At 37.3% G+C, this 57,671-nt stretch carries 57 protein-coding genes and 1 pseudogene (1 of these 58 running past the window's edge); 31 read left to right on the top strand and 27 right to left on the bottom strand.

Annotated elements, in window-relative coordinates:
- On the top strand, positions 1–643 hold the 3' end of the coding sequence (dgt, locus tag AXA65_RS00740; RefSeq protein WP_063968223.1) for a dGTP triphosphohydrolase. The gene continues 716 nt to the left of window position 1, outside the view; only the last 643 of its 1,359 coding nucleotides appear in the window; its start codon lies off the left edge, out of view; the stop codon is at positions 641–643.
- 52 nt (positions 644–695) lie between these two features.
- Here the strand turns inward: dgt and lipB are convergent, their stop codons facing one another.
- From lipB to AXA65_RS00725, 3 genes are all read right to left on the bottom strand, one after another.
- Positions 696–1,412: a lipoyl(octanoyl) transferase LipB gene (gene lipB / locus AXA65_RS00735; RefSeq protein WP_063968222.1), complete on the bottom strand. Its 717-nt coding sequence runs from the start codon at positions 1,410–1,412 to the stop codon at positions 696–698.
- 110 nt (positions 1,413–1,522) lie between these two features.
- Positions 1,523–2,806, bottom strand: a complete 1,284-nt coding sequence (locus AXA65_RS00730; RefSeq protein ID WP_063968221.1) for a T9SS type A sorting domain-containing protein — start codon at positions 2,804–2,806, stop codon at positions 1,523–1,525.
- Positions 2,807–3,010: 204 nt separating this feature from the next.
- Positions 3,011–3,799: a T9SS type A sorting domain-containing protein gene (locus tag AXA65_RS00725; protein WP_063968220.1), complete on the bottom strand. Its 789-nt coding sequence runs from the start codon at positions 3,797–3,799 to the stop codon at positions 3,011–3,013.
- Between the two features lie 106 nt (positions 3,800–3,905).
- Between AXA65_RS00725 and AXA65_RS00720 the strand changes: the two genes are divergently transcribed.
- The 8 genes from AXA65_RS00720 to AXA65_RS00685 all read left to right on the top strand — a co-directional run bounded on the left by AXA65_RS00720 (position 3,906) and on the right by AXA65_RS00685 (position 12,669).
- Entirely contained in the window at positions 3,906–6,014 is a 2,109-nt protein-coding gene (locus AXA65_RS00720) for a TonB-dependent receptor plug domain-containing protein (protein ID WP_063968219.1), read from the top strand.
- 2 nt (positions 6,015–6,016) lie between these two features.
- Positions 6,017–7,117, top strand: coding sequence for an HmuY family protein (locus AXA65_RS00715; protein WP_063968218.1), 1,101 nt, complete (start codon positions 6,017–6,019; stop codon positions 7,115–7,117).
- Positions 7,118–7,145: 28 nt separating this feature from the next.
- Positions 7,146–8,027, top strand: coding sequence for a hemin ABC transporter substrate-binding protein (locus tag AXA65_RS00710; protein WP_063968217.1), 882 nt, complete (start codon positions 7,146–7,148; stop codon positions 8,025–8,027).
- Positions 8,028–8,091: 64 nt separating this feature from the next.
- Entirely contained in the window at positions 8,092–9,132 is a 1,041-nt protein-coding gene (locus AXA65_RS00705) for a FecCD family ABC transporter permease (protein ID WP_063968249.1), read from the top strand.
- The gene (locus AXA65_RS00700; protein ID WP_063968216.1) at positions 9,129–9,905 is read left to right on the top strand and encodes a heme ABC transporter ATP-binding protein; all 777 of its coding nucleotides are present in this window, start codon (positions 9,129–9,131) and stop codon (positions 9,903–9,905) included. Before AXA65_RS00705 ends, AXA65_RS00700 begins: the two co-directional genes overlap by 4 nt.
- 16 nt (positions 9,906–9,921) lie before the next feature.
- Entirely contained in the window at positions 9,922–10,566 is a 645-nt protein-coding gene (locus AXA65_RS00695) for a class I SAM-dependent methyltransferase (protein ID WP_063968215.1), read from the top strand.
- Between the two features lie 128 nt (positions 10,567–10,694).
- Positions 10,695–11,717 carry a hemin-degrading factor gene (locus AXA65_RS00690; RefSeq protein ID WP_063968214.1) on the top strand — a complete coding sequence of 341 codons (1,023 nt, stop codon included), beginning with the start codon at positions 10,695–10,697 and terminating at the stop codon, positions 11,715–11,717.
- 79 nt (positions 11,718–11,796) lie between these two features.
- Positions 11,797–12,669 (top strand): ChaN family lipoprotein, encoded by an 873-nt coding sequence (locus AXA65_RS00685; protein ID WP_063968213.1) that lies wholly within the window; start codon positions 11,797–11,799, stop codon positions 12,667–12,669.
- Here AXA65_RS00685 and AXA65_RS00680 read toward each other — a convergent pair.
- On the bottom strand, positions 12,666–13,253 hold the full coding sequence (locus tag AXA65_RS00680) for a hypothetical protein (protein ID WP_063968212.1): 588 nt from the start codon (positions 13,251–13,253) through the stop codon (positions 12,666–12,668). The genes AXA65_RS00685 and AXA65_RS00680 overlap by 4 nt on opposite strands.
- A gap of 123 nt (positions 13,254–13,376) precedes the next feature.
- Here AXA65_RS00680 and AXA65_RS00675 point away from each other — a divergent pair, with 123 nt between their 5' ends.
- Positions 13,377–14,054 carry a response regulator transcription factor gene (locus AXA65_RS00675; RefSeq protein WP_063968211.1) on the top strand — a complete coding sequence of 226 codons (678 nt, stop codon included), beginning with the start codon at positions 13,377–13,379 and terminating at the stop codon, positions 14,052–14,054.
- Positions 14,055–14,114: 60 nt separating this feature from the next.
- A complete protein-coding gene (locus tag AXA65_RS00670) occupies positions 14,115–15,479 on the top strand; it encodes an ATP-binding protein (protein WP_063968210.1) in 1,365 nt (454 codons plus the stop codon).
- A gap of 6 nt (positions 15,480–15,485) precedes the next feature.
- Here AXA65_RS00670 and AXA65_RS00665 read toward each other — a convergent pair whose 3' ends face one another.
- Positions 15,486–16,325: a GLPGLI family protein gene (locus AXA65_RS00665; protein ID WP_086048023.1), complete on the bottom strand. Its 840-nt coding sequence runs from the start codon at positions 16,323–16,325 to the stop codon at positions 15,486–15,488.
- A 139-nt stretch (positions 16,326–16,464) separates the two neighbouring features.
- On the opposite strand from AXA65_RS00665, the gene AXA65_RS00660 reads away from it, so the two are divergent.
- The 6 genes and pseudogenes from AXA65_RS00660 (at position 16,465) to AXA65_RS00635 (ending at position 24,614) form a co-directional block, all read left to right on the top strand.
- Positions 16,465–17,712, top strand: coding sequence for a TolC family protein (locus tag AXA65_RS00660; RefSeq protein WP_185114309.1), 1,248 nt, complete (start codon positions 16,465–16,467; stop codon positions 17,710–17,712).
- The gene (locus AXA65_RS00655; RefSeq protein ID WP_063968209.1) at positions 17,712–18,794 is read left to right on the top strand and encodes an efflux RND transporter periplasmic adaptor subunit; all 1,083 of its coding nucleotides are present in this window, start codon (positions 17,712–17,714) and stop codon (positions 18,792–18,794) included. The genes AXA65_RS00660 and AXA65_RS00655 overlap by 1 nt, the downstream gene beginning before the upstream one ends.
- Before the next feature lie 141 nt (positions 18,795–18,935).
- Positions 18,936–22,033 (top strand): annotated as a pseudogene (locus AXA65_RS00650) (efflux RND transporter permease subunit).
- A 537-nt stretch (positions 22,034–22,570) separates the two neighbouring features.
- The gene (locus tag AXA65_RS00645) at positions 22,571–23,203 is read left to right on the top strand and encodes a peptide deformylase (protein WP_086048020.1); all 633 of its coding nucleotides are present in this window, start codon (positions 22,571–22,573) and stop codon (positions 23,201–23,203) included.
- A 94-nt stretch (positions 23,204–23,297) separates the two neighbouring features.
- Positions 23,298–24,221 carry a DsbA family protein gene (locus AXA65_RS00640; RefSeq protein ID WP_063968246.1) on the top strand — a complete coding sequence of 308 codons (924 nt, stop codon included), beginning with the start codon at positions 23,298–23,300 and terminating at the stop codon, positions 24,219–24,221.
- Between the two features lie 45 nt (positions 24,222–24,266).
- Positions 24,267–24,614 (top strand): phage holin family protein, encoded by a 348-nt coding sequence (locus AXA65_RS00635; protein WP_034974664.1) that lies wholly within the window; start codon positions 24,267–24,269, stop codon positions 24,612–24,614.
- 170 nt (positions 24,615–24,784) lie between these two features.
- On the opposite strand, the gene AXA65_RS00630 is transcribed toward AXA65_RS00635, so the two are convergent.
- From AXA65_RS00630 to AXA65_RS00570, 13 genes are all read right to left on the bottom strand, one after another.
- The gene (locus AXA65_RS00630; RefSeq protein ID WP_063968207.1) at positions 24,785–25,477 is read right to left on the bottom strand and encodes a hypothetical protein; all 693 of its coding nucleotides are present in this window, start codon (positions 25,475–25,477) and stop codon (positions 24,785–24,787) included.
- 13 nt (positions 25,478–25,490) lie between these two features.
- Positions 25,491–26,225, bottom strand: coding sequence for a tryptophan synthase subunit alpha (gene trpA / locus AXA65_RS00625; protein WP_063968206.1), 735 nt, complete (start codon positions 26,223–26,225; stop codon positions 25,491–25,493).
- A 76-nt stretch (positions 26,226–26,301) separates the two neighbouring features.
- Complete coding sequence (trpB, locus tag AXA65_RS00620) at positions 26,302–27,480, bottom strand: tryptophan synthase subunit beta (protein WP_063968205.1); 1,179 nt, start codon at positions 27,478–27,480, stop codon at positions 26,302–26,304.
- 1 nt (position 27,481) lies between these two features.
- Positions 27,482–27,955 (bottom strand): OsmC family protein, encoded by a 474-nt coding sequence (locus tag AXA65_RS00615; protein WP_063968204.1) that lies wholly within the window; start codon positions 27,953–27,955, stop codon positions 27,482–27,484.
- Positions 27,952–28,596: a phosphoribosylanthranilate isomerase gene (locus AXA65_RS00610; RefSeq protein WP_063968203.1), complete on the bottom strand. Its 645-nt coding sequence runs from the start codon at positions 28,594–28,596 to the stop codon at positions 27,952–27,954. Before AXA65_RS00610 ends, AXA65_RS00615 begins: the two co-directional genes overlap by 4 nt.
- A 16-nt stretch (positions 28,597–28,612) precedes the next feature.
- Positions 28,613–29,392 (bottom strand): indole-3-glycerol phosphate synthase TrpC, encoded by a 780-nt coding sequence (gene trpC / locus AXA65_RS00605; protein ID WP_063968202.1) that lies wholly within the window; start codon positions 29,390–29,392, stop codon positions 28,613–28,615.
- Positions 29,393–29,440: 48 nt separating this feature from the next.
- Complete coding sequence (locus AXA65_RS00600) at positions 29,441–30,814, bottom strand: ankyrin repeat domain-containing protein (protein WP_063968201.1); 1,374 nt, start codon at positions 30,812–30,814, stop codon at positions 29,441–29,443.
- A 23-nt stretch (positions 30,815–30,837) separates the two neighbouring features.
- Positions 30,838–31,827 (bottom strand): anthranilate phosphoribosyltransferase, encoded by a 990-nt coding sequence (trpD, locus tag AXA65_RS00595; RefSeq protein ID WP_063968200.1) that lies wholly within the window; start codon positions 31,825–31,827, stop codon positions 30,838–30,840.
- Positions 31,828–32,142: 315 nt separating this feature from the next.
- Positions 32,143–32,544, bottom strand: a complete 402-nt coding sequence (locus AXA65_RS00590) for an endonuclease/exonuclease/phosphatase family protein (protein ID WP_063968199.1) — start codon at positions 32,542–32,544, stop codon at positions 32,143–32,145.
- 1 nt (position 32,545) lies between these two features.
- Positions 32,546–33,112 (bottom strand): anthranilate synthase component II, encoded by a 567-nt coding sequence (locus AXA65_RS00585; protein WP_063968198.1) that lies wholly within the window; start codon positions 33,110–33,112, stop codon positions 32,546–32,548.
- Positions 33,109–34,527, bottom strand: coding sequence for an anthranilate synthase component I family protein (locus AXA65_RS00580; protein ID WP_063968197.1), 1,419 nt, complete (start codon positions 34,525–34,527; stop codon positions 33,109–33,111). Before AXA65_RS00580 ends, AXA65_RS00585 begins: the two co-directional genes overlap by 4 nt.
- A gap of 233 nt (positions 34,528–34,760) precedes the next feature.
- Positions 34,761–36,317, bottom strand: coding sequence for a T9SS-dependent choice-of-anchor J family protein (locus tag AXA65_RS00575; RefSeq protein ID WP_165596549.1), 1,557 nt, complete (start codon positions 36,315–36,317; stop codon positions 34,761–34,763).
- 137 nt (positions 36,318–36,454) lie between these two features.
- Positions 36,455–36,922 carry an acyl-CoA thioesterase gene (locus tag AXA65_RS00570; protein ID WP_063968245.1) on the bottom strand — a complete coding sequence of 156 codons (468 nt, stop codon included), beginning with the start codon at positions 36,920–36,922 and terminating at the stop codon, positions 36,455–36,457.
- A 348-nt stretch (positions 36,923–37,270) separates the two neighbouring features.
- Between AXA65_RS00570 and AXA65_RS00565 the strand changes: the two genes are divergently transcribed.
- From AXA65_RS00565 to AXA65_RS00540, 6 genes are all read left to right on the top strand, one after another.
- Positions 37,271–37,633, top strand: coding sequence for an arsenate reductase family protein (locus tag AXA65_RS00565; protein ID WP_063968195.1), 363 nt, complete (start codon positions 37,271–37,273; stop codon positions 37,631–37,633).
- A gap of 241 nt (positions 37,634–37,874) precedes the next feature.
- Positions 37,875–39,086 (top strand): DUF763 domain-containing protein, encoded by a 1,212-nt coding sequence (locus AXA65_RS00560; RefSeq protein WP_063968194.1) that lies wholly within the window; start codon positions 37,875–37,877, stop codon positions 39,084–39,086.
- Between the two features lie 52 nt (positions 39,087–39,138).
- Positions 39,139–39,609 (top strand): DUF2947 family protein, encoded by a 471-nt coding sequence (locus AXA65_RS00555; RefSeq protein WP_063968193.1) that lies wholly within the window; start codon positions 39,139–39,141, stop codon positions 39,607–39,609.
- Positions 39,610–39,626: 17 nt separating this feature from the next.
- Positions 39,627–39,926: a helix-turn-helix domain-containing protein gene (locus AXA65_RS00550; RefSeq protein ID WP_063968192.1), complete on the top strand. Its 300-nt coding sequence runs from the start codon at positions 39,627–39,629 to the stop codon at positions 39,924–39,926.
- 193 nt (positions 39,927–40,119) lie between these two features.
- Positions 40,120–40,545 (top strand): hypothetical protein, encoded by a 426-nt coding sequence (locus AXA65_RS00545; RefSeq protein WP_063968191.1) that lies wholly within the window; start codon positions 40,120–40,122, stop codon positions 40,543–40,545.
- Between the two features lie 12 nt (positions 40,546–40,557).
- The gene (locus tag AXA65_RS00540; protein ID WP_063968190.1) at positions 40,558–40,869 is read left to right on the top strand and encodes a hypothetical protein; all 312 of its coding nucleotides are present in this window, start codon (positions 40,558–40,560) and stop codon (positions 40,867–40,869) included.
- A gap of 128 nt (positions 40,870–40,997) precedes the next feature.
- Here the strand turns inward: AXA65_RS00540 and AXA65_RS00535 are convergent, their stop codons facing one another.
- From AXA65_RS00535 to AXA65_RS00495, 9 genes are all read right to left on the bottom strand, one after another.
- Complete coding sequence (locus AXA65_RS00535) at positions 40,998–42,785, bottom strand: acyl-CoA dehydrogenase family protein (RefSeq protein WP_063968189.1); 1,788 nt, start codon at positions 42,783–42,785, stop codon at positions 40,998–41,000.
- Between the two features lie 15 nt (positions 42,786–42,800).
- Positions 42,801–43,808 (bottom strand): YhcG family protein, encoded by a 1,008-nt coding sequence (locus AXA65_RS00530; protein WP_063968188.1) that lies wholly within the window; start codon positions 43,806–43,808, stop codon positions 42,801–42,803.
- A 51-nt stretch (positions 43,809–43,859) separates the two neighbouring features.
- Positions 43,860–45,035, bottom strand: a complete 1,176-nt coding sequence (locus tag AXA65_RS00525; RefSeq protein ID WP_063968187.1) for an acetyl-CoA C-acyltransferase — start codon at positions 45,033–45,035, stop codon at positions 43,860–43,862.
- Positions 45,036–45,081: 46 nt separating this feature from the next.
- Positions 45,082–45,444: a four helix bundle protein gene (locus tag AXA65_RS00520; protein ID WP_063968186.1), complete on the bottom strand. Its 363-nt coding sequence runs from the start codon at positions 45,442–45,444 to the stop codon at positions 45,082–45,084.
- Positions 45,445–45,482: 38 nt separating this feature from the next.
- Positions 45,483–47,855: a 3-hydroxyacyl-CoA dehydrogenase/enoyl-CoA hydratase family protein gene (locus AXA65_RS00515; RefSeq protein ID WP_063968185.1), complete on the bottom strand. Its 2,373-nt coding sequence runs from the start codon at positions 47,853–47,855 to the stop codon at positions 45,483–45,485.
- Between the two features lie 11 nt (positions 47,856–47,866).
- Entirely contained in the window at positions 47,867–48,319 is a 453-nt protein-coding gene (locus tag AXA65_RS00510) for a MarR family winged helix-turn-helix transcriptional regulator (protein WP_063968244.1), read from the bottom strand.
- 144 nt (positions 48,320–48,463) lie between these two features.
- Entirely contained in the window at positions 48,464–49,408 is a 945-nt protein-coding gene (locus AXA65_RS00505) for an ABC transporter ATP-binding protein (protein ID WP_063968184.1), read from the bottom strand.
- Positions 49,409–49,508: 100 nt separating this feature from the next.
- Positions 49,509–50,480: a FecCD family ABC transporter permease gene (locus AXA65_RS00500; protein WP_063968183.1), complete on the bottom strand. Its 972-nt coding sequence runs from the start codon at positions 50,478–50,480 to the stop codon at positions 49,509–49,511.
- A gap of 40 nt (positions 50,481–50,520) precedes the next feature.
- Positions 50,521–51,090 carry a TlpA family protein disulfide reductase gene (locus tag AXA65_RS00495; protein WP_063968182.1) on the bottom strand — a complete coding sequence of 190 codons (570 nt, stop codon included), beginning with the start codon at positions 51,088–51,090 and terminating at the stop codon, positions 50,521–50,523.
- 86 nt (positions 51,091–51,176) lie between these two features.
- On the opposite strand from AXA65_RS00495, the gene AXA65_RS00490 reads away from it, so the two are divergent.
- The 8 genes from AXA65_RS00490 (at position 51,177) to AXA65_RS00455 (ending at position 57,579) form a co-directional block, all read left to right on the top strand.
- Positions 51,177–52,304 (top strand): ferredoxin--NADP reductase, encoded by a 1,128-nt coding sequence (locus AXA65_RS00490; RefSeq protein WP_063968181.1) that lies wholly within the window; start codon positions 51,177–51,179, stop codon positions 52,302–52,304.
- Positions 52,305–52,371: 67 nt separating this feature from the next.
- Complete coding sequence (locus tag AXA65_RS00485) at positions 52,372–52,929, top strand: vancomycin high temperature exclusion protein (RefSeq protein ID WP_086048022.1); 558 nt, start codon at positions 52,372–52,374, stop codon at positions 52,927–52,929.
- 111 nt (positions 52,930–53,040) lie between these two features.
- On the top strand, positions 53,041–53,622 hold the full coding sequence (locus AXA65_RS00480) for a hypothetical protein (protein ID WP_131797728.1): 582 nt from the start codon (positions 53,041–53,043) through the stop codon (positions 53,620–53,622).
- Positions 53,623–53,729: 107 nt separating this feature from the next.
- A complete protein-coding gene (udk, locus tag AXA65_RS00475; protein ID WP_063968178.1) occupies positions 53,730–54,347 on the top strand; it encodes a uridine kinase in 618 nt (205 codons plus the stop codon).
- Positions 54,348–54,480: 133 nt separating this feature from the next.
- On the top strand, positions 54,481–54,831 hold the full coding sequence (locus AXA65_RS00470) for an FtsB family cell division protein (RefSeq protein ID WP_063968177.1): 351 nt from the start codon (positions 54,481–54,483) through the stop codon (positions 54,829–54,831).
- A gap of 15 nt (positions 54,832–54,846) precedes the next feature.
- Entirely contained in the window at positions 54,847–56,001 is a 1,155-nt protein-coding gene (locus AXA65_RS00465; protein ID WP_063968176.1) for a methylmalonyl-CoA mutase family protein, read from the top strand.
- On the top strand, positions 55,998–56,444 hold the full coding sequence (locus AXA65_RS00460; RefSeq protein WP_086048019.1) for a DinB family protein: 447 nt from the start codon (positions 55,998–56,000) through the stop codon (positions 56,442–56,444). The genes AXA65_RS00465 and AXA65_RS00460 overlap by 4 nt, the downstream gene beginning before the upstream one ends.
- A gap of 103 nt (positions 56,445–56,547) precedes the next feature.
- A complete protein-coding gene (locus AXA65_RS00455; protein ID WP_063968174.1) occupies positions 56,548–57,579 on the top strand; it encodes a pseudouridine synthase in 1,032 nt (343 codons plus the stop codon).
- The last annotated feature ends 92 nt before the right edge of the window (positions 57,580–57,671 follow it).

Below are 57,671 nucleotides of genomic sequence, written 5' to 3'. Positions count from 1 at the left end.
CGTTTGGTTGGTAGAAGCGGCGGACGACATCTGCTACAACATCATCGATATGGAAGATGCGCACAGACTCGGAATTGTGAATACGGAGGATTGCGAAAACCTATTTCTTGATCTAGTGAGATCCGTAAATCCCGACGACATCAAAAGAGTAGGAGACAAGCTGGGAATTATTACCAATAAAAACGAAAGGATCTCTTATCTGAGAGCGAAGGTGATCAATTCTCTCATCAATAAAACCATTGAGCTTTATAAAAGTAATTTCGATAAGATCTTGGACGGAAGTCTGGACAAAGGCATTCTTGATATCTTCAAAACCGAAAGTTCCTCATTGACCGAGATAGAGCGTTTCTCCATCGAGAAGATCTACAATCACAAAGCCGTGATAGAAATAGAAAATGCTGGTTACAACGTCATGTATGAACTTCTGAATCATTTCGTTCCATCGATCATCAAGGAAAAAGACGAACGTAAATCATACGATAAAATGGCCTTGAAACTGATTCCACAGCAATTCATCTATGATGATGCGACAGTTTATCAGAAAACGTTGGGTGTTCTGGATTTTGTTACGGGAATGACGGATAATTTTGCGACCGACCTTTACAGAAAGATCAAGGGGATTGATATCGGGATGACGATGTAATTATAATTGATGATTGATAAATGATAGTTGATTTAAAATCGTTTATCAATTATCACTTATAAAAAAGGTCACATCCAAAAACATCAGCAAAATGTTTTTTTATCTTCTCTTTTACTTCTTCATAATCAACTTCCTTCTCCAGTTCTCTTTTCATAGAAGTCACTTGTTTATCAGAGATCCCACAAGGAATGATGTAATCGAAGTACCGCATATCGGTATTTACATTCAGTGCAAAACCATGGATCGTGATCCATCGTGAAGCTTTTACACCCAAAGCGCATATTTTTCTTGCATAAGGTTTTCCCACATCAAACCAAACGCCGGTTTCGCCAGGAGAACGTTCGCCAATCAAACCATATTCTGCAATGGTTCGGATGATGACTTCCTCCAGATCGCGCATGTAACGATGGATGTCTGTGTAGAAATTTTCCAAATCAAGAATAGGGTAGCCGACAACCTGACCAAAACCGTGATAAGTGATATCGCCGCCTCGGTTGACTTTGACGTAAGTGGCTTCTATTTCTTTCAGCTTTTTTTCGTTGGCGAGAAGATTGGACTCGTGCCCGCTTTTTCCTAAAGTATAAACGTGCGGATGCTCTACAAAAAGAAGATGATTGTTTGTTATTTTCAGGTCTTCTGGATTTTCCCTGTTCTGGATCTTGATATCAAGATTCTGTTTGAGTAATTCTTCCTGATAGTCCCAAGTCGGCTGATAATCTTTGGTGCCGAGATCCTGGAACCTTACTTTTTTATTGATGAGAGAATTCACTTTGATTTGAATTATTTAATACAAATTTACTCATTATTTGATCAAACGACAAGAAACAAAAAAACCACCCGAAGGTGGTTCTCATAAAGAATAAAATCTGAAAATATGACTTATTTTACAATAAGCTTTTTGGTTTCTGTTTGCCCGCCGTAAGTGATCTTTACGAGATAGACACCAGAGTTAAGTCTATTAAGGTCAACTTCCTGAGCAGAGAATCCTGATTGATTTGCAATAGCCGTTTCGAAAACTTTCTTACCAGAAAAATCGAATAACTCAACAGTTCCGTTCTTAGAAGTAGTTTCTTTTACATCAAATAAGATGTTCACTTTTTTATCTTCTTTGGTCGGATTCGGATAGATCCCAAAACTTCCTTTCTTTCCAAGATCAGCTACCGATAATGTAGACGTGATATCTTTGTATTTGAAGTACATGTTACCTGTAGAAGCACCACCGTTATCTGTGAAATACAATCTATAATATTTAGTTCCTTCCTTGATATAATAGACGACATCGGTATTCACGCCAGAAGTTGGTTTCCAAGAATGACCAATCGTTGTAATGTTTTTAGAATAAGCGGCCGCCGCAGGTGCTGTAAAAGTAGAAACAGCTTGAGTTTCTGGTTGTACTTTGGCAACGGTTACATTCGGACTTTGGATCACACCTGATAATTTGTACATCATGATATTAGCGTAAAAAGTATAATATCTGGTAAACATAAGATCCCAGTTTGCTTTAGCTGGCTCCAGGTTAGTCACTTTTTCTCCCGTATCAAAAGAGAAGTAGTTGAAAAATGCATCGTCTGTGCCGTTAGCAATTGTTCTAGTCTGTGTTGCGTCCCAAGATGTTCCATTCCATTTTGCATATTTGAAAGTGTAACTAGCAGCATATTCATTGATGAAAAATTTGTAATAAGTTGTACCGTATTCCAATACAAAAACGACTTTACCATTGACTTTGTGCGTTGCGATATCATAAGATCCACATCCAAAATTAAGACTTGTGGCAGGCAACAATGTGGCAGCGTCAAATGCACCATCTTGGATCCTTTCTGTCTGGTCTGGATTATAAAGTGGTTCTCCCCAAGATGCCTTATCTGCAGGTATTACAGTATCAAATGCGGCATGATCGGCAGAAACTTGGTAGGTCAAGACGCTTGTTGCATCATTTACTTTGATCCCGAAATCCATAGCACTGTTTCTGTAGAACGCGATATCCCATCCTGTAGCTGGTTGTGAAACAATGTTGTTTGCGGAGAGGTCAAAGAACACTCTGTTTGCATATTGTGGTCCAGTGGTAAGTTCAACCTGTGTATAACCATTCTCGTCCGTTTGTGATAGAACCGTTTGGTTTACAGTCAATGCAAGTAAACTTGCCAAAAGTAGTCTTGTTTTCATAATTTAGATTTTTTTAATTTTTAAATCTGTTATTTAGAATTATTCTACAAAACTATATAATTGTTTTTAATTATTCTAAATAAGATTAGAAATAAAACTTGACATAAATCATATCTGCTATATTAAAATTACCATCACAAAAAAACCTTTCAAGAAAAACTCGAAAGGCTTAATTATAAATAAGTTATTTTATCCTAATTCAACTTATTTTTTGATGAATTTAGATTTTACAGACTGTCCGTTCATGTTTTCAATCACAATGAAATAAATGCCTGTCTTTAGTTTTGCAATATCAAATGTGTTATTGATGATTTTTCCTTCAGTAGACAATTGTCCAGTCGCAGAATAAATTTTAGTAGTGGAAAGGGTAGAAGTTGAAGAGAATTTCAAAGCGTTGTTGTCTGCGGTAACAGCAAATTTTACATTGTTGGAAGAAAATGCATTGTCTGCAACCGACAGATCACTGTCATATTTTACATTGTCGATATGGATCGGTGAATGCATTGTTGCTGAGGTTGTTCTGATCACCAAATATGTAGCAGTAGATGCTGGAATTCCAACTTTAAAATTCTGAACTGTTGTACTTGTTAATTCGATCGGGTTACCTACAGCTACGAAAGTGGTCATATCAGCTGGGTCAGTAGCGAGTCCAACTTGCACAGAACCGGTGGTTCCTAATCCGCCAGTTACCATTCCAGAGTCAAAAGACAATGTTTTGTCTCCAGCAGGAGCCACGATCTGAGGCGTGATCAGGTACATCGGCTGAGCGACTGTACTTCCAGGATAAGCCTGGATAGATTTGTTTGTGTCTGCTGTAACGATCATCATTGGTTGGGGAGGAAATGGTCCCGTTGGCAATTTTACAGACCAGCCGCTTTGAGGAAAGGTTGTGCTTCCGGCTGTAAAATTATTGAAGTTTTCGTCGATAGAAGTTAATTGTGCGTTTGCAACGACTGCAAATAAAGAAGCTGCCAAAAATAGTTTTGCTTTCATAGTTGATATTATTAAACTTAAAATGTTATTTAGAATTATTCTACAAAAGTACTGAATTATTTTTATTGATTCTAAATAAAATCTTATCTTCGCAAAAAATTTTTCAATGAAGAAGAGAACGATGAGCCTTTTATCAGTAGCAATTTTGAATTTTGCGTACGGACAGAAAGATTCACTTAGTCAAAAAAATATTGAAGAAGTTGTAGTTACTGGGCAATATACGGCCCAGTCTATTAAAAGGTCTTTGTATAAGGTAGAAGTTATAAGCAGCGATGACATAAAGAGAATGGCTGTAAACAATGTAGCAGAAGTACTTAATCAGACTTTAAATATCCTGATAGTTCCGGAAAAAAACACGGGCGACTCAAAAGCTAATATCATGGGCTTGGGTGCCGATTACACCAAAGTATTGGTAGATAATATCCCTGTTGTAGGTGACACTGGATTAGGAAGTAATATTGATCTAACAAAATTGAGCCTCGATAATATTGAAAGAATAGAGATTGTGAAAGGGTCTATGGGTGTCGAATTCGGAAACAATGCCGTCGCCGGTGTTATCAATATTATTACCAGAAAGAACTCAAAGAAAAAATGGAATATCCGAGGTTTTGTACAGGAAGAAACTGTAGGTAAAGAATATGATTGGGTAGATTACGGAAAAGGTAGACACATACAATCATTAGGGATATCCCATAACATATCTGATAAATGGTACACCGATTTGTCATTGAACAGAAATGATTTTCAGGGTTTTTGGGGCAGTAATAAAGGTAAAAATTACTTTGAGCAAGATAACAGAAGGGGTTATGAATGGCAGCCAAAAGAACAGTGGAACCCTACTTTTTTATTAAGGTTTGCTGGTTCGAAAACACAGTTTTTCTACAAAGCAGATTATCTGATGGAAGAGATCAATTTCTATAATCCCTTACTAGTCCCAAAGGATTTAGGTGAAGGAGAACGTACTTTTACAGCGATAGACAGAGATTATTTTACACAAAGAATGCTTCATCATTTGAATATCCAGACAGAGATTTTTAAGAAAACAAAATTTACTGGTGATTTTTCCTATCAAAAACAGTCTAGAAAAAAAGAAGATTATATTTTTGATGTTCCTGCGATACAAGAGATTTCCAGAGAGAATAAAAGCACATACTACGAAGCCGAAACATTCTATTCCAGAGGAACAATCAGTAATTTTTTGAACTCAGACAAATCCAATGTACAATTGGGATATGAGGGTGATTATACCAAAGGATTTGCTGGCACAGATACAGGAAAATTCGACAATAACAATATTGAAAATAATGTTTTAAACGTGGGGGTTTTTGCTTCCGCCGAGTTTGATCTTAGTTCAAATTGGTTCTTGAGACCAGGCGTAAGGATGAATTTTTCTGATACATTCGAAACAAAACCAAATTTCTCATTGGTTTTAAAAAAAACCATCAATGATCAATCCGAATTTAGAGCAGTTGTAGGTTCTGCTAACAAAAATCCAACATTTGAGGAATTATTCACTTTTCTGGTAGATAGTAATCATAATATCCAAGGAAACAGTGGTTTAAAGCCAGAAAGTTCTTACTCAGGAATGTTGTATTATTCGATTTTTAGTAAGCCGGAAACTCAATTTAAATGGAGCGTTGATATCAGTTCCCTTTATCTGCAAACCCGTGACCGTATAGAATTGGCCATTACCAATGAGCAACCTTTACAGTATAAATATATCAATGTTGACAGTTATGAATCTTGGCTTAACACAGTTTCTGGTAAAATTTCCAATAAGAATTTTGGACTTAATCTAGGATTTTCCGTTTTAGGTCGAATGATGGACCTTAATCAAACTCAAGATGATAGATACCAGTATTCTCCGGAGATCAATGCATCTGCCTACTATAATCTCCTAAAAACTAAAACATCATTTGCAATTTACTATAAAGGAGTAGGTAAGACTTACCGAATTATGGAGGATAAAAGCCTGGGTGTAACTCAGTATATTTTGGGAAGACAAAATGCATTTTCATTAATGGATGCCTCGGTTTCCCAAAAAATATGGAAAGACCATTTCACCATTACTTTTGGAGTTCGAAACATTTTTGATATTTCCGATGTCCGTAATGGAGCTTCTGGAAGTACGGGCGGAGTCCACGGGACAACAGGTGCTGCGGAAAGAATGTTCTACGGAAGAAGTTATTTTGGACGATTTAATTTTAATTTCTAATTATGAAAAAGACAACAAATTTTACTTTAATTCTACTTATATTTTCCATTTTCACCTCTTGTGTTGCTGAGGATGCTACTCCGGTCAAAATCCTTCCTATAGAAGGTAGTGTACTTACTTTAAACGAGCAAGCGGATCCCACAGAAGCTAACCAGTTCTGGATTGATCTAAGTACAGGGGATGTTTCCAAGACCCACAGAGAGCTTTGGGATCTAGGATTCTACTGCGGAGACGAATTTCGTGTGATGCTAAATAGCTCATTGGTAATGTCTGTTGGAGAAGTTAAGAATGTCAATAATATTGATGCGGTAAATTCCGAAACTATTAAAGACCTTAAATTGCTTGTCCAAGCAGCGAATTATACAGATAATGCTAAGTATGTCGATAATCCAGACGGAGATATCGTCAATCAGACCAGTGGCATCTCGGCAATCAATGTTGATGATAACCTGAACAATGTTTACCTTCTGAATATGGGTTACAAAACCTATACAGGAACTACCAGTCCAGGAACGATCTATAATGTTGGAGATTTGAGAGGATGGAAAAAAATAAGAATATTAAGAAACGCTTTAGGCTACAAAATTCAGTATGCTGATTTAGACGATACTTCGCATAAAGAATTTATTATCTCAAAAGATTCAGAATATAACTACAAATTTTTCTCTTTCAAAACAGGAACAATTGCAAATGTTCAGCCCAAAAAGAAGGAGTGGGATTTGTGTTACACCGTTTTTACCAACCTAACTTTAAATCCTGCGAATAACCTGGATACTTCATATATCTATCCAGATATAGTTTTACATAATATTTTAGGAGGAGCAGGTGTATACGAGATTACAACGGCTGCCGGACAAGGAGAGACGGCTTACAATAATTTCAAAAAAGAAGATGTTGATGGTAGCAAATTTATAAATAATGACCAACGAGCAATAGGAAGCAATTGGAGAACCACAACAGGAACTAACGGTGCTGAGGTCTACTCTAATAAATTTTATGTTCTAAGAGATAGTGATGGATTCTTTTTTAAAATCAGATTCTTAAGAATGAAAGATGACGCAAACTATAGAGGTTTCCCACAATTCGAATACAAACCACTCTAAGCCAAATCAAACTACAATAAAATAAACAATGAAAAACATCAAAATAGCCCTTATTTCAGCAATACTTCTTGCCGGCGTCTCTTGTAAAAAAGAAGATTCCAAAGTGGCAACCACTCCAGAAACCAAATCTGAAAAACCAGTTTCCAACCAAAGAATTGTAAGTATCAGCGGCGGAATTACCGAGATCGTTGTGGCCTTGGGCCACGAGAAGGAGATTGTTGGAATAGATGTAACGAGCACCTATCCGGAGACTTTGAAAAATACAGCAGAAGAGTTAGGTCATGTCCGTTCGATGACGATTGAGCCGCTTTTGGCGCTTAATCCATCTTTGATTGTCGCTTCTGACAAAGACATCAATCCAGACCTGTTGACAAAGATCAAAGCTTCAGGGATCAAATCCGAGTTGTTCAATCAAGAATTCACGATCGATGGAACGAAGAAATTAATTGACCAGGTTGCCAAAGCTTTAGGAAACACAAACCAGCAAACCTTAATCGATAAAATCGATGCGGATATTAAGCAAATCAAGCCAATCGCTAAAAAACCAAAAGTCCTATTCATCTACGCAAGAGGAAACATGATGATGGTCGGGGGCAAAAACACACCAATGGCTAAAATCATTGAGATTGCTGGCGGCGAGAATGCAGCCAATGACTTCGAAGATTTCAAACCGTTGACACCGGAAGCAGTCGTACAATCAAATCCAGATGTCTTATTGTTCTTCAGCAGCGGGCTACAAGGTTCTGGTGGAATAGATGGTGCTCTTAAAATGCCAGGCGTTCCTCAGACCAACGCTGGTAAAAATAAAAGAGTGATTGCTATGGATGGCGGATTGTTATCTTCATTCGGTCCAAGAGTTGGGGAAGCAGCTGCCAGCCTGAACAAACTGTTAATAGAATCCACAAAATAGAAGTCTCAAAGGGACGATAGATTTTCTAACATAGGAATTTATTCCTATGAAAAAAAACAACATTTTGAAATCAAAAAGTCTTACATTTTACGCCATTATCGGTCTTTTTTTATTAATGCTGATGATGGTTTTGTCTATGAATATCGGGGTTTTTGATTTCGGTAGATCCAGTTCCTATGAGGTTTTTTGGAAATTTATTACAGGCGATTCGTCAATTTCCTTGAGTGAGAAATATATCATTTGGGACGTCCGGACTTCCAGAATTGTGATGGCCGTTCTCGTTGGAAGTATGTTGGCCGTTTCCGGAACTACGTTGCAAGGAATGTTCAAAAATCCATTGGCTACGGGTGAGGCGATTGGTCTTACTTCTGGAGCTACATTGTTGGCAGCGATTGCCATTGTTTTAGGACATACATTTGAGGCTTATCTTCCAGAAATTGTAAGGAATTCTTTAGTCGGTGTTTCTGCGTTCGTCGGTGCATTGTTGGCGATGATCATCGTCTACAGGATCTCAACATCTGGCGGAAAAACCAATGTGGTAATGATGCTTCTAAGCGGAGTCGCCATTACTTCCATTGGATTTTCAATTACGGGATTTCTGATCTACATTTCAAAAGATGAACAATTAAGAGATTTGACCTTCTGGAATTTAGGCAGTTTAGCGGGAGCTACTTGGACGAAAAATATTATTTTGACAATTGTTTTAATATTATCATACCTCATTATTTTACCAAAAGGAAAAGCTTTAAATGCTATGATGTTAGGCGAAAAAGATGCGCAACATTTGGGAATCAATGTTGAAACTTTGAAGAAACAGATTGTCGTTTTAACCGCTTTGATGGTGGGAACTTGCGTCGCATTTTCCGGAACGATTGGATTCGTTGGGCTGATTGTTCCTTATATTCTGAGATTGCTTTTCCGTTCCGATTACCATTTTATTTTACCGTTGTCAGCCATCTGTGGAAGTATTTTGTTACTGTTTGCAGACACGATAAGCAGGACGATTGTGGCGCCTTCAGAACTTCCGATCGGAATCTTGACTTCATTGATCGGAGGACCAATTTTTATTGCCATTTTAATTAAATTTAAAAACACCTTAAGATGATAAAAGGGCAAAAGATCAATTATCTAAGTCAAAAAGTCAGCATCTTGAAGGATGTTGATGTCAATGTCGGTTTCGGAGAATTTTTGGCGATCGTAGGTCCAAATGGCGCAGGGAAATCTAGCCTTCTGAATTTATTAGCGAACGAAATTAAAACGGATAACAAAAAGAATATCCAATTCAAAGACAAGATCCTGTCCGATTGGAATCTGGAAGAACTGTCCAAACACAAAGCCAAATTCTCTCAGCACAACGCGCAGGATATTCCGCTTTTAGTAGCCGATGTTGTGATGATGGGACGTTATCCCTATTTCAGTTCACAGCCGCATCAGGAAGATTTCCAATCGGTGGAAAAAGCGATGGTTGAAACCGATGTGGTACATTTTCAAAAGCGAGAATACAATTCACTTTCTGGTGGCGAGAAGCAGCGTGTTCACTTGGCGAGAGTTTTAGCGCAGTTGGACAATGAGATAGAAAATACTTTACTTTTCCTGGACGAACCACTTAATAATCTGGATATTAAGCACCAATACAAAACATTGGAACTGATAAAGAATTTTACTAAGAATAATAACACAGCAATCGTTGTCTTGCACGACCTAAATCTGGCGGCACAGTTCGCGGACCATATTTTATTAATGGAAAAAGGCTCGGTTTTATCTTACGGCTCACCAGAAAAAGTGTTCACCGCAGAAACCATTTCCAAGGCTTACAATTTCCCTTGTACGATCTGCAAACATCCGGTCAATGACAATACGATGATCTTATTTGGTTAAATAAAAACTAAAACTAATGACAGAAAACGAACTCAAAATATTAGCACAACAGTTATCAAATCCAGAAGGAGAAGTTGGAAAGGATGTCGCCAAAATGATGAACGAGACCAATATTTCGATGACCAAAGAAACCATCAAATCTTTGCTGTTAATGGATAACGAAAAGGTTTTGGAGCTTGGTCATGGCAACGCTGGACATTTGTCTTACCTTTTGGATTTTGCAGATAACATCAATTACACAGGTCTGGAAATCTCTGAGACAATGAAGTCGGAAGCTGAAATCATCAATCAGAAATATCTTTCTCAAGCTAAGTTTCAATTGTATGATGGGAAAAAGATTCCTTTTGAGAATGAAAGTTTTGATAAAATATTAACGGTCAATACCATCTATTTCTGGGAAAGTCCAGTCGATTTTCTTAATGAAATTTATAGGGTTTTAAAGGAACACGGCAGTTTTGTCCTCACTTTTGCGAAGAAGGATTTTATGAAAACATTGCCTTTCACAACAGATTTCAAGCTTTACAATTACGAAGACATCGAATTGCTGATCTCACAGACGAATTTTAAAAGGATGATCAAATCGGACAAAGAAGAATTAATTACAAGTAAGACTGGCGAATCAGTAAAAAGAGAATATCAAGTTCTGACAATCAAAAAATAAATTCATTTTTAAACTAAAAATAATCTTTGATGAGTTTTACGCCTTTGCGAAACTTAATATTTTCAATAAGATTAAAAAAAATCTTAGCGCACTTTGCGTGCAAAAAATACTAAACAAAATAAATTAATATGAGTACATTAATTAATGAATTAAAAGAAAAATGGGAAGCACTGAAAGCAGAAAACCCACATTTGAGAATAAGAAACGCGGCAGAACAATTAGGTGTGAGCGAAGCTGAATTGCTTGCTGTAAACGTAGGAAACGGAGTTACGGTTTTGAAGCCAGAATTTGCAGACCTTCTTCAGGAAGTTGTCAAACTTGAAAAAGTAATGGCTTTGACCAGAAACGACGAATGCGTGCACGAAAGAAAAGGAATCTATTTGAATCCAGATTTCAGCAATCCTCACGGACAGGTTTTCGTTGGTGAAGATATCGATCTAAGAATCTTCATCAACTCTTGGAAATTCGGTTTTTCTGTGATCGAGGGCGACAGAAAAAGCTTGCAATTCTTCGGAAAAGATGGCTTGGCGCTTCACAAGATCTATTTGACAAACAAAAGCAACGAAGCAGAATTCGATGCTTTGACAAAGAAATATGCAGCGGATGAGCAATCTCCAAATGTTGTTACCGAGTCTGTTCCTGGTAAACCTGCAGAGAAAGCAGATTCAGATATCGATGTGGCTGGTTTCCAACAGGCTTGGAAAGACCTGAAAGACACACACGATTTCTTTATGATGCTTAGGAAATTCGGTGTGACTAGAACTCAGGCATTGAGATTGGCGCCAGAAGGTTACGCTACGAAAATAGAGAATTCTAAAGTAGTGAACGTGTTGGAAGATGCTTCTGAAAAAGAACTTCCAATTATGATCTTCGTTGGGAACAGAGGAATCATCCAGATCCATACGGGCGAAGTGAACAAGACACTTTGGCATCAGCAATGGTTCAATGTGATGGATCCCGATTTCAATCTTCACCTTGACACGACAAAGATCGCGGAAACGTGGATCACCAAAAAACCGACCGAAGACGGCGAAGTCACTTCGATTGAAGTGTTCAACAGAGAAGGTGATTTTATCGTGCAGCTTTTCGGAAAGAGAAAACCGGGGAATCCGGAACTTCAAGGTTGGAAAGATCTAGTCGCTGGTTTATAAATTGAAAGTATTATTATAAATTACAAGGTCGTTCTTTGGTTTTAATTGACTTTAGAACGACTTTTTTATATATTTGAAAATGAAAAAGTTAGTATTGCTTATTTTGATCTTAAATCTTAATGGTTTTAAGGCTCAGGATTTCAGTTCGTATCAGTTTTTTGATAAAAAGTCAAAGGCAGTTTCACCAGAAAAAGTCATGAAGCAATTGGTAGATTATGATGTGGTTTTCATTGGCGAACATCATGATAATTCCATCAATCATTGGCTGGAGAAAAGGATAACGGAAGCGCTTTTTGATCAGAAAAAAGGTCAGATCATTCTAGGCGCAGAGATGTTTGAAAGAGACAATCAAAAAGCGCTTGATTCTTATCTAGCTGGAAAAATTGACCCGAAAGTCATGAAAGATTCTGTTAGGCTCTGGAAAAATTACGAAACGGATTACAGACCTTTGGTGGATTTTGCGAAAGACCATCAACTGAAATTCATTGCGACCAATGTTCCCAGAAAATACGCATCTCAAACGTCAAAATCGGGAATCGAAAGCTTAAACCAATTGCCGGAAAACGAAAAGAAATGGATTGCCAAATTACCAATTGAAGTCACTTTGGAAACGCCTGGCTACAAAGAAATGAGATCCTTGATGGGCGACCACGTGGACGAATTGATATTGATGAACTTCATTTCAGCACAAGCCATAAAAGACGCGACAATGGCAGAATCGATTTTCGAAAATCTACAGGCTGGAAAGACCTTTATCCACTACAACGGCGACTATCACAGCAAGCAATACGGCGGAATCTATTGGTATTTGAAAAAGAAAAACCCGAATTTGAAAATTGCCGTAATCTCTGTCTTTGAATCTGAAAAACCGGAATTAATTTTACCTGAAAAAGATTTTATCCCGACGGAATTCAATTTGGTGATTCCGAGTGATATGACGAAGACTTATTAGAATTTGTCGATGATTTTTTTTGGTAAAATATTATTTAAGTTTTTCTTGTAACTTTCTTCGAGAATTAAAAATTTCCAATCTTTACCATTGCCAGAAATCGCACAAGCCTTCATTTTTGAATTAATCAAGTAATAATCGCCTTTCGGAATATAGGTCACATTAGCTTTTCCAAATTTTTTGTACAAACCGTCATTGATTTGTTTCTTCATGGTTTGTCCATTGGGAATCGAATTCCAATCAACTTTCAAATTCATTTTAGAGCTGTAATTGACAATAGAAAACAATTCATTGTTAATCTTTTCTGGTTTTTCTACGCTTATTGCTTTAAAATCTAAAATCTTGATATCAAGCATTGGATTGTTATAAGTAAAATTAGAAATTTGCTTCATTTGCTCTTTCGGAACAACTGTGAAAAATTTAGGATAAATACATTCGACAGCATTATTGATATTTTTTGTCTTGATATTTTGCACGAATTGGCCTAAAGATTTTTTGATATCATTCTCGTAATTGTTAGTCTTGGTTTGCCCAAAGGAAAGGATTGAAAAAAAGAAAATTAAAACGATTATTATTTTTGCTTTCATTATTTTTAGCTTGAAAATTAGATTGAAGCGAATTTAGTTAAAATCTTAGCGTAAAATAAAAGATTTTTCACTTTTCAAATTGCCAATTTACTTTTTCCCATATTTGTAAAAAATTCTCATCAAATGCAGGCATTACTTTTAGAAGACGATTCTGTTCTCTCTTCAGAAATTGCACTTTTTCTGGAATCGAGATCCATAAAAACTGACAAAGCTGAAGACGGCGAAGTGTTCCTGAATATGTTCACCAACAAAGCATACGATATTTTTTTATTGGACATCAATGTTCCTAAGATCAACGGACTGGAGATCTGCAAAACCATTCGCGAGACCAATTCCGAAACGCCGATCATCATCATCTCTGCCTACGACGGCATCGAGGAGAAGAAGGAAGCTTTTCTGCACGCTGCAGACGATTATCTTGTGAAACCATTTTTGTTGGAGGAATTATTATTGAGGATCAATTCCCAAATGCGAAGATTGACGCCAAAGACAGAAGAAGTCGAAAAAATCGTCATAGAAGATCTCGAGATCTTCCCAGAAGACAGCAAGGTTTTCCGCTCCGGTGAAGAGATCAGTTTGACGGTGAAAGAATTTCAGTTATTGGTTTTACTTGCAAGAGCGAACGGAAGAACACTTTCCAAACAATACATTTCCGACGAAGTCTGGAAAAATCAATTCCAATCCACCAACAACGCGATTGAAGTTTACATCAATTTCCTCCGTAAAAAAATTGATAAGAACTTCAAAACCAAACTCATCCACACCAGGCCAGGTTTCGGATATTACCTAAGTCCATTATAAATTCAAAGTTGAAAATTAGAACTTGGTCGTTTATCACTTATCATTCATCATTTATAGATCATGTCTCTAAAACGCCGAATAGCACTTAGTCTCAGCATCGCATTTTCTCTGATCTTCGGGATCATGATGTTTGTGGTCTATATTTCTTTCAACGATTTTAGGAGAGATGAGTTTAAGGAAAGATTCCAAAAACGATTGGTTTTCACGGTCAACTTTATAGAGAAATCCAGAGATTTTGAAAAGGAAGCGCCTATTTTCTTTGATGAGAACTCGGATAACGTTTTGCTGAATGAGAATATTATGATCTTCAATGCAGAAAAGCAATTGGTTTACAGTACATTGAAGGATAAGAAGATCACTTGGGACGAAACGCTACTGAGTCGATTGGACAAAGAAAAAACGGTTTATATAGAACATTCGGCGCCAGAGATCTATGCGGCCTTACGAAATATCAATGGTGATAATTATTACATTCTTACCAGTGCTCAGGACGTTACAGGCGAATCCAAGCTTGACTTTCTAAAATATATGTTGATCTTCTCCTATGTCGTCAGCATCCTTCTCATCTGGTTTTTCAGCTATTACATCGTTTCGAAGTTTTTGGAACCATTGGAGATTTTGAAGTCCGATATTTCCGAGATCAGCGTTCATAGGTTGACCACGCCCGTTGTGGTCAAAAATCCCAAAGACGAAATTGGCGTTCTGGCAACATCCTTCAATCTGATGACCAACCGTCTGAATGATGTTTTCCAGTCACAGAAAGACTTCAATTCCAGTGCAGCCCACGAGATGCGAACACCGTTGACGAGAATGGCTTTCCAGCTAGAGAACTTAATTCAATTAGAAAATCATTCACTCAAGACCAAAGCGACTTTGCAGCAAATGTTGTTGGATGTTCACCAATTGTCTGACCTCACGATTTCATTGCTTTTGCTTTCAAAATTCGATAAGGAAGGCATTGCGACGGTTTATGAAGAAGTACGTATTGACGAAGTGGTTTTCGATGCTTTCGAGTCTGTCCATCGCAATTTTCCCGATTTCAAAATGGATTTCCAGATCGACGAAGAGAGTAGTGATGACGCAATTCTTACAGTAAAAGGTGTGAAGTCTTTACTCGAAATTACATTCGTCAATCTGTTCAAAAACGCCGCTTTATATTCATATGATCAAGAAGTTGATATTTCCATAAAGGAAACCGAATTCCGGATCATCGTCAATGTTTTCTCAAAAGGCACGATTATTCCAATTTCCGAAAGAGAAAAACTCTTCGAAGCGTTTATGCGAGGCAGCAATTCTCAAAACAAATCAGGTTCCGGCCTTGGTTTGCGCATCGTAAAACGTATTTTGGAATATCACAAAGCGGAGATTTCTTACAATTCACTTTCAGATCATGAGAATCTTTTCACTGTGATTTTTAATAAATAATATTGATCAATTTGGGTAATGAACGGCTTTGTCCAGTTCCAAAGTATTATAATATTTCTTGATGATGACTTGCATATTTTTGGTTTCTGCATTCAGTTCTTCAAGGCTGTGTATTTCCCTTCCGCCAATATTAATGCGCCAATCGCTGCTGTTTTTGCTGAAGTTGGTTCTTTCAAAAGCTAAAGGGTCATTATAGAACTCCATCATCAGTTTTTGGATCTGTTTTTCTGAAACAGGAATCGCTTTGTTGCCAAAATTACTTTCAAGAAAATCATTGGTTACAGGTATTCCTTCGGTTTTTTGACTTTTGACCAAACTGTATATGAATTCCTGTTTATCATCTTTAATTTCAAAAATCAAACCTGGTAAACCTCGGAATTTGAAAGGTCCTTCATTCAAGGGAATGTCCTTGTTGAACCAGGCGATCCAGTTTCTTCCACCAAATTTCGCAGTCGCTTTCTGTAAAGTGTAATCCTGAACTTTTTTGGTTTCAGTAGATATTTTCCAATCTATTTTATCATTCGTTTTGAATGAATAGTAATTGAATTTTATATTGATGAAATTTTCATTTTCAGAAGAATTCAGTTTCCGTTTCACAATTTGTCCCGTCATATCTACATTTTTATTGTCCATATTCCCGAATTTTTTATTGAGAGAATCCGCAATCAGAAGATCACGTCCATAAAATTTCACTTCTTTCGGGCTGATGTCCAGGATCATATTGACTTTCTGATGATCCGAACTTGTCGAATCATATTTGTATTGCAACTCATAAATAAACCGGTGAGTCTGCGCAGAATTTATAGAAAAGATTAGTAATAAGAATGATGTAATTAGGTTTTTCATCTTGAAATTCAACGTTTTAAATTTCATTAAATATAACACAATAACTGATTTGTTTAAAAACAATTAAGTTTTTTTTAAGTCTCATTTAAGTCCGTTTTAATCGAGGTAAGGCATTTTTGCAAAACCAAAACGAGATAAAATGAATAAAATAACAACGCTGGTGTTATCCGTTTCGGCATTTGTCTGTCTATCCGGACAGCAGCAGATGTCTCTTCAGGATTGCGAATTAGCATTTCAAAAAAACAACCTTCAAGTTCTCGCCGCGCAGTACAATATCAATATGGCAGACGCCGATATTATGCAGGCCAAGATCTGGGAATTGCCACAAATTAGCGGTTACGTGAATGCTTATAATCCCGAGGACAAACGTGCTTTCGATGTTGGAAGGGCAAAAGGTGCGGAGATTACACAGCTGATCTATCTCGGTGGAAAAAAGAAAAATGAAATCCAATTTGCAAAGTCTAACAAGGAGCTTTCTCAATTGCAATTCAATCAGTTGTTGGTTGACCTTAGATCTCAACTTCGGGAGACTTATTACAATCTGATCTACGAACAAAAAAAGCAGATCAGCATCGATGGGCAACTGAAGTATATGAATGAGCTTTTGGCAGCCTATAAAATCCAGACGGATAAAGGAAATATCTCGCTAAAGGATTACGTAAGACTTCAAAGCATCGTCATCCAGTTGAACAATGATAAGATCGAGATCAACAATAATATTTTGGCGTTCCAACAAAATATGAAGATCCTGACAGGTATTTCAGACAACATTCTTCCCAACATTTCCAAACTCGACGAGAATGATATTTTGATCTCTCAACCTTTCGGAAATCTGGAAATCCTTAAAGAAAAAGCTTTGGTCAACAATGCCGATTATCTGTATAATCTTAGGTTGATGGAGAACAGCAAACTCTTCGCCCAATGGCAAAGATCATTGAACACACCTGATCTGAATCTCGGAGCAGAGTATGATCAAAACTCTGGAACATTCAGGAATGAGATAAATTTGAAGGTTGGAATCCCGATTCCACTTTGGAAAGTGAACAAAGGAAATGTTGAAAAAGCAAAATACGCCATTCAACAAAATGAGAAAAACTCAGAATATCAAAAACTCAATCTCGAAACACAAGTAGAGTCCGCCTATCAAACGTGGAAAAATCAATACGACCAATATTTTGAACTGAAACCTGTGGATGTTGAAAACCTTAATACAGTTTACAACGGCATTCTCAAAAACTTTCGAAGCGGAAACATCAGCCTGATGGATTTCACAGACTTTCTTGAAAGCTACAGACAAACGGTTCTGCAGATCTACGAGATGAAAAAGCAAATCATGATCTCCGCAGAACAGCTCAATCAATTAGTACAAACCAAAATCTTTTATTAATGCAAAAAATCATTATTCCCATTATCTTCGCCATCAGTTTGATTTCCTGCTCCAAAAAGGAAGAAACCGTGAAGGAAGAGACAAAAGGTTTTGAATTGAGCCAAACGATGCTGAAGTCTACAACATTCGCAAAAGTGGAGAAGAAATTCATCGAAGACGAATACAGTTTCTACGGAAAGATCTCTGCCGACAAAAATACGTACATCGATATTTTCCCTTTGGTTGGCGGTAATGTTTTGAGTGTGAATGTTGAACTTGGAGATTACGTCCACAAAGGTCAGGTTCTGGCAACCATCAGAAGTACAGAGCTTGCCGAAGTTCAGAAAGATGTCAGCGATGCAAAAACAGATTTGCTGGTCGCTGAGAACAATCTTCGTGTTTCCAAAGAAATGTACGCCGGAAAATTAAATACCGAAAAAGATATCTTGGAAACACAGGGTGAAGTTCAAAAAGCCAAAGACGCTTTGCACCGATCCAATGCCGTGAGCACCGTTTACAATGTGAAAAGAGGCAATATCTACAGCGTGATCTCGCCGATCAATGGCTACATCGTTCACAAAGACATCAATAAAGATATGGAACTCAGAAGTGACCGAAGCGAGAATATTTTCGATGTCGCAAATACCAAAAATGTCTGGGCCATTATGAATGTCAACGAAGCGTATATTGATAAGATCAACCTAGGAATGAAAGCCCAGGTTTCCACATTGTCCTATCCCGATAAAGTATTTTTTGGTAAGATCGATAAGGTCTTCAAGATCATCGACCCTGGTACCAATTCGATGCAGGCTAGGGTGGTTTTGGATAATTCTCAAGGCTTATTGATCCCGGAAAGTAAAGCGACCATCCGAGTTTCTTCTGCAGAAAACGAAACCGCTTTGGCCATTCCGTCCGGTGCTGTGATCTTTGACGACAACCGATATTTTGTAGTGGTTTATAAATCCCAAACCGACATTAAGGTCAAAGAAATCAAAATCCTCAAACAGAACACAGAAAACACCTACGTCGCAAGCGGCCTTGCAGAAGGAGAAACGGTCGTAACCAACAATCAATTATTGATCTATCGCTCTCTGAATAACTAAGAGATTTCAATAAAACCCGAAGGGTTCAATATAAGTAGCCGTAGGTGAAACCTATGGTTAATACGAATCGCTGCAGATTTGATCTGTGGTCAATATCAATATGAATAATCATAAATAAAATTGTGATTCAAAATATAAAATATGAACAAATTCATAAAAAGTATCATAGGATTTTCCCTTAAAAATAAAGCCTTCACATTCATTTGGGTTGCGATCCTGGCGGTTGCCGGATTCATCAGTTTCAAAAATATGCCGATTGAAGCTTTCCCAGATGTTACGAATACACAGATCGTCATCATCACACAATGGAACGGACGAAGTGCAGAAGAAGTAGAACGATTCGTCACCACACCGATTGAGCTGGCAATGAGTCCGGTCCAGAAAAAGACAAGCGTCCGAAGTACCACCATGTTCGGACTTTCAATCGTTAAGATCCTGTTTGAGGACGGCGTAGACGATATTTTCGCACGGAATATGGTCAATAATCAACTACGAACAGTTAGTTTACCAGACGAAATAGACCCTAAAGTTCAGCCGCCTTACGGACCAACTGGAGAAATCTACCGTTATACTTTAGAAAGCAAAGACCGCGATTCCAGAGACCTTCTCACGCTTCAAACCTGGGTAGTAGACAGAGCCTTGCGAAGTGTTCCCGGCGTTGCGGACGTCAATGTTTTCGGAGGTCAGGACAAAGTTTTTGAATTGAGTATCGATCCCAGAAAATTAGATAAATACAACCTGACACCAACCGAAGTTCTGGAAGCCGTCACCAACAGTAACCTGAATGTCGGCGGTGATGTCATCGAGAAAAGCGGACAGGCTTATGTGGTTCGTGGAATTGGGTTAGTTAAATCCATTGCTGATATCGAAAACATCACCGTTCATAACGACAGCGGAAATCCAATCCTTGTCAAGTATGTGGCCGATGTTCACGAAGGTTCGATGCCGAGAGTTGGACAGGCTTCGCTTAATAATGAGAACGACACGGTGGAAGGGATCGTCGTGATGAGAAAAGGCGAGAATGCGCAGGAAGTTCTGAAACTGGTGAAAGCCAAAATCGATGAACTAAATACCAAAATTCTCCCGAAGGATGTCAAAATGAGAACCTTCTATGACCGCCAGAACCTGATGGATTTTACCACGAATATGTAATGCATAACCTCTTGGAAGGGATCATTCTCGTAAAGGTTATCGTATTGATCTTTATGGCAGATTGGCGAACAACCTTGATTGTTTCCATCATCATTCCATTATCCCTATTGTTTGCCTTTTTCTGTCTGAAGATGGCTGGAATGAGCGCTAATCTATTATCATTGGGAGCAGTAGATTTCGGGATCATCATTGATGGCGCCGTCGTGATGGTCGAAGGATTATTCGTCATGCTCGACCACAAAGCGAAGAAATACGGCATGGAACGTTTCAACAAAATGGCAAAAGCGGGTTGGATCAAACAGACCTGAACTGGACTAGGAAAGGCGATCTTCTTTTCAAAATTAATTATCATCACCTCACTTTTACCAATCTTTTCTTTCCAAAAGGTTGAGGGTAAAATGTTCTCTCCATTGGCATTCACATTAGGTTTTGCCTTGGTAGGCGCATTGATATTCACGTTGACTTTGGTGCCTGTGATGTCGCATTTGCTATTAAAGAAAAATGTGAAGGAAAGACACAACCCATTCGTAGAATTCTGGGATAAATATGTGATGAAAGATTTGAAGTTCACCTTCAGATATAAGAAAGTCAGCCTTTTGTTTTCGACTGCAGTTTTGGCGATCACTTTATTTTCAGCAACATTCCTGGGAACCGAATTCTTACCACAATTAAATGAAGGATCCCTTTGGATCACAGCCGAGATGCCGATGAGCTCGTCCTTAGACAAATCTCTTGTCACAGCCAACGACCTCAAAAAAGACATTATGAGTTTTCCGGAAGTGACAGATGTTCTGGCGCAAACCGGTAGAAGTAACGACGGAACCGACCCGAACGGATTTGGTTTCGTACAGTTCGCGGTGAGTCTTCAACCGAAGGAAGATTGGAAACGGAAGATCACTTATGAAGAACTCATCGAGCAAATCGATAAAAAACTGAAGAATTACCAAGGTATCACCTTCAACTATTCTCAACCCATTTCTGATAACGTTGCGGAAGCAGTGGCAGGTTTCAAAGCAGAAAATGGGATCAAGATCTATGGCGACAATCTTCACACTTTGGACAGATTGGCGGACGAAGTTCTGGCTTCTATCAAAGATGTAGATGGTGTGAAAGAGCCAGGGATTATCAAGAACATTGGTCAGCCCGAGATCAGTGTGGTTCTGGACAGAAGCAAAATGGCGGCCTATGGCGTATTGCCAGCAGATGCACAGGCGGTTCTGGAAATGGCTTTTGGTGGAAAGACCGGTTCCGAGATGTTCGATGGCGAAAGAAAATTTCCGATCAGATTGCGTTACGCTCAGGAATACAGAAAGAATGAAACCGATATTGCTTCTCTAATGGTTCCAACACAAGACGGTGCGAAGATCCCATTGAAAGAGATCAGTACAATTGAGAAAGAAAATGGGGCGGCTTTCATTTACAGAGATGATATCAAACGTTACATTGGGGTCAAGTTCTCTATCCGTGACCGTGACCTTGGCGGAACGATTGCCGATGCGCAGAAGAAAGTGGACAAGATCAAATTACCTGATGGTTACTCGATCGGATGGACCGGGCAGTTTGAGAATCAGCAGAGAGCTACCAATCGTTTGACACAGGTGGTTCCGATCAGTATCATAGGCATCTTCTTCCTGTTGTTTATCTTATTTGGGAATATGAAAGATTCACTTTTAGTCTTGGCGAATGTTCCCTTTGCCTTGATCGGTGCTATCATCGCACTGCATTTGACCAATATGAATTTCGGGATCTCTGCCGGAGTCGGGATGATCGCCTTGATTGGGATCTGTATCCAGAATGGTGTGATCCTGATCTCCGAATTCCATCAAAATGTGAAGAACGGGTTATCCTTGGATTCATCCATTATGGAAGGCGTGAAGGTGAGAACAAGACCTGTGGTGATGACCGCTTTGATGGCCTCTATCGGACTTTTGCCAGCTGCACTTTCCACAGGTATTGGTTCTGAGTCCCAGAAACCTTTGGCAATCGTCATCATTGGTGGACTGATCACCGCAACGATATTGACCTTGCTGATCTTCCCGATCATCTTCTGGATCTTCAACAGAAGAAAAAATGAAGTCATCAATTGATCATCAAGGAATTCTGAAGTTCCTATTATAATAGTAGTCATATTTATAAGTAGCCACGAAGTGGCTGAATATGAGTAGCGTCGGGCGAAACCCGATGTATGTTGTTAGTTTCTCTCTAGTTGACGTTCTCCCGGATCATTTTGGGGGAACGTTTTTATGTCTCATTTTGTTTTAAATTGAAAAACATCTTGAGGTTTGATCAAAAACATCAAGACCTTTTCATCAAAACAACTTGACCTTTTTAGGAAAACATCAAGTTGTTTTGGATGACCTCTGCAGATGCTCTATCCATCGTACTTGGCAATGGGCATTTTCCAGCTTTAAAAAATTATGAAATTTGATATCAATATCAAGCAGATCTGAACGTGTCAACCTTGCGAAGCGCACCCTGCTTCGACTTCGCTCAGCATAAACTCTATGAGCGCAGTCTTTTTTCTTTTTGGTGCCTGAGCGTAGCAGAAGGCACCAAAAAGAAAAAAGCAGAATCGGAAGGCGGATAAGGTGCCCAAATTATTATCTTTGAAATAAAAATAAACGATGCGGAATTTTACGGTTTTAATGTTATTGTGTCTGGGAACTTTTGCTTTTTCTCAGAAATTCTCAAAGGAAGAAAAGGAACTGATCCTCGCCGGAGATATCAAAACGGCTTTACCGATCTACCAGACCGACCAGGAGGACCAACACAAAGTCCTGCTGAACCAGTCCGAAGAGATATCGCCCAAAGATAAAAACCTGCCAGTCCTGATAGAAAGGATGAGGTTGGCTCTTGCTGCAACAGACGGTGGTGTTGGGATCGCGGCGCCTCAGGTCGGGATCAATAGGAGAGTGGTGCTGGTGCAACGCTTCGATAAACCGAATGCGCCGGTAGAATATTTTATCAATCCGAAGATCACCTGGTGGTCCGAAATTCTGAACAAAGGTCCGGAAGGCGACCTGTCCATAGAAACTTTCCGCAGCGAGTTTTACAGAAGCTACAGCATCCGCTTGGAATATTATGACCTCGAAAATAAGAAACATGACGAGATGGTGGAAGGTTTCACGGCTGTGATCTTCCAACACGAGATCGACCATTTGTTTGGAGTCCTGATTTCGGATAAATTGGAAAAAGAAAGAAATGAATCTTACAAGACCTTGCAGTTTTACAAGAAAAGCAGCTCGGTGACAAGATAATTTCGAATTGATGAACACTAAAAAACTAATCCTGATATGCTTATGTCTGTTGTCTTTCTCCTTGAACGGACAGACCAAGAAAACTAAAAAAACGATGAACCAATCTACAACAAACAACAATCCACTGCTTTGCGACGCAGAAACTGGCGTATGCGGCGTTCCTGAAGTTGGGAATAACAACAATGTCAAAATCGATAACAAAGAACGATCCATCAAGGTGATCTATTTCACCGATCCGATCTGCTCGTCCTGTTGGGGTATAGAGTCGCAATTGAGAAAGATGAAACTGGAGTATGGCCAGGAAATCGAATTGGAATATCACATGGGAGGACTACTTCCTGACTGGAATTACAACAGTGGCGGGATCAGCAAACCTTCGGACGTTGCGCACCATTGGGACGAGGTCAGCGGCCATTACGATATGCCGATTGATGGCGATGTTTGGCTGGAAGATCCATTGGATTCTTCGTATCCGCCGTCCATAGCTTTCAAAGCAGCACAGTTGCAGAGTGGAGAAAAGGCGATCATCTTTATGAGAGAACTAAGGGAATTGGTCTTCTTGAAAAAGAAAAACATTGCCAAATGGGAAAACATCGCTTTGGCAGCAGAGAAAGTTGGTTTGGATGTGGATCAGTTGAAGTCAGATTTCGAAGGCAAAGCCAAAACGCTTTTCGAAGATGATCTGAAGTTGGCCAGGAAGCTAGGCGTGAGAGGATTTCCTACTTTATTTTTCGTGGATGCCAATGGTGAATCTCAAACGGTTTACGGCACAAAACCATATCCGTTCTACGAAACGGCGATCCTAACTGCCAATCCAAAAGCGACAAAGAGCGAGTACGCAAAAGATTGGGAATCACTCTTCAAAAAGTACAGTTCTATGACGGCTAAGGAGTTCAACGAGCTGTCTGGTAACAACAGAAAGGAAAGCGAAAGAATGTTGAACGAACTCACTTCCCAAGGAAAACTGGAGAAAACAACGACCAAAAACGGCGCTATCTGGACGCTAAAAGCCAATTAGGTCTGGTTTTTGAATAGAAAGTTTTAACCTATAAAATTCAGAACTATGAACTTCATTATCCGTTTGCTGATCACCGCAATATCAGCGTTTATCCTTAGCAAAGTCCTTACAGGCGTCCATTTCGACGGCTTTATGTCCACTGTTATTTTCGCCATTGTTTTGGGACTTCTCAACCTGATCGTAAGACCGATCCTATCGATCCTGTCATTGCCGATCACGATCTTGACATTAGGTCTATTTTCATTTGTCATCAACGCGTTGATCATCTTATTGGCCGATTATCTGATGGACAGTATGGAAGTTGCGGGTTTCTGGTGGGCACTTTTGTTCAGTATTTTGCTCTCACTGGTCACATCAGCTTTCTCAACCATCTTCGAAAGCAACGAGGATTAAAAATAAAAAAGAGTTTCAGTCAATTGAAACTCTTTTTTTTATAGCATCATTTGGGCAATCCCTCGCCAACACTAAGGCCGCCGCTCGGGCCGGGCTATCCGTTACTATCTTTTTGTTTTTCCCGAAGCTTTTCCCCACGCAAAAAACAAAAAGGATAACCACTTCTATCCCTATTGCAATGCAGACTGTCGATGATTATTTTCAGCTTTGTTCACATCAAATGTTATAATTTCCTTTTTCCATTTGCGTTTCTTTGAAATTTTATATTTCAATTCTATTGATAACAATCCGTTTTTTATTTGAACATTACCGAACAGATTTTCAGCATATAATTCATTTGAGTTTTCCAACGTCTTTGCGATCTTATCTTTTGGGATTTTCACTACATAAGACTTATTATCGTTCAGGTTCGTAAAAATCAGATCATCATTGTTTTTTATTGTTAAGACAAATGGCTTCTCTCCAATTTTCTCAATGAAGACCAATGTTCCAAGATCTGATATTTTATCACCCGTAATTTTATCGTAAAGAATATACTCATCTGGTTGACAACAACCTGAAACAACACTGTTTTCAATTAAAAAAGAATTGCCAAATTCTGTCCAACTCTTATAACCTAATCGTCCACTGAATTCCATTTCATCTTTGTCCAGTTCAAATATTTTCTTTTTCAACGCACCATTTTGAAACGTGATCCAAGATGAGTTACAATCAAACTCCCAATAGATTTTTGTACCGTTTTGAAACGCTGTGGTCTTGCAAGAAATTAGATCGTCAAGATATGGTGTCTCTGAACAACTGCAAATTTGAGCAGATATGAATGTTGAGAAACAGGAGAATAATATGATTGTAAAAATTTTCATTCTAGGGAAGTGACTAATTTTTCACACCTTCAATAAACGCTTTCCCTTTCGCTTCCCAATCATTATTTTCCAACAAGATCTTGACGAAAGCCGTCCCGATAATTCCGCCTTGAGCTTTCTCGGTCACATTTTCAAAATCCGATTTATCCTTGATCCCGAATCCGATGAAAACTGGATTTGTTAAGTTCAAAGAAGCTAATCTGTTCAGGTAATCTTCGTTCTTCAAAACAGCGTTTGCATTGCCTGTGGTGGAAGATGAACTTACTGCGTACAAAAATCCAGAACTCAAAGAATCCAAATATTGGATGCGTTCTTCCGAAGTTTCCGGCGTTACGAGAAAAGTAAAATTCAGATTGTACTTCTTAAGGATCTCACCATATTGATTTTCAAAGGCAATTGGCGGAAGATCTGGAATGATCAGTCCCGAAACGCCCACTTCCGCACATTTCTGACAAAAGTTCTCGAACCCAAATTGCAGAACTGGATTTAAATATCCCATTAAGATCTTAGGAATCGTCACAGAATCCTTGACTTCTCCTAATTGTTCGAATAGTTTTTTGATGCTCATTCCGTTTTTCAAAGCCAAAGAATGCGCATCCTGGATCACAGGTCCATCCGCAACAGGATCAGAATACGGAATCCCAATTTCCATCATATCCGCTCCAGAATCTTGGATCAGTTTGGCTATTTTTCCTGTGTATTCCAGCTCGGGTACTCCGGCTGTGAAGTATATGTTTAGTTTTTTCATTTTTGTTGTATTAAAGTATTGACGTAAAATGTATTAACGATTCTGAGGTCATAAATACATTAATACGTTTTACATTTTACAGATGTTTCAAATAAGTCTCCATATCCTTATCACCTCGACCGCTAAGACAGATCACCACCACATCATCCTTCTCGAATTTCTTTTTATCCAAAACCGCCAAAGCGTGCGCGCTTTCTAGAGCTGGAATGATGCCTTCTATCTTTGTCAGTTCAAAAGCAGATTTCAAAGCTTCATCGTCATTGATACTGAAAAACTCAGCGCGATTCTCTCTGAAAAGATTGGCGTGCATTGGTCCAATTCCAGGATAATCCAAACCTGCGGAAATAGAATGAGGTTCGATGACTTGACCGTCTTCCGTCTGCATTACAAGACTTTGGCTTCCGTGCAGAATTCCTAAAGTTCCAAGAAAAGTGGTGGCTGCAGATTTTCCTGAATCGACGCCAAAACCACCAGCTTCAGCCGCAATGATCTTCACACTTTCTTCATTCACATAATGGTAAAAAGTCCCTGCCGCATTACTACCGCCGCCAACGCAGGCAATCAGGTAATCTGGATTTTCTCTACCTATCTTCTCATTCAGTTGTTCTTTGATCTCCTTCGAGATCACACTTTGGAATCTTGCGACAAGATCTGGAAAAGGATGCGGGCCAACCACGCTTCCGATGATGTAATGTGTAGATTCCGGATTGTTGATCCAATCTCTCAAGGCTTCATTCACCGCATCTTTCAAGGTTTTGGAACCGGAAGTTGCGGGAATTACGGTTGCACCAAGCATTTTCATTCGGGCAACATTAGGAGATTGTCTTGCAATGTCGACTTCGCCCATGTAAACGATGCATTCAAGACCTAACAACGCACAAGCAGTCGCAGTTGCAACGCCGTGTTGACCGGCGCCGGTTTCTGCAATGATCCTGTGTTTCCCCAATTTTTTAGCTAACAAAGCTTGTCCCAAAGCATTGTTGATCTTGTGTGCTCCAGTGTGATTCAAATCTTCTCTTTTCAGATAGATCTGCGTCTGATATTTTTCGCTCAGATTTTTTGCGAAATAGAGCGGCGTAGCGCGTCCGACATAGTTTTTCAGCAAGTCCTGAAACTCAGTTTGGAATTCTTCAGATTCGATGATCTGGATGTATTTTTCCTGTAATTCGGCAACGTTCGGGTAAAGCATTTCAGGAACGAAAGCACCTCCGAAATTGCCGTAGTAGCCATTTTTATCTGGGTTTTGAAAGTTCATTTTAATTTTCTTTATATGTTATTTCTGGTTGATGTTTCACTTCGAAGTTTAATGAATTGGCTATAAAGCAATATTCATTGGCTTTCTGATGTAGTTCAACCGCTTTTTGTATCATTTCTTTTTCAGCAACCACAATCTTTGGTTTTAAAGTAATTTCACTGAATTTTCCACTTCCGTTCTCATTCTCGATCATTGTTCCTTCGGCAAGATCTTCATATTCCAAAACCAGAATTTTGTTCACGGAACAAAGATGAAGATACCATAACAAATGACACGAAGAAACCGAAGCCAACAAAAGGTCTTCAGGATTATGCAATTGCGTATCTCCTAAAAAAGCTGGGTCAGATGAACCTAAAATATCAGTTTTTCCATCAATAGAAATCGTGTAATTTCTTGTGTAAGAACGATAATTTTTTGTTGATTCTGCAGTATTTCCGGTCCAAAGGATTTTGCTTTTATATTGATGATTCTTCATTTTAATAATGGTAAAAGATTTTTAATTTTTTCTAAATCTTTATGTCCCGGTTCGATTTCGAATTTCGAATTGATGTCGAGCGCGATTGGTTGATGGTTGATGGTTGTAATTTGATGGTTATTCTCGGGCGAAATTCCACCACTTAAAAGATAAGGAATTGGAATTTCAATCTCATTTAAAATATTCCAGTCGAAGGTTTGTCCTGTTCCTCCAAAAGCTTTTGAGTCCGTATCAAACAGGAGATAGTTGATGGTTTTTGGTTGTTCGTTGATGGTTTTTTGTAATTCGTCAGGCGTTTGATTTCCGATTCTGATGACTTTTATTATTTTAATTTCTGGGTTCAGTTTTTCTCTTAATTCTGAAATGAAATTGTCTGTCTCGTCGCCGTGAAGTTGGATGAAATTTAAGTTTGCCTTTTCTGCAATTTCAATTATATTCTCCAAATCTTCATTCACAAAAACACCAACTTTTCCTGAATGTTCAATGTTTGAAATATGTTCTAAACTTAAATGATTCAAGACAAATCTCGGCGATTTATCATAAAAGATAAAGCCTAGGAAATCAGCCTTTAAATCAATTAATTCTTGAATCTGATCAAGTTTTGTGAGTCCACAAACTTTAAGTTTTAGTTGGTTTTCCATTTCTAACTTCTAAAATCTAATTTCTAACTTCTTGAATAAGTTCCCCAAATTTCTTCCCTGGATCTTGATTCTTCATAAAATATTCTCCCATCAAAAATCCATCAAACCCTTTTTCTTTAAGGAATCTGAAATCTTCTTCATTATAAATCCCACTTTCTGCAACTGATAAAATATCGTTTGGGAGTTGGTTTTTCAAATTGACAGAATGTTGCAAATCAACTTTAAAATCCTTCAAATTTCTGTTGTTGATGCCGACAAAATCAACGTTTTTATTGATATGAACAAGTTCTTCGTCGGAATGGATTTCCAATAGAACTTCAAGATTCAATTGATGAGCCAATTCTGTAAATTCCGAAACCTGAGTCGGTGAAAGGCAAGATGCAATCAACAAAATGACATCGGCTCCAATTGATTTTGCCTCGTAGAATTGATATTCATCGACCATAAAATCTTTTCTCAAAATTGGAATGTTGATGTGATCTCTGACGCTCAAAATATCTTCAAAACTTCCGCCGAAAAAATCCTTATCAGTTAAAATAGACACTGCGCTTGCTCCAAATTTTTCGTATTGAGAAACCACTTCCAAAGGCGAAACTTTATTATTGATGATTCCTTTGCTAGGTGATTGCCTTTTAAATTCCGTAATAATCCCGGATTTGGATTTCAAAGTTTCTTTCAACGAAAAAGTTGCCCTTCCAAAGAATTCTGAATCTTTCAGCTGCTCGACAGTAATTTTAGATTTTGAACCTGCAACTTCCTGTTTTTTCCGTTCTATGATTTTATCGAGGATGTTCATTCTTTCTAATTATATTGTTTAAGTATTTTAAAAGTCGTTTTCAATTAATTACAATTTCAAACCGAGCCATTTTTTGTTTCCAGTTCTATCGACGGTTTCTTTGAGTGTACTTTGGATTGTATGTCCATAAAAATCTGTAACATCAGTTCCTGCTCCGTTTTTTAAAAGTAATACCGCAATATCGTAATGATTATATTGAATGGCTTTTAGAAGGGGCGTTTGCTTGTCATCATTCGTTTTGTTAACATCCGCACCTTTTTGTATTAATAAGTTGACTGCGTTATAATTCTTCTCATTCCAAACTGCCTCCAGCAATGCTGTATCACCATTGTCTTTCTGGATGTTGACATCTGCACCGTTTTCCACAAGATATTTTGTGATTTCGAAATTGGTTTCCCAAACTGCTTCCGAGAGTGGAGAAACACCTCCAGCACCGTCACTTTTTTGGTTGACGTTGGCTCCTTTTTCCACCAAAAATTTCACTTTTTCTATGCAGTTCGATGAAACAGCTTCTATCAGTGGTGTTCTTCCATATTTGTTGTTGGGATTTATTTTTGCTCCTTTTTCAATTAAAAACTGCATAAGTTCTGTTGAACAGGAATTTTTTCCTGAAGCACAAGAAAGTGGCGTTGTCCCGCTTTGGGAAACAGAATTTACATTTCCACCCTTGCTAAAAATCATTTTTGCAATGTCGGAAAAATCTCTTCTGCAAGCCATCATCAAAGCGTTTTCTCCGTCCTTTGGATTGATGTAATTGATATTCGCGCCTTTCTCGATGATTTTTGAAATCAAATCCTCAGAAATAGTTTCGCTGTATAAAGCGTCTAACAGTACATTTCTTCCTGTTTCTTTACTGGAACTATTGACGTCTACATTTTGTTCCAACATTTTTTGAGCAACATCATTCCATTCATAAGCTATCGCCCATTGTAAAGTAGAAGTTCCATCCGAATCTTTGCTGTCAATTGTTGCATCGGCATTGTTTTCAAGTAAAAATTTTGCCATTTCTTCACCTCTGTTAGCACACGCTAAAAAAAGTGCGGTATGGCTAGCTTTGTTTTGAGCATCGATGTTTGCCTTGTTTTTAAGTAGTAATTCTGCAATTCTTCCTTGGTTGTAAAAAGTTGCTACCATCAGCATTGTCCAGTCTTTATTGGAAAAATCGTTCGCATTTTCCTGACGTCCACCTCTGAAAAATCCTTCGAATCTGGAATCGATATCAACTCCTTTTTTTAAGAGATCTTGAATGCCTTTAACATCACCATTTTTAATGATTTCTATTATTTTTTCGCTTTCCACTTTCGGAAGTTCCACAATTTTTTGTTGGATCTCTGGAGTTGGAATTGTTTTCTTCTCAGCCGTCTTGTCTTTGCAAGATTGGAATGCAAAAGATATGATCAAAAATAAGAGTAGATTCTTCATTTGTGCTTTATTAAATTTTACATTTAATTATCGACTAATTGCTTTAGACAATTTAATGCTTTTCCGCTCTCCAAACTTTCCTTTGCAAGTGCCAGACAATCGTCGTAATTTCCATATTTATTAGTGTTTAAAAGTGCGACTGCAGCGTTTGCCAAAACTACAGAATTCTGTTCCTCAGTTCCTTTCCCTTCCAAAATATTGATGAAAATCTTCGCAGCTTCTTCTTTGGTATTACCTCCAAAAATACTTTCCGCTTCTATGTTTTTGAATTTCAAATCTTCTGCCGAATATATTTTTTCGCCAAATTTATTGATAATCTTTGTATCTCCAGTCAATGAAATCTCATCATAACCATCCAAAGCGTGAACGAGCATAAAGTCGCTTTTCTGCTGTTGCAAAAGGTATTGATAAACTCTGGCGATTTCAAGATTTGCAACGCCAATCATAGAATATTTTGGTTTCGCCGGATTTACCAACGGCCCTAAAATATTGAAGAATGTTTTGAGTCCCAATTGTTTTCTCAAAGGCGCCACAGATTTCAAAGCTGGATGGAAGAGTGGTGCGTGAATGAAACAGATGTTTCCTTTTTCCAGATCAGCTTTAAGATCCTCAGAATTATCTTTGAATTTGTAACCCAATTCTTCCAGAACATTGGACGAACCAGAGATTGATGATGCGCCGTAGTTACCTTGTTTAGCGACTTTTTGTCCGGTTCCTGCAACGATGAAACTCGCCAAAGTCGAAATGTTGAACGTGTTTTTTCCGTCGCCACCAGTTCCGACAATATCAACCAAATCGTTCGTTCCCAAATCGATAGGTTTTGCCAATTGAAGTAATGCTTCTCGAAAACCAGTGAGTTCTTCCAAAGTAATGCTTCTCATCAAGAAAACGGTGACGAAGGCCGTAACCTCGCTTTCATTGAATTTATTCTGTGAAATCTCAGTCAAAATCGCCTTTGCTTCGGCTCTTGTCAAAGTCTGATGGTTGAAAAGATATTGTAGTATTTGTTTCATTTTTTAATTTTTAGGATGGAAGTTTTTTTTCATTTGTTTTAATTTTCCAACTATTCAATTTTACAAATTACAGCATTGTGGTCAGAGATTTTTCTGTCGATTTTTATCATTTTGCTTGTAACCTTTTTATCATTCAAAAAACTTTTGTCCATAACAATATGGATAGCACAATCTGCATTTTCCTTTGTTAAAATCTTCAAATTTTCATTTTCGAAAAATAATTTTGTTTCATCAATTACTTTTTTGCTAGGATATTTAAAACCCGAAAATGAAATATTGAAATCTCCTGAATAACAGACATTTCCTTCTATTTTTCTAATTTCTTTTTTTTTGATTTTCTAAGTCATTTTCAAAATGAAAACCTCGTCCGCCGAGACTTCCGATGATACTTCCATATAAAGTTAGTTCTCCAAATTCTGTATTGATTTTTCCACAAATTGCGGTGTATTTATCATAAGTTCCTATTATTTCCCTGAAAGAATACTTTGAAAAAATGCTGACTCGATTTTCCTTTTCATTATATTTTTGACCATCGTGAAAATGTGGTAATTCTTTTGAATGTATGCTAAAATATTCAGTTCCAAAATCTATTGTTAAATTGGTTTCTGTCAAAAAAAACAAATCAGGATTTTCCTCTGAAATTAATTTTTTTATAAAATCCAGTTCAGTATTTTCATTGATTTTCAATCGCTCAATATTCCAGCTTAAAATTTTCATTTTAATTCGTTAAAAAATTCTCTAAAATCTTTCTACCATCGGGTGTCAAGATACTTTCCGGATGATACTGAACAGCGTGTACATCATACGTTTTGTGTTTCAAACTCATGATCATTCCATTTTTGTCAACGCTTGTGATTTCTAATTCTGAAGGAAGATCTTCTGTATTAACTGCCCAGGAATGATATCTACCCACTTCCAAAGTTTCTGGTAAACCATTGAAAATCTGGTGCGCATTGATTTGAATAGATTCCGTTGCAACACCGTGATAGATCTCGGAAAGATTGATCAAACTTCCACCAAAAGCTTCTGCAATAGCTTGTTGTCCAAGACAAACACCGAATATCGATTTCGTTGGCGCGTATTTCTTTATTAATTCTAACAAAATCCCTGCTTCTTCTGGAATTCCTGGGCCTGGAGAAAGAATGATCTTATCGTATTTGTTGATGTCTTCCAAGGCGATTTTATCGTTGCGGAAAACGTCTACTTCTGAACCGACAATCTGTTCTATGATTTGAACCAAATTGTAAGTAAAACTGTCGTAATTATCGAAGACTAATATTTTCATAATTTCTCTGCTTTTAAAACGGCTTTTTTCAAAGCTCCTAATTTGTTGTTCACTTCCTGCAACTCACTCTCTGCAACGGATTTGGCTGTGATTCCAGCGCCAGCTTGATAGAATAATGTATTGTTTTTACTCAAGAAAGTTCTTATCATAATCGCTTGATTACAACTTCCGTCGAAACCTACAAAACCAATACAACCGGCATAATAACTTCTTGAAGTTTTTTCATGTTCATCGATAAGTTGCATCGCTCTGTATTTTGGTGCGCCACTCAAAGTGCCTTGTGGGAAAGTGGTGGCGATCATTTCGTAAGGATTTTGATTTTCTTTCACGTCAGCAACCACTTCGGAAACCATATGTATCACATGGGAAAAGAAATGAATTTCCTTCAATTTCGAAACCGTTGTATTTTTCCCGTGAATGCTCAAATCGTTTCTTGCAAGATCCACCAACATCGTGTGTTCAGCGTTTTCTTTTGGGTCTTTTTTGAGTTCTTCGGCAGATTCCAGATCTTTTTCGATATTTCCGGTTCGTTTGAAAGTTCCGGCGATTGGATGAATGATGGCTTTTCCGTTTTTGATAATCAACTGGCTTTCCGGACTTGAACCAATTAATTTATAATCACCATAATCGAAGAAGAATAAATAAGGAGAAGGATTGATATTCCTCAAAGCACGGTAAACATTGAACTCATCACCTTGGAATTTTTGTTCAAATCTTCGGCTCAAAACCAATTGGAAAACGTCGCCGCGGAAACAATGTTTCTTTGCAAATTCTACGGATTCCAAAAACTCTTCATCTTTTAAATTCGAAGTTTCTTCTGCCGTGATCTCAAATGGAAAAACAGGCGCGTTTTTTTGATTGATGAAATTCTCTAGCGTGGAAAGTTCAGATTTCAAACCATCTATCTTATTTTCAATTAAAAACATTTCATCATTGTGATGGTTGATGGCGATGACATATTGATACAATCTGTAACGCATCAACGGGATTTTATTTTCCTCAGAAAGTTCCTTGAATTTTATATTTTCGAAGAACGGAATTGCATCATAACTGGTATATCCGAAAAATCCCTGTGCACTTTTCCCTATCTCGTGGTTTGGTTTTTCACATTCAAAAGTGCTGGAAAACTCCTGAAGCAAATCTGATAATTTTTCATTTTCTAACTGAATTTTTTCTGGATTTTCCAAAGGGAACTTGAATTCAGCTTCGTGATAATCTCTGATTTCAATTCCAGCAATGGCGTTCACACAAATGAAAGAATATGAATTTTCAGAGTTTTGATTTCCTGCATTTTCGAGGAGGATCGTATCTCGAAAGTTGTCGCGAAGTCGAAGGTAAATTCCGATTGGCGTGAAAAGGTCTGCTAATTGGGATTTGACAGTAGTTTTTACTTTTATGGTTTTACTGAATTTCATCAGATTAATTTTAAAATTTAAATAAAAAAAGACTTCAACAAAAATGTCGAAGTCTTATTATGATTGCGTTATAGTTAGTTCAGAATTTAGAACACCGATAAGCCTTTCAGACCCGACAAAGAGTTAGAAAGCCACCACCAGATATTGTTCATTGTTTTCATTACAGCAAATTTAGAAATGATTTTTAATTCCACAACTATTTTATTGAAAAAATTCTAAACTAATTTTTATAACTATTTTATCACTTTCTGCGAAGTAACCGATTTGTTGGTTTCGATTTTTACCAAGTAAGTTCCTTTTGGATAATTTCTAAAGTCAACTTTGTTATTATTTCCTTCGATGGTTCTAAGTAGTTTTCCATCTATGGAATATACTTGAACTAATTTTAAAGTCTCATCAGTTTTGATAGTCAATTGGTCAACGACGGGATTTGGATAAACTTTGATTGAAGTTTTATTTACATCATTAACAGCTAAAATATTCTTCGTAAGAGTAACATTGTCAACTCGTAAAGATGTCGTCGTTGTGACTGGGGCCGTTGTATTTCCAAATCCGAAATAATAAACATTGTCTGCGGTTGCTGTGTAAGTTTTCGTAAATTCTGTGTAGGCACTTGTACAGATTACGTTTGTGCTTAGCGTCTCAATAATATCATTCCTGTCTTGGCTGGTTGCTACAGCAAGTTTTAGAGTAGCCGGATTTGCTTCATCACTCCCGATTCCGGAATAATATTTTACAGTGACCGTTTCATCTTTTTTCAGATAAATTGGATAGGAGAAAATCCAGTCATTCTTAACTGCAGTCGTGCTGGTGCTGGTATTGTTGTAAACGTAACCACTTCCATTTTGGGCAACAGTTTCATTATCACCGTTTATCCAAGAATTGGAAGCCCAACCGTCAGAATCATATTCGCCGTAATTTTCTGCTGTTTTTTCGAAGTCGTATGCATAAGGAAGTTCTGAAGGTGTCCAAACTGACTTTGGTCCAGCCCAACCAGAGCCGCAATCTGCATTTTTTAGGAAGAATTGGTATCTTTTTCCAGATTGTAGATTATCAAAACTTTTAGTCGTAGAAGAAGTAATTCCTTTTGATGAAACTGAGGTGTCAAAGGTGGTTAAACCTGTATCGTAATTGGTAATTCCGGTTGTTGTAGACCAATCGATGGTTACAGAATTTGGTTTTAGATTTGAAACTGCAAATCCGTTCAAAGATGGCATTACGCAATCGGAAGATTGACTGATATACAAATCATCTAAAGCCAAATAAGTTCCGCTATTCGTATTATTTACAAAAGCCAAATAGATTGTTTTTCCTTTGTAGGCGGACAAATCCAAAGTATGTTCTGCAAAGTCAAAAGCCTGCTCGTTATCGATTTGAACTAATGTGGTAGTGAAAGATTCCAGATTGTTGTTGGTTTCGGAAACTTTGATCGCGTAAGAATCCGGGAAGTCAAAATCATAGGATTTTCCTTTCCAATAAAGTGTCGGATTACCGTCTTGAGGGATTGTAATGGAAGGCGTGATCAACAAGTCATTTGACTGGCCTTCCGGGTCATAATATGATGTGCTGAAAGCAATCTTATTATCATAGGCATCATAATACTGAATCCACGCTTCTGTATTGAAATCCTGAACTTGTGCAAAGAATGGAACCAAATTTCCATCCGCATTGATGGTTTTGAATTGTGATAAAGGTGTTCCATTGTTGTTCTCGAAACCTGCATTGAAAACCTGCGCATTGATACTGACCAATAATGATAAGGCCAATAAACTGATAATTTTTTTATTCAATTTGAATATATTTTTAATTCGGAGCAAAATTAAATATTGATATTCGTATTGAATCATTCGAATTGTTAAAGGTTGTTCAATTTATAATCGTTATTAATTGTTATTTTTCAATTATAGATTGTTTAATTTGAAATTAATTAAAGAAAAGGTTTCATCTCATCCTCGATGTCGCGGCGGAGATTCATTAGTTTGATGGCGTATTCCTGCATTTGTTTTTCCTGTTCTGTGGTTGGCGTCCATTTTGGAACTTGGACAGATTTTCCTTTTTCGTCCACGGCTACAAAAACAATAATACAATGCGTTTTCTTCTCGAAGGTTTTTTCTTTGATATTTCTGGAATAGACATCGATGGCGATGTGCATACTGGAAGTTCCCGTGTAAATCACGTGAGATTCCAGCTTGACAATTTCCCCAATTTTGATGGGTTGATAAAACCGGATTCCGCCGACGTAAACGGTAACGCAATAGCTGGATGACCAATTGCTTGCACAGGCGTATCCGACCTGGTCTATCCACTTCATCACGCTTCCACCATGGACATTGCCTCCAAAATTGACGTCTGTAGGTTCTGAGATAAACTGAAAAGTAATTGGTTTGTTGTCCATTTTTTTTTGATAATTAAATTCAAATGTAAGGCTTTTGAATAGAAATGGAAATTTCAATTTTAATAAAAAATCTTGTTTCGAAGACGAATCTGCAACCCGGCCTGAACGGAGCTCTTTTTTGTCATTGCGATTTCTGACTGGTTCTATTGATTGCTTACCGTTGTTCGCCATGACAAAAAAAGCGGGAGTGGAGGACGGATAAGTTGCCCAAAATATGAAACTTAAATCCTTAACGAACGTTAAAGTTATGGATGTAAAATGCACAAGATGAGACCTTGCGTCGGGGCGTAATATAAGATAACTAAACGACATAGCCAACATGTGAAAAATAAAATGTATTTTTGCAAAATGAAAAAAGTATTTTATCTTAAAACTTGCGATACTTGTAGAAAAATATTAGGACAATATGATACAAGGGATTGGGAACTACGTGAAATAAAAACAAACCCAATTACTGAGGAAGAAGTGGAAGATATGTACAAATTGGCGGGTTCTTATGAAGCCCTTTTCAATAAGAAATCCAACCAGATAAAACTGCAGGAACTTGACCCAAAGACCCTACAGGAAAAAGATTACAAAGAATTGCTACTGGACCACTATACGTTTTTGAAACGTCCGGTTTTCTTGACGGAAGAAGAGATTTTCGTAGGCAGTGACAAGATCAACCTTGGTAAATTAAAAGATTATTTCCTTTCTAAGAAAGAAAATTAAGCCATAAAATTTGTACAGTAAATCAATCCGGAGCGATAATCGTTTCGGAATTTTTTTGATAACCACAAAAGTCACAAAAGCAAAGGGTTTCTTTAAGTTTATCGTAAGTTTAAAAAAGATAATGTCCTATAAATATTAACTTTTTTGTTCTTGGAAAGAATTTTTTTTTGATAATTTTATTTTGTGACTTTTGTGGTTCAAAGATTTTTACAAAAAGAAATTTAAGTCGTAATTTCACACAATGAAACGTTCCGGAACTGCAGATTTGCCTTTACATTACGGTCAGGTTCCGCCTTGGCTTTATGAACGAATGTCCAAACTTGGGCTCGCCATCGTGGAAGTGATTCTCGCGGATTATGGTAAAGATGAAGTTCTAAGAAGACTTGCAGACCCGTTTTGGTTTCAAAGTTTTGGGGCGGTGATGGGAATGGATTGGCATTCGTCCGGAATTACGACCTCTGTGATGGGCGCTTTAAAACGTTCCATCAATCCGAATTCTAAATCGCTGGGAATCTACATCGCTGGCGGAAAGGGAAGATTCTCCAAAGAAACACCAAACGAACTTCTGAAAATTGCAGATTCCACCGGACTTAATGGAAATGAACTTGTACGATGCAGTAAGCTTTCTGCGAAGGTTGATAACACGGCAATCCAGGATGGTTATCAGCTTTATCTTCATAATTTTATTTTGTCGGATCAGGGAAATTGGGCGGTTGTTCAGCAGGGAATGCACGATTCCGACGGAACTGCGAGGCGTTATCATTGGCTTTCTGAGAATGTCAGTTCTTTTGTCAATGAGCCTCATACGGGAATTTCCGGTGTGAATCGTGGTAATATTCTCAATCTGACTTCTTCACAGGCGGAACAAAGCAGAAATGGTATTGTTGACATCACAAAAACCGATTCTGAGAAATGGATGCAGGATTTCCAACGCTTGATTTTGCCGGCGCATCACGAGGTTTTGGCGAGTGATGTGGATATGAAAAAGCTGGGAAATATTCTTTGGCTTGCGAGAGAAAATCAGCCTGAGAATTTTGAGGAATTGCTGATGCTGAAAGGCGTTGGTCCCAGAACGATGCAGTCTCTGGCACTTGTGAGTGAAGTAATTCACGGTGCGCCATCGAGATTTTCTGACCCAGCGCGGTTTTCTTTTGCGCACGGCGGGAAAGACGGTCATCCGTTTCCTGTGCCTACCAAAACCTATGACGAAACCATTTCTATCCTGCGAACCGGCATCGAGAAATCTAAGTTGGGAAACACGGATAAGAGTCAAGCCATCAAGAAACTTCACGAAATTGCTGTGAGAACCGAAGAGCAATTCACACCAGATTTTAGTCTTGAAAAAGTAATAGAAGAGGAGCGACAAAACTCGTGGCGGTTTGGTGGAAAAACTGTTTTTGGCGATGCGAAGCCGGGGAAACCGAATGGTGGGATTCAGTTGAGTTTGTTTTGATTTTAAAATTTTATTAAGTTCCTGCTATAATTACTTATTTAAAAATTACTAAGTGAATATTAAAATTGATATTAGAGAAATAATTCCATTAGAAGACTTTGAATTGGGATGGAGATTTGATAAAACTCATTCCGATATTTCTGCGTCCGAGAGAGAATTGATTCAAGCCTTATCAGAAGATGAATCTAAAAGATTAAATAAAATCATTGACTTTTTTGAAAATGAGAATTATTTAAAAGATAAATATTCTGAAACTGATTGGATGAGTGCAAATTCAGAAAATCAGGAAAAAGTTGAAAGATTTCGAAATCAATTGGAGCTAATTCTGAAACCTTGGAATGAAGATATTCTTATTTCTTGGCAACGTAAAACTGTTTTAAAAACAACGAAAGAAATATTTTTAAAATATTGGACTGATTTTCTATATGCAGGTTCTGACGATGTAACTATAACTTCAGAAAAAACAAATTGGATATTATTTTACAAACATTTTGAAGTTGCTAATGTTTGGACTTTGAAATAAATATTGATGAAATAAATATGACAGCAAAAAATCTAACAACTCTTGATGCATTCAAAGAGAAAAACTTCGGCAAACGTGGAACAAAAGAACGTGACGAACTTGAGGATGGTTACAACAATTTTAAAATAGGTGCACTCATCCACTATACACGTTTGGAATTGGGAATGACACAAGAAGAATTAGCGGAAAAAGTTGGAACGACTAAATCCTATATTTCCAAAATTGAAAATAATCTAAAAGAAACCAGAATATCGACGCTTCAAAAGATTGTTGAACTTGGTTTTGGAGGACGTTTGGAATTGAGTATTAAAATTTAATTTTATCAATGATTTTAAAGATATGAAGATTTTAGAATTAACACACAATTCATTACGAGGACAGTACGAATCGTATGATATAAATATTTCAATTTATAGAGAACAATCAGATAAATATATTCTTGATTTTAGTGGATATGTCGGAGATAGTCCTTGAGAATTTAAGAAGGATTTTTTTTCCTTTTCTGAATTAATGAATGAAATTAAAAAAAATTTAGACATAATAGGAACAGGTCTTCCAACTTATAAAATAATTGAAATTGAAGAAAATTATATTTACGAATTTACTCAATATTTAATTAAAATATTGAATGACGGAAAATATAAAAAAAAATGGGTACCTGAAAATTGTAGATATTCATTTAATGAAAAACTCAAAATAAAACTAAAACATTTGAAAGACGCTTCTAAATATAATTTTTCAGAAATTGACATTATGAAAATGAATTCTTCACAAAATGAAAGATTATATTTTGTTGGTAAACTTGAAGTAGACAATCAATCTATAATTATTAAGGATAAAAATGAAGAAATAATTAAAATAATTCCTAAACAAGATTATATAGTTAATGTGAAAAAAATTGAAGTCTCAAATTTTTGGTATTTTAGTAAGAATTAAAAAAAAATTGAAATGGAAGAAATTTATAAAGGAAAAATTGAAAGTTTAGAATTACCTTTTTCACACGATTTTGAGAAAGAGGTTATTTGGGTTAAAATAGTTGGCTATGGAAAAATATCACTTTCAAATGATGATGAATTTGAAGATATCATTCAACAATTTGAAATTGTTGACAGAGATATCAAAGAAGGATTAACAAAAATTGAGATTAAATCTTCTCAATTAGAAACACCACAATATCCAAATATTGACATTGAAAAAAATAGTGAAAAATATGTTATAAAACTTTATAAAAATGGATATCCTTTTGACCCCCAGTCATAATTAAAATTGAATAAAAAATTTTAAAGTTAAATAATATAGGGATTACCTTATATTTCTTGATAATAAAGAAAATAAACAAACCCTCCGAAAAATTTCAGAGGGTTTATTATTTCAATCAAATTAATTATTTAGTAATAACCTTTCCCAATAAAATGAGAAGCAATCTTTTCCGTCAAAGCAATTGGATTTGGAGTGTTCACGTATTTTGTGAAACGTCTTAGTCCGGCAAGCATCATTCTTTGCTCGTCGCCTTCGGAGAAAGACACGATGCCTTCTTTGGCGTTGGTTGCGATGATGTCTGTTGCTTTGTAAAGATTCAGTCTTGCCATTGAAGCTTCTACAGAATCTGTGTCGAAATGTTTCTCAGCTCTCAGGATTGCTGATTCTGCCATATAGATTTGGTTCAGAATTTCGGAAGCGTTCAGGAGAAGATGCTGTTGTTTCTCGATGTCCATCATATATTTTTGAAGGGCAGAACCGGAAACCATCAGGAATACTTTCTTCAGGTTTTTGATGACTTCTTTTTCCTCAGACATATATTCCGAGTAATCCGGAATGTCGAAAGACGGGATTCCCATCAATTCTTTTCCTACGTTTTTTGCAGGCGTCAAAAGGTCGATTTTCCCTTGCATTGTACGCTTGATAAGCATTCCAACGGCAAGAAGTCTGTTGATTTCGTTTGTTCCTTCGTAAATTCTGGAAATCCTGCTATCTCTCCAGGCAGATTCCATTGGTGTATCTTCTGAGAAGCCCATTCCACCGAAGATTTGAATCCCTTCATCCGCTGAATGTTGTGCTAAATCTGATACGAAAACTTTCAGGATAGAACATTCTACAGCGAATTCCTCAACACCTTTCAGTTCCGCTTCTTCATGGTTCATTCCGCCGGCAACCAGTTCCTCGATTTTATTTTCGACATCTTTTGCACCACGGTAAGAACCAGCCTCACTCACGAAAGCGCCAGTCGCCATCTCTGCCAACTTCTTGCGAATCGCTCCGAAAGTGTTTATAGAAACGCCAAACTGCTTTCTCTCCGTAGAATAAGTCAATGAATGGTTCAGGATTCTTCTTTGTGCATCCAGACACGCTGCCGCCAATTTGATTCGGCCAACGTTTAGGGCATTAAGAGCGATTTTGAAACCGTTGTTTCTTTCGCCCAAAAGATTTTCCACCGGAACTTTCATATCATTGAAGAAAACCTGACGCGTAGAAGACGCACGGATTCCCAATTTGTGTTCCTCTTCTCCGAAAGTCAGACTCTCTGGATTTTCCAATTCCGAACGGTTGATAACAAATCCTGTGATGTTTTTGTCATCGTCAATCTTGGCGAACAATGTAAAAGTGTCTGCAAAACCTGCATTCGAAATCCACATTTTTTGTCCGTTGATGATGTAATGTTTTCCGTCTTCAGAAAGTTTGGCTCTTGTTTTTCCGCTGTTGGCATCGGAACCAGCGTCTGGCTCAGTCAAGCAATAAGCACCGAATTTAGTTCCAGCCGCTAAGTCCGGAAGGTATTTGTTTTTCAGATATTCGCTTCCGTAAAGTAGGATTGGTAAAGTTCCAATTCCTGTGTGCGCGCCGTAAGCGGTTGCTAATGAACCAGTTGTTCCAGAGATGTAATCGCAGGCCAGCATTGTGGTCACGAATCCCATTCCCAATCCGCCGTAAGCTTCCGGAACTGCTATTCCCAAGAATCCCATTTCTCCGATTTTACGCATCACTTCTTCCGTGTAAGCGTAATCTTTTTTCTCGAAGCGTTCTTTGTTTGGAACCACTTCTTTATCTATGAATTCTTTTGCAGAATCGCGAAGCATTTTTTGTTCTTCGGAAAGTTCCTCGATGCTGAAGATTTCCTGAGCAGTGATGTCCTTTACAAGGAATTCTCCGCCGTTTAATGTTTGGGTTTCAGTACTCATTTTATTGTTGTTTTTTTAATTTTTTTGATTATTAAATTCATCAAGGTCGATTTTCAGGGCTTCTAAAATTTGACTTTCTGTTGGGAGATACAATTGATATTTGCTGGCTACAATACTTTCATTCTTTTCTGGCAAAGTAAATTTCACCAATGCATTATTCTTTTCTGCACAAAGTAAAATTCCAATGGTTTTGTTCTCGTGAGCCAGCTTTTCTTTTCTGTCGTAGTAATTGACATACATTTGCAACTGTCCCAAATCCTCGTGCGTCAACTTGTGGGTTTTGATTTCGAAGATGACGAAACATTGCATCAATCGGTTGTAAAAGACCAAATCAATGAAAAAGTCATCACCTTCCAAATGAATTCTTTTTTGTCTCGCAACAAATGAAAACCCATTGCCAAGTTCTAAAAGGAAATCCTGTAAATTGGTGATAATCGCCTGTTCAAAGTCTTTTTCGTAATAAGCGGATTCTTTTTTCAAACCCAAAAATTCCAAAACCATTGGGTCCTTGATAATTTGAGAAGGCTCGTTGGGAATCATTTCGCCTTTTGCGATTGCTAAAACGCTTTCTTTATCGTTGCTCAACAATAATCTTTCATAAAGACTACTATTGATTTGTCTTTCTAATTGCCTTGCAGACCAATTGTTTTTGACAGATTCAGCGATGTAATATTCTCTTTTGTGCTCATCATCTATAGACGTAAGCAGCTTATATTGAGTCCAGTTCAATTGTGTCCGCAGTGCGGACATAATTGGAAATGTTTTATAAAATTGCCGATACCAATTCAATTGTCTGTAAGAAAATCCACTTCCAAATTCCGGCTGAAGTTGCTCAGAAAGATACTTTATAAGATAAGTTCCGTATTCTGCACGTTCTTTTCCGTTTTGCTCTTCTTCAAAAATTCTTTGTCCGATATGCCAATACATCACTGTTCGCTGATAATCCACCGACCGAATCGCATTATCTCTAGATTGAGAAATAATGTTTTTGATTTCGGAAATTAATGATGAATTGGATAACATATTTTAAAGAATAATTTTCAAATTCAGGTAACCTTTAAGGTTTAAATTATATTAAAGTAATTCAAAAACACTCGCCGCGCCCTGACCAGTTCCCACGCACATTGTCACAACACCGTATTTGCTGTTTCTGCGTTTCATTTCGTCAAGAAGTTGGACTGTCAATTTTGTTCCTGTACAGCCAAGTGGATGTCCAAGTGCGATGGCTCCTCCGTTTACGTTGACAATGTCTGGATTGATATTCAATTCTCTTAAGATGGCAACAGACTGAGAAGCAAAAGCTTCATTCAATTCAAACAAATCGATGTCGGATTGTTTAAGTCCAGCTTGTTCCAACGCTTTTGGAATGGCGAACATCGGCCCGATTCCCATAATTCTTGGCGGAACGCCGACAGTCGAATAGGAGAGAAGTCTCGCAACTGGAGTTAAGTTTAATTCTTTTACCATTCTTTCGGACATTACCATTGTGAAAGCTGCACCGTCAGATGTTTGAGAAGAATTACCTGCAGTTACAGAACCATTCGCTGCGAAAACGGGACGAAGTTTCGCTAGCGCTTCTACTGAAGTATCAGCCCTTGGACCTTCGTCTTGTTTGAAGGCGTATTCTTTGGTCTGGATTTTTTCCTTTTCGTCAAGGAAATTATATGCTACATCAATCGGAACAATCTGGCTTTCAAATTTTCCTTCCTTGATGGCTTTCATTGCCTTCTGGTGCGAGTTGTAAGCAAATTGGTCCTGCTCCTCACGACTTACTTTGAATTCGTTGGCAACTGCTTCCGCCGTCAATCCCATCCCCCAATAATAATCGGGATGTTTCTTTGCCAAATCCGTATCTGGAATCGGTTTGTAACCGCCCATCGGAATATATGACATACTTTCTGCACCACCAGCAATAATGCATTCCGCCATTCCGGCTTTGATTTTCGCCGCCGCAATCGCAATCGCTTCCGAACCTGATGCGCAGTATCTGTTCACTGTCACGCCTGGAACTTTGTCGGTATCCAATCCCATTAATGAAATCAATCTTGCGACGTTTAGTCCTTGTTCTGCTTCCGGCATTGCACAACCGACAATCAAATCGTCGATGCGAGCCGGGTCAAGATTTGGAACATCTTTCATCAGATGTTGTATCACAGTTGCCGCCATATCATCCGGGCGTGTAAAACGCAAAGAACCTTTCGGCGCTTTACCAACTGCTGTTCTGTATCCTGTTACTATATATGCTTCCATTGTTTTTTGTTGTATTTACGTATTAATGTAAAATGTATTAATGATTTTAAAATGTTTGAGTATTAAATTTCTGCTTCAATTTTGCTAACATATTTTGGATGTGTTTGATTTCAGAGTAGATGTTATTAAAATCATCATTTTTAAAGTATCCCAAATCATTAGCAATTAATATTTGAGTTTCAAATTCGAATGATGAACCTAAAGCAATATTCAGAAAATGAGAAAATTGAGCATTTGTATCACGACCAGCGCCTTCAGCAATGTTAGACGGAATTGAAATTAAACTTCTTCTTGCTTGAGAAGTTAATCCGAACAATTCATCTTTTGGAAAATTGTTAGAAGCCAAGTAAAATACTTTACAAAGTTTCATTGATTTTGTCCAAACTTCTAAATCTCTAAAATTGTGCATCGTTAATACATTAATACTTTTTACATTTTACAAAAAAATTAGTTTCTAAGTGGCTTACCAGTAGTTAACATTGTCTGAATTCTCTCAAGCGTTTTTCTTTCGCCACAAAGTGAAAGGAATGCTTCTCTTTCGAGGTCTAAAAGATATTGTTCGGAAACTTCTGTTGGTTCGGAGAGATTTCCGCCGGTCATTACGTAACCGATTTTGTTGGCAATCAATCTGTCGTGTTCTGAAGCGTAACCGCCGGCAACCATTTGGTCTGTTCCAACGTAGAACATTCCCATTGATTCTTTTCCGAGGACTTTAATTTTTTCCGGAACTGGCGCAGTATATCCTAATTCGTCCAAAACAATCGCCTGACGTTTTGCTTCTGCAATTTGTCGGTCTTTGTTAACAACGATGATATCTTTATCGGTCAAAATTCCCATTTGCTTAGCTTCGTGAGCAGAAGTTGCCACTTTCGCGGTTGCAATGTTCATAAAGTAATTACGGAGATGATTCGTTTTAACATCATCAGGAAGAGCGCCTTTCAAAGCTCGTAAAGCGAACTCTTTCGTTCCGCCACCGCCTGGAATCAAACCAACGCCAACTTCCACCAAACCGATATAAGTTTCTGCCGCAGCAACGATTTTGTCTGAATGCATCGAGAATTCGCAACCGCCACCAAGCGTCATTCCGAAAGGTGCCGCAATAACTGGTATTGATGAATATCTCAGTTTCATTGATGTTTGTTGGAATAGGTTTATGGCCATATTCAGTTCGTACCAATCTTGTTCAACGGCCATCATCATTACCATTGCAAGGTTTGCTCCTACAGAGAAATTATCAGACTGATTTCCTATAACCAAACCTCTGTAATCTTTTTCAACAATGTCGATGGATTTATTAAGACCTTCCAAAACGCCTCCGCCTAAAGAGTTCATTTTTGAACGGAATTCGAAGTTCAAAATGCCGTCGCCAAGATCGATTAAGGCAGATTCAGAATTAGACCAGATGGTTTTTTCTTTTCTGATATTATCAAGAATAATGAAAGCATCCAAACCTGGAATTGGTTCGTAAGTTTTTGTATTTTGATTGTAGAATAACTGCTTTCCGTTTTCCAATTTGTAGAAAGATTCGTTTCCGGAAGCCAGCATTTCCTTAACCCAATCAGCCACTTTATAGCCTTCGCTTTCCACCAAATCGATTCCTTTCTGAATTCCTAAGAAATCCCAATTTTCAAATGGTCCATATTTCCACGCATAACCGGTTTTCATCGCATCATCGATGGAGTAGAACACATCGGTGATTTCCGGAACGCGCTGAGAAACATACGCGAAAAGTGAAGCGTAATGTTTTCTAATCAATTCGCCAGCTTTGGTTTGGTCTTTCAACAAAATTGGCAAACGGTTTTTCAAACTTCCTGCTTCTTTCGCCGCTTTCACGATGGGAAGTTTTGGCTGTTTCGTTGGTTCGTAACCAAGCGTTTCATAATTAAGAACGAAACGATTTACATTTCCGCCAGCGTCTTTTTCTTTATAATAGAATCCTTTTTTCGCTTTATCGCCAAGGAATTTATTTTCAATTAAATGATTCAAAGTTTTGGAATCTTTCAAAGCCTGAACCATTTCGTCGTCTTTCAAATTGGCTTGAAGACCTTTCGTGACGTTGAAAGCTGTATCTAAACCAACCAAATCTCCCAATTTGAAAGTTCCTGTTTTTGGGCGATGCAGCAAATCACCTGTTAAGGAATCCGCTTCTTCAATGGTCAAACCGACTTCCTCTGTCAATTCCATAATTTTTGCCATCGAATAAACACCGATTCTGTTTCCGATAAATCCTGGGGTATCTTTACAAAGAACCGTCGTTTTTCCCAGGAATTTCTCGCCATAAGACATAAAGAAATCCACAACAGATTGATCTGTTTTCGGACCTGGAATCACTTCAAACAACTTCAAATATCTTGGCGGATTGAAGAAATGCGTTCCACAGAAATGCTTTTGGAAATCTTCTGACCTTCCTTCTGACATCAAGTGAATTGGAATTCCAGACGTGTTGGAAGTAATCAAAGTTCCTGGTTTGCGCAGTTTGTCTACTTTTTCGAACATCGATTGTTTGATGTCCAATCTTTCGACAATGACTTCAATAACCCAATCCGAATTTTTGATTTTTTCCAAATCATCTTCGAAGTTTCCAACGGTAATTCTAGAAGCGAAGGATTTGTCATAGATTGGTGAAGGATTACTTTTCAAAGCGTTGTTAAGATGACCTTGCGCAACGCTGTTTCTTGTTTTTTTGTCGGCATTTTCCGAATCTTTCGGAGGCATATCCAACATCAAAACCTGAATGCCGTTTCCTGCCAAATGGCAGGCGATGCCGGAACCCATAACGCCGGAACCAAGCACTGTAACGTGTTTAATTTTTCTGTTCATTTATATGAGATTTATTTTTTATGATTTAGTTCGTTTGCAATTTTTAGAATATCTGTCATTACTTCCCTGAAAATTTCAAACTTCTCGGGAGCAATTCTTTCCAAAACTTTTTTATTAAAATTAACGACAACTTCTTTTGATAGATTTCGCGAGTTGATACCTTTTTCAGTCAGTTTTATAATGACTTCGCGTTTATCCGTCGTAGTTTTTTCTTTGTAGATGTAACCGTTATCTTCAAGAAGTTTGATAATTCTTGTAAGAGAAGTAGGTTCTATCGCCATTTTAGGACCAAGGTTTGTGCTTCTTGTTCCTTCTTTTGGGTCAATTTTAAGTAATGTAAGTGCTTGAACAGCAGTTGAATTATACAGGTAAGCCTGATCCGAATACATTTTCGAGACCGCTAACCAAGCCGATTTTAACATCAAGTCAACACTTTCGACTTTATCTGAGTTTTTCTTTTCCATAACTGGCATATTGAAGTGCTTTATACAAATATAAAAAAAATACTATGCATGCATAGTATTTATAGTTTATAATATTTAATTAATTGATTTACAAGTGGTTAATTGTTATGCAAATCTTAATAAATAAAAATCAGAAATCTTTATTTAACTCAAATTGTCAGTATTAATCAGCTTTTGAAGAGATTGTTTAATTTCGGTCAATGCATGATAATTGTCATGAAAATCATCCGTTTTCAGTTCCCATTTGTCATTTTTAAACGTCAATTTAAATTTTCTCAAATCTGAGGCAAAGTTTTTTTGAAGGAAAGAGAACATCATTTCCTTTTCCAATTTTGGCGCATCAATTTCTGGCGGATAAAAGTTGTGATTAAAATCTAAAATCTTTGGTGTAATTAATTCAGGATTGTTTAGGATGATTTCCTCGGAGATTCCGCTGATGAGTTTTTTATCTTTCAACCACCAGATTTTGTCCGAAAATTCCTTTGCCAATCGCCAGTCGTGGGAAGAGAACAGAATCAGTTTTTTTTCATTTTTTGCTAAATTACGAATCAAAGAAAGAATCATCAATTTGTTTTCTTCATCCAAATGCGTTGTTGGTTCATCCAAAATAATGAAAGGCGAATTCTGCGCCAAAGCTCTTCCAATAAAGACTTTTTGAAGATTACCGTCAGAGAGTTCTGTGAGTTTTTTATTTCGAAATTGAGTTAGATTCAATCTATCTATAATATCATCGATTTCCTTTTTATCGGCCTCATTTAATTTAAAATAATAAGGATAATGAATGTATTTGCCTAATGAAATTAAATCTGTAACCGTATAATTATCCGGAATTTCAGCTTTCGAAAAAACGATGGCAATTTGTGAAGCAATTTCGTTCGGATTCAATTTCTGAATTGATTTTCCATTTAATGAAATTTCGCCACTTAAAAGTTTATTTTGTCCAAGAATTGATTTGATCAAAGTCGTTTTTCCGATGCCATTATTTCCCATCAAAAGGCAAACTTCGCCTAACTCTAAGGAAGTATTGATATCAGAAATTAATGGTTCTGAATAACCGATCGATGTATTATCTATTTCTAAGAAACTCATTTTTATGAATTGCCATTGTCCTTCAGTAGGAATCTAAGTTGTTGAGATTCTTTCAGAATGACAAAATTATGTTTTATTATTTCTTATAAGATTTGACAAACTATTTCTTTTTAACCAGCATCAATAAAATGACCGGAATGCCAAAAAACGTTGTAATAATATTAATCGGAAACTGACTCATTTCTGAAATAATAGAGAAAATCTGCATGATAAAAATTCCCAGAATAATATTCAAAATCCATTGATGCCAAAGTTGAGCGGGATTCCAAAGCATTCTGCAAAAGTGTGGAACCACAACGCCAATAAATAAAATTGGACCTAAAAAAGCTGTCACAGAAGCCGATAGAACAGATGAAGCAACAATAATACTGATTTTCAGTTTCGATTGACTAATGCCAAAACTCTGTGCATAAGCTGAACCCAAAGAATTTCCGATCAAAGGTTTTATGGATTTGAAAGTAAAAAACAAACCTATAATTATTAAAATGGTTAAGATTGAAATTTGAGAAAAATTAGCTTGATTATTTGCGCCGAAAGTCCATAAAATATAGTTTTTCAGACTTTGACTTTCCACATAAAACTGAAGAAATGAAACAACTGCTCCAGCCAAAGCTGAAATCAAAAATCCGAAAATAATGATGAAACTTCTATCCCGAAACCGATTCGAAAATAATAACAAAATCATCATCAAAACTACACTTCCCAAAATCGAAGATAAGGTGATAAAACTATTCTGAATAAAATCTGGAATCAAAATATCTTGCGAAAAGAAAATATAAAAGGCCACAAACAAACTGGAAACCGACGTGATTCCCAAAACATCAGGACCAGCCAAAGGATTTTTGAAATATTCCTGTAAAAGAAAACCACTCGTTGGAATGGCGATTCCAGCTAAAATCATCGCTAAAGCACGATTGATTCTGAATCCTGCGATTTCAAAGTTTTCTCTTTCAGAATTTAAAAAGTCAGAGAAGTTGAGTTTTGCATAACCAACATTCAAATTGATAAGGAACGAAATGATGATTCCGACAATGATAGAAAAGCAGAGAATTCCGAACTTGTTTTTCAAGATTTATCTTTTAGTTTTATTTTCATCATTGATTGTTACTTTTTTATTTTGCAGATAAGAACTGAGATAATTTCTGATTCAAAGCCTCTTCCGTCATAGAACCCAAGGTTTCATCCACTTTATCGCCTTTTTTAATCAATGTAAAAGGAATTGCGCTGCCGTCCCAAGTTTTGAAATTCTGTTTGAAAAACTCAGCTGTCAAAAGACTTCCGTCCAGCAATGTTACATTTTTTCTGATATTAAATTCATCTGCAAAATCGCTTACTTCGGTTGGCCAATCGGTTTTGTTGTCAAGACTTACAAATGTGAATTTTACAGGTTGACCTTGCAACTCCTCCATCTTTTTGTGGAAAAACGGAATCTCGTGCATACACGGACCGCACCAAGTGGCGAAAAAATTGGTCACATATAAAGTGTCAGGGTTTTTATTTTGAATGTAAGCTGACATTTTTTCAGGCGAAAATTCTACCAATTCTGCAACATCGGCTTCGGATTTTGCAGGTTCAATTTTTATAGAATCTTCTTTTACTTGATTCTCCGCAACTTTTTCATCATTATTTTTACAAGCTAAGAAGCTGATCGACAGAAGTGAATATAATATTATCTTTTTCATAGAATTTTAATTTACATGAATTTACGAGCTTGTCTTGAATTTAGATTTTTTCTTCTGTCAATTTTCATTAAATTTGATTCTTGACAATGGAGAATCAATTAACAGTAGCCAACCAACCTCAGTTTCACAGGCTAAAAATAGCTAAAAAACAACAACTGACCAAACAAGCTTTTGCTTTGGAATTAGAGATTCCCGAGGCGTTGAAATCCCTATTTCAATTTCGTGCAGGGCAATATGTGACACTGAAATATCACTTTTATGAAAAGGAAATTCAGAACGATTATTCCTTTACATCAGCACCTTCTGAAGAAAAATTGGCCTTGGCTATCAAAATCAATGGCGAAAATAGTTCTACACAATTTCTTTTCGATCATTATAAAGTTGGCGACGAAATCTCTGTGAGCGAACCTTTGGGAAGATTTTTCTTGCCTTCAAGACCGAATGAAAAACGCACAATCATTGCTTTTGCCTCAGGAATTGGAATCACGCCAATCCTAAGTCACATCAAAAATATTTTGATTGAGGAGAAAAGCTCCCGAATTTTTCTCTTTTACGGCAACAAAAGTTACGAAGATATTATTCTGAAGGATGAACTGGAAAAGCTTCAAATAGAATCTGCCGGAAGATTGGAAAGTTTCTATTTCATTTCACAAGAACCTGTGAAAGACAAGTTATTTCAAGGTAGAATTGATGAGAAGAAAGTCTCGCTTATCATTAATCAAATCCTTCATCTGGACGAGGATGACGAGGAATCTACAATCTGGGACAGTACAGACAAAGTTTTGATCTGTGGTCCCGGCGCAATGATAAAATCTGTCGCAAATGCGTGCTACAACCACGGAATTCCGAAAAAAAATATTCATTTTGAGTTGTTCGAAGCTTACAATGAAGACATCTATCCAACCGAAAAAGAATTTCCTCTCATTGAAAATGTTGAAATTAAAATCAAATTCAATCACATCGAAAAAGACGGAATCATCCTTAAAAATAACGAAAGGAAGATCCTTCAGCAGTTATTGGATTTGGGTTACAAACTGCCTTATTCCTGCAAATCCGGAATTTGTGGAAGTTGTCTTTGCTACCTAAAAAGTGGAGAAGTGGATATGACGGAAGACGAATATTTGACAGACAGCGAAAAACATCAGGGAAAAATCTTACCTTGTACAGCCATTGCGATGAGCAAGGAGATTTATTTAGATTTTGATATGATTTAATATGTTCAAGGCGTTTACAAACTTTTTCAAAATAGCGTTCGTGCTTTTGGAATTCGGATTTTTGCTGATGATTTTGGCAAATTTCTGGGTGTATGCGCTTACCAGTGGTAGAACTTACACAAAGATCAGCAAAGTGCCACCAAGAGATTGTGCCTTGGTATTGGGAACATCTCCAAAGATGCGTTCAGGCGTCGCCAATCCTTATTTCACAGCTAGGATGGACGCGGTTGGAACGCTTTATCATCATGGAAAAATCAAAAAGATCATCGTGAGCGGAGAGAAAAGTAAAAATTACGACGAAACCGAAGCAATGAAGAAGTTCTTGGTCTATAACGAAGGTGTACCAGAAAATATCATCATCAAAGATCCGAAAGGTTTCAACACCCACAAGAGTATTTTGAATTGCAAAAATACTTACAATCAAAAAAATGTCATCATTGTTTCGCAAGGTTTTCACAATCTCCGAGCTCTGTTTTTTGCCCGAAATAATGGAATGAACGCCTTGGGATTTGATGCGCAAGACGTCACCAAAAACGAAAGTTTCTACAGAAATCACACGCGCGAATTTCTTGCCAGAGATCTGGCTGTTTTCTATTATATTCTTGGGATTTCGCCCGAGGAATAGTTTTCATCAATCAACCATATTTTCGAGGAAGATCTACCAAAAACCGACTTGGCAGATTCTTTGTAATTATACCGTTACTATTAATGTGAATAGTAATTAAAACTTACAAAAATGAAAAATCTATTTAAAATAATATTGCCAACTATCATTGCTTTTACAATGGTTTCCTGTATGACGACTTCAAATCCTTACGCATACAACAATGACCCATATTCTCAGGGCTATTCTGATGGTTACAGAGATGGTTATTACCAGTCACCGGACGGCTATTGGTATGCGCCAAACGCTGTTTATCTTGACTACAACAACAATTATTACAGAAATGGAGCTGTTTACAGTTCGAGTAATAGAAACCGTGGAAATATCATTATTTCTCCAAAGAGAAGCTCTTTACAAAATAGTATTTCCAGTGGAACGAGGTCTAGATCTGAAACGACCACTCGAGGCCAAAATAATATTGGTAGAAATCAAAATAATATCAGAGTCCAGCCCAATGGCAATAGCGGCATTAGAAATCAATCTCAAAATAATAGAGTACAGCCGAATGTAAATAGTGGAATGCGAAACCAATCTCGAAACAACAACCGTGTACAGCCTAAAAACAATAGTAGAACAATACCGCAAAATAATACACGGGTTCTACCTAAAGTTCCACAGGAAAACAATTCCCAAAGATCCAGTGGAAGAAGATAATCAGAAAGCTAGTTTTTAACTAGCTTTTTTTGATTCTAAATTTCAAATTTTAAAGATTAAAAACGAGTGTAAATAAAAATTATATTATTTTTGTAAAAATTGTAAAAATGCTCGTGATTGGAATTGCCGGTGGAACAGGTTCCGGAAAAACTACTGTTGTAAACAAAATATTGCAACAACTTAATATAGAAGGTGTTAATGTGCTTTCTCAAGATAATTATTATCACGACAATCCAAATCTTACTTTGTCCGAAAGAGAAGTTCTCAATTACGACCATCCGAAATCCATCGATTTTGAATTGATGCTTCAGCACGTAAAAGATTTGAAAAACCAACAAAGTATAGAGCAGCCGATCTATTCTTTTGTAACACACTCGAGAACTGGAGATCATGTAACCGTGGAACCGAAAAACGTTTTGATCGTTGAAGGGATCTTGGTTTTGACCAATAAGGAATTGCTGAAAGAATTTAATCTTAAAGTCTTTGTCCACGCAGATTCAGACGAAAGATTAATTAGAAGGATCCGTAGAGATACGCAGGAAAGAGGAAGAGATCTTCAAGAAGTTCTTCACCGTTACCAGACAACTTTGAAACCGATGCATCAGGAATTCATCGAGCCTTCAAAAAACGAAGCCGACCTGATTGTTCCAAATATGAGACAAAACTCAGTTGCGATCGATTTTCTGACGACTGTCATCAATAACTCGCTTAAAAAAGTTCATTAATAGAATAGTAATTTTTAGGGCAGCTATTTCCGTCTTCCGTTCCCAATCTTTTTGCCAAAGCTTTTCCAGCCGCAAAAAAGGATTTCCACTCAAGCCGGGCTGCAGATTTGTAACAAAGTATAATGATTTTACCATGAAAGAACTGATAAAAGAAATCAAGAAAAAATCGCCAACACTGAAGTTTTTTCAAACTTATGTGTTCAACAAATATCTGTTGACGCTTATCGGGTTTTTGGTCTGGATGATATTCTTCGACAGTACATCATTTCTGGTGATCAACGAGCTGAATGGCGAAATAAAACGCTACGAAAAACAACTCGATTTCTACAGAACCGAATACGAAAAGAATGACAAATTCTACCGTAAACTGATGAACAACAAAGAAGAAAAAGAGAAGTATGCCCGCGAAAACTACTTTATGAAAAAACCAAATGAAGAGATTTTCATCTTGGTAGTGGACAGTTCAAAGATCGCTAAGAAGTAAAAAAAAACTTTCAGAATGAGTACATTGGAAAATTGGGAACAGCTCGTAAAAAAGCAACTCAAAACGGATGACATCTACGCAATTCTTCAAAAAGAGAATTTGGAAAATATTGATGTAAAACCTTATTACCAAAACAATTCTGAATACAAACTCCTTCCGAAAGTAGAAGAAAGTACACATCTTGTAGCAGAATATCAGGAAGGTTTGGAAGATCAGGCTTTTGCTTTTCTCCTCAATGAAAATGTCCAAAACCTGGATGAGAAATCGATTTTCATTAACAATGCCAAGCTTTTAGAACATATCTTGACAGAAGAATCCAACCGGTATTTTTCTTTGATCGATATTTTTTCTGATGACCAGAAAGCTGAAATCAATGAACATCTTGCTGGTGAATTATTGTCAAAATCATTTGAAAAAAATATTTGTATTGATGTTAGTTTACATCAAAACTCCGGCGCTTCCATCATTCAACAGTTAAGTTTTGCTTTGGCGAAATCGAAAGAATTGGTTGAGAAATTTAGCCCTGAAATTTTAGATAAATTGATTTTCAAGTTTGCAGTTGGAAGTCAGTACTTCTTTGAAATTGCAAAAATTCGAGCTTTTAAATATTTGTTCAACCAGCTTTCTAAAGAGTTTGAGAAAGATATAATTCCGTATATTTTCGTTGAAACTTCGTTAAGAAATAAATCGAAAAACGACCAAGACAACAATCTGATCCGCTCTACTTTGGAATTGGCTTCTGCAATGATCGGTGGAGCTGACGCGGTTTTTTGCAACAATTATAAAATCGAAAATCCAACAGAACTATCCAAAGAGATTTCCTTCAAACAACAAATCGTTTTGGCTTATGAAAGCATCATCAATGTTTTTGAAGACGCGACTTCCGGAAGTTATTTTGTGGAAGATATCACGCAACAATTCGCTGAAAAATCCTGGAAACTATTTCTTGACATCGAGGAAAAAGGCGGTTATCTAGAACAATTGAAATCAGGAGAAATCCAAAAAATCATTTTCGAACAAGCCACGAAAGAGCAAAGTTGGGTAGAAGAGGGGAAAATCAAAATCATCGGTGTCAATCTTTATCCGAAATTGGAGGTTAAAAAATCGGTTTCTGAACTTTATGATTCTGCTGAAATTAAACAAGTCCGTTTGGCTGAAATGTTTGAATGATGATAGAACATTTTAAAGACCTATTAAAATACAACCAACATTTCAATCAATCATTGATTCAGAATTATCTTGAAAATAAATTGGTTTGGGGCGAAAAAAGTAAAAGCCTTCTCAATCATATTCTTAATGCCCATCAAATCTGGAATGCTAGAATCCTTAATCAAAATCAATTTGAAGTATGGCAAATCAATGCTGACAATTCTTTAATAGAAATCAATTCTGAAAATTTCATCAATAGTTCCAAAATCCTTGCTGAAAGAGACATTACAGAAATAATCAATTATAAAAATTCCAAAGGGAATCGATTTGAAAATTCGGTTCAGGAAATTTTCTTTCATTTTATCAATCATTCAACTTATCATCGCGGACAAATTGCATTGCTGATGAAAGAAGCTGGATTAGAACCTTTGAACACTGATTATATATTCTACAAAAGGTTTTGATTAATTTTAAAATTATAATTACATTATTCTCAATTTTCGGAATTCTTAAACTCAGAATTCGTAACTCTTAACTAATTCACTATCTTTGCAAAAATTTTTAGAAATGAGCGAAGACGGAAAAAGACCAGAAAGAGACAAAAAACCTAGAAGTGCAGGTAGTAGCAGACCTTCTGGAAACTCCCGTAGCTCTGGCGAAAGAACGTCCAAAAGCAGGCCTTCTGCAGGAGGTGCGCGTAAACCTAAGACGACAAGAGGTGGCGACCGTAATTTTGACAGTAGAGACAAATACGAAAATGGCGATAAAAAACCATTCAGCAAAAAGCCTTCAAATAAAAAACCATACATCCGACCAGAAACGGCTGAAGATAAAACCAAATCTTTCATCCAAAGAAGAAGGTTGGAGAAGATCAGTAAGGAAGTTCACAAAGATACCATCAGACTTAATAAATATATTGCCAATTCTGGGATTTGCAGTAGAAGAGAAGCGGACGAATTGATCGCGCAAGGTCTTGTGGAGGTCAATGGAGCTGTGGTAACAGAAATGGGGTATCAGGTTCAGAAAACAGATAGAGTTGTTTTCGATAGCCAAAATATCACACCAGAAAAGCCAGTTTATGTTCTATTGAACAAGCCAAAAGGTTACATCTCAACTACCAAAGACGAAAAAGCGAGAAAGACGGTGATGGATCTGACAGCAAACGCATCGCCGTACAGAATTTTCCCTGTTGGAAGATTGGACAGACAAACAACTGGTGTTATTCTTTTGACAAACGACGGTCACATCACAAAGAAACTTACGCACCCATCTTTCGCAATGAGAAAGATCTACCACGTAGTTTTGGATAGAAAATTGACGAATGACGATATGAAATTGATCGGCGAAGGAATCCGTTTGGAGGAAGGCGTTGCAGAAGTTGACAGTATTTCTTTCATCGAAGGAAAACCGAAAAATGAAGTCGGCATCGAAATCCACATCGGATGGAATAGAGTAGTCCGCAGAATTTTCCAAAAACTGGGTTACGAAGTGGAAGCGTTGGACAGAGTAATGTTCGCCGGACTTACCAAGAAAAATATCAAAAGAGGACACTGGAGAATTCTTACAGAATTGGAGGTGAACAATTTGAAAATGTTATAAATAGCTTTTGGCTTATTGCTTTTTGCAGTTGGCTTTTAGTATAAATAAAAAGATTAAAGGCTGAAGAAATTCGTAGTCATGGTCGGAAGATT

Source organism: Chryseobacterium sp. FP211-J200, from assembly GCF_001643375.1.
GTDB lineage: Bacteria > Bacteroidota > Bacteroidia > Flavobacteriales > Weeksellaceae > Epilithonimonas > Epilithonimonas ginsengisoli.
This window is presented reverse-complemented; position numbering and strand designations above follow the sequence as displayed.

Bases quoted from the DNA above. Each gene is read 5' to 3' on its own strand.
- AXA65_RS00515 (WP_063968185.1), bottom strand. From the start codon at position 47,855: ATGAACAGAAAAATTAAACACGTTACAGTGCTTGGTTCCGGCGTTATG.
- AXA65_RS00540 (WP_063968190.1), top strand. From the start codon at position 40,558: ATGGAAGAAATTTATAAAGGAAAAATTGAAAGTTTAGAATTACCTTTT.
- AXA65_RS00600 (WP_063968201.1), bottom strand. From the start codon at position 30,814: ATGAAGAATCTACTCTTATTTTTGATCATATCTTTTGCATTCCAATCT.
- AXA65_RS00665 (WP_086048023.1), bottom strand. From the start codon at position 16,325: ATGAAAAACCTAATTACATCATTCTTATTACTAATCTTTTCTATAAAT.
- AXA65_RS00580 (WP_063968197.1), bottom strand. From the start codon at position 34,527: ATGAAATTCAGTAAAACCATAAAAGTAAAAACTACTGTCAAATCCCAA.
- AXA65_RS00460 (WP_086048019.1), top strand. From the start codon at position 55,998: ATGATGATAGAACATTTTAAAGACCTATTAAAATACAACCAACATTTC.
- AXA65_RS00675 (WP_063968211.1), top strand. From the start codon at position 13,377: ATGCAGGCATTACTTTTAGAAGACGATTCTGTTCTCTCTTCAGAAATT.
- AXA65_RS00720 (WP_063968219.1), top strand. From the start codon at position 3,906: ATGAAGAAGAGAACGATGAGCCTTTTATCAGTAGCAATTTTGAATTTT.
- AXA65_RS00730 (WP_063968221.1), bottom strand. From the start codon at position 2,806: ATGAAAACAAGACTACTTTTGGCAAGTTTACTTGCATTGACTGTAAAC.
- AXA65_RS00685 (WP_063968213.1), top strand. From the start codon at position 11,797: ATGAAAAAGTTAGTATTGCTTATTTTGATCTTAAATCTTAATGGTTTT.
- AXA65_RS00480 (WP_131797728.1), top strand. From the start codon at position 53,041: ATGAAAAATCTATTTAAAATAATATTGCCAACTATCATTGCTTTTACA.
- AXA65_RS00630 (WP_063968207.1), bottom strand. From the start codon at position 25,477: ATGAAAATTTTTACAATCATATTATTCTCCTGTTTCTCAACATTCATA.
- trpD (WP_063968200.1), bottom strand. From the start codon at position 31,827: ATGAAACAAATACTACAATATCTTTTCAACCATCAGACTTTGACAAGA.
- AXA65_RS00660 (WP_185114309.1), top strand. From the start codon at position 16,465: ATGAATAAAATAACAACGCTGGTGTTATCCGTTTCGGCATTTGTCTGT.
- AXA65_RS00455 (WP_063968174.1), top strand. From the start codon at position 56,548: ATGAGCGAAGACGGAAAAAGACCAGAAAGAGACAAAAAACCTAGAAGT.
- AXA65_RS00640 (WP_063968246.1), top strand. From the start codon at position 23,298: ATGAACCAATCTACAACAAACAACAATCCACTGCTTTGCGACGCAGAA.
- trpB (WP_063968205.1), bottom strand. From the start codon at position 27,480: ATGAACTTTCAAAACCCAGATAAAAATGGCTACTACGGCAATTTCGGA.
- AXA65_RS00485 (WP_086048022.1), top strand. From the start codon at position 52,372: ATGATTTTGGCAAATTTCTGGGTGTATGCGCTTACCAGTGGTAGAACT.
- AXA65_RS00470 (WP_063968177.1), top strand. From the start codon at position 54,481: ATGAAAGAACTGATAAAAGAAATCAAGAAAAAATCGCCAACACTGAAG.
- AXA65_RS00690 (WP_063968214.1), top strand. From the start codon at position 10,695: ATGAGTACATTAATTAATGAATTAAAAGAAAAATGGGAAGCACTGAAA.
- AXA65_RS00670 (WP_063968210.1), top strand. From the start codon at position 14,115: ATGTCTCTAAAACGCCGAATAGCACTTAGTCTCAGCATCGCATTTTCT.
- AXA65_RS00655 (WP_063968209.1), top strand. From the start codon at position 17,712: ATGCAAAAAATCATTATTCCCATTATCTTCGCCATCAGTTTGATTTCC.
- AXA65_RS00695 (WP_063968215.1), top strand. From the start codon at position 9,922: ATGACAGAAAACGAACTCAAAATATTAGCACAACAGTTATCAAATCCA.
- AXA65_RS00510 (WP_063968244.1), bottom strand. From the start codon at position 48,319: ATGGAAAAGAAAAACTCAGATAAAGTCGAAAGTGTTGACTTGATGTTA.
- AXA65_RS00610 (WP_063968203.1), bottom strand. From the start codon at position 28,596: ATGGAAAACCAACTAAAACTTAAAGTTTGTGGACTCACAAAACTTGAT.
- AXA65_RS00490 (WP_063968181.1), top strand. From the start codon at position 51,177: ATGGAGAATCAATTAACAGTAGCCAACCAACCTCAGTTTCACAGGCTA.
- AXA65_RS00725 (WP_063968220.1), bottom strand. From the start codon at position 3,799: ATGAAAGCAAAACTATTTTTGGCAGCTTCTTTATTTGCAGTCGTTGCA.
- AXA65_RS00615 (WP_063968204.1), bottom strand. From the start codon at position 27,955: ATGAAGAATCATCAATATAAAAGCAAAATCCTTTGGACCGGAAATACT.
- AXA65_RS00465 (WP_063968176.1), top strand. From the start codon at position 54,847: ATGAGTACATTGGAAAATTGGGAACAGCTCGTAAAAAAGCAACTCAAA.
- AXA65_RS00700 (WP_063968216.1), top strand. From the start codon at position 9,129: ATGATAAAAGGGCAAAAGATCAATTATCTAAGTCAAAAAGTCAGCATC.
- AXA65_RS00715 (WP_063968218.1), top strand. From the start codon at position 6,017: ATGAAAAAGACAACAAATTTTACTTTAATTCTACTTATATTTTCCATT.
- trpA (WP_063968206.1), bottom strand. From the start codon at position 26,225: ATGAAAAAACTAAACATATACTTCACAGCCGGAGTACCCGAGCTGGAA.
- AXA65_RS00520 (WP_063968186.1), bottom strand. From the start codon at position 45,444: ATGCACAATTTTAGAGATTTAGAAGTTTGGACAAAATCAATGAAACTT.
- AXA65_RS00635 (WP_034974664.1), top strand. From the start codon at position 24,267: ATGAACTTCATTATCCGTTTGCTGATCACCGCAATATCAGCGTTTATC.
- AXA65_RS00710 (WP_063968217.1), top strand. From the start codon at position 7,146: ATGAAAAACATCAAAATAGCCCTTATTTCAGCAATACTTCTTGCCGGC.
- AXA65_RS00550 (WP_063968192.1), top strand. From the start codon at position 39,627: ATGACAGCAAAAAATCTAACAACTCTTGATGCATTCAAAGAGAAAAAC.
- AXA65_RS00585 (WP_063968198.1), bottom strand. From the start codon at position 33,112: ATGAAAATATTAGTCTTCGATAATTACGACAGTTTTACTTACAATTTG.
- AXA65_RS00530 (WP_063968188.1), bottom strand. From the start codon at position 43,808: ATGTTATCCAATTCATCATTAATTTCCGAAATCAAAAACATTATTTCT.
- AXA65_RS00645 (WP_086048020.1), top strand. From the start codon at position 22,571: ATGCGGAATTTTACGGTTTTAATGTTATTGTGTCTGGGAACTTTTGCT.
- AXA65_RS00525 (WP_063968187.1), bottom strand. From the start codon at position 45,035: ATGGAAGCATATATAGTAACAGGATACAGAACAGCAGTTGGTAAAGCG.
- AXA65_RS00565 (WP_063968195.1), top strand. From the start codon at position 37,271: ATGAAAAAAGTATTTTATCTTAAAACTTGCGATACTTGTAGAAAAATA.
- trpC (WP_063968202.1), bottom strand. From the start codon at position 29,392: ATGAACATCCTCGATAAAATCATAGAACGGAAAAAACAGGAAGTTGCA.
- AXA65_RS00495 (WP_063968182.1), bottom strand. From the start codon at position 51,090: ATGAAAAAGATAATATTATATTCACTTCTGTCGATCAGCTTCTTAGCT.
- AXA65_RS00590 (WP_063968199.1), bottom strand. From the start codon at position 32,544: ATGAAAATTTTAAGCTGGAATATTGAGCGATTGAAAATCAATGAAAAT.
- AXA65_RS00680 (WP_063968212.1), bottom strand. From the start codon at position 13,253: ATGAAAGCAAAAATAATAATCGTTTTAATTTTCTTTTTTTCAATCCTT.
- AXA65_RS00545 (WP_063968191.1), top strand. From the start codon at position 40,120: ATGAATGAAATTAAAAAAAATTTAGACATAATAGGAACAGGTCTTCCA.
- AXA65_RS00505 (WP_063968184.1), bottom strand. From the start codon at position 49,408: ATGAGTTTCTTAGAAATAGATAATACATCGATCGGTTATTCAGAACCA.
- AXA65_RS00535 (WP_063968189.1), bottom strand. From the start codon at position 42,785: ATGAGTACTGAAACCCAAACATTAAACGGCGGAGAATTCCTTGTAAAG.
- udk (WP_063968178.1), top strand. From the start codon at position 53,730: ATGCTCGTGATTGGAATTGCCGGTGGAACAGGTTCCGGAAAAACTACT.
- AXA65_RS00570 (WP_063968245.1), bottom strand. From the start codon at position 36,922: ATGGACAACAAACCAATTACTTTTCAGTTTATCTCAGAACCTACAGAC.
- AXA65_RS00560 (WP_063968194.1), top strand. From the start codon at position 37,875: ATGAAACGTTCCGGAACTGCAGATTTGCCTTTACATTACGGTCAGGTT.